This is a genomic window from Emticicia fontis (assembly GCF_054779675.1).
This window is the reverse complement of record NZ_BAAGXU010000021.1, coordinates 1-57,671: the sequence shown is the minus strand read 5'-3', so window position 1 is coordinate 57,671 and position 57,671 is coordinate 1. Positions and strand designations below refer to the sequence as shown.

General features: G+C 37.0%; 55 protein-coding genes (1 of these 55 running past the window's edge). 34 read left to right on the top strand and 21 right to left on the bottom strand.

The annotated features are described in order from the left end of the window. The 3 genes from ACYVFA_RS12395 to ACYVFA_RS12385 form a co-directional block, all read left to right on the top strand. Nucleotides 1–2,042: the 3' portion of a ThuA domain-containing protein gene (locus tag ACYVFA_RS12395; protein ID WP_460472142.1), read on the top strand. Its footprint begins 1,681 nt before the window's first position; the window shows 2,042 of its 3,723 coding nt (coding positions 1,682–3,723); its start codon lies beyond the left edge, outside the window; its stop codon occupies nucleotides 2,040–2,042. Between the two features lie 31 nt (nucleotides 2,043–2,073). Next, a complete protein-coding gene (locus ACYVFA_RS12390) occupies nucleotides 2,074–2,442 on the top strand; it encodes a hypothetical protein (protein WP_460472141.1) in 369 nt (122 codons plus the stop codon). Nucleotides 2,443–2,841: 399 nt separating this feature from the next. Further along, entirely contained in the window at nucleotides 2,842–3,327 is a 486-nt protein-coding gene (locus ACYVFA_RS12385) for a hypothetical protein (protein WP_460472140.1), read from the top strand. 72 nt (nucleotides 3,328–3,399) lie between these two features. Here ACYVFA_RS12385 and ACYVFA_RS12380 read toward each other — a convergent pair whose 3' ends face one another. From ACYVFA_RS12380 to ACYVFA_RS12360, 5 genes are all read right to left on the bottom strand, one after another. Next, nucleotides 3,400–6,117 (bottom strand): PAS domain S-box protein, encoded by a 2,718-nt coding sequence (locus ACYVFA_RS12380; RefSeq protein ID WP_460472139.1) that lies wholly within the window; start codon nucleotides 6,115–6,117, stop codon nucleotides 3,400–3,402. Between the two features lie 301 nt (nucleotides 6,118–6,418). After that, nucleotides 6,419–6,832, bottom strand: coding sequence for a response regulator (locus ACYVFA_RS12375; protein ID WP_460472138.1), 414 nt, complete (start codon nucleotides 6,830–6,832; stop codon nucleotides 6,419–6,421). A 411-nt stretch (nucleotides 6,833–7,243) separates the two neighbouring features. Further along, nucleotides 7,244–7,417 (bottom strand): DUF1059 domain-containing protein, encoded by a 174-nt coding sequence (locus ACYVFA_RS12370; RefSeq protein ID WP_460472137.1) that lies wholly within the window; start codon nucleotides 7,415–7,417, stop codon nucleotides 7,244–7,246. Between the two features lie 18 nt (nucleotides 7,418–7,435). Then, nucleotides 7,436–7,873, bottom strand: coding sequence for a DsrE family protein (locus ACYVFA_RS12365; RefSeq protein WP_460472136.1), 438 nt, complete (start codon nucleotides 7,871–7,873; stop codon nucleotides 7,436–7,438). 82 nt (nucleotides 7,874–7,955) lie between these two features. Beyond that, complete coding sequence (locus ACYVFA_RS12360; protein ID WP_460472135.1) at nucleotides 7,956–8,585, bottom strand: Crp/Fnr family transcriptional regulator; 630 nt, start codon at nucleotides 8,583–8,585, stop codon at nucleotides 7,956–7,958. A 209-nt stretch (nucleotides 8,586–8,794) separates the two neighbouring features. Between ACYVFA_RS12360 and ACYVFA_RS12355 the strand changes: the two genes are divergently transcribed. Together ACYVFA_RS12355 and ACYVFA_RS12350 are read left to right on the top strand one after the other, a co-directional pair. Continuing rightward, nucleotides 8,795–9,283: an RNA polymerase sigma factor gene (locus ACYVFA_RS12355; RefSeq protein ID WP_460472134.1), complete on the top strand. Its 489-nt coding sequence runs from the start codon at nucleotides 8,795–8,797 to the stop codon at nucleotides 9,281–9,283. 4 nt (nucleotides 9,284–9,287) lie between these two features. Next, a complete protein-coding gene (locus ACYVFA_RS12350; protein ID WP_460472133.1) occupies nucleotides 9,288–9,884 on the top strand; it encodes a hypothetical protein in 597 nt (198 codons plus the stop codon). A gap of 64 nt (nucleotides 9,885–9,948) precedes the next feature. Here ACYVFA_RS12350 and ACYVFA_RS12345 read toward each other — a convergent pair whose 3' ends face one another. From ACYVFA_RS12345 to ACYVFA_RS12330, 4 genes are all read right to left on the bottom strand, one after another. Beyond that, the gene (locus ACYVFA_RS12345; RefSeq protein WP_460472132.1) at nucleotides 9,949–10,842 is read right to left on the bottom strand and encodes a hypothetical protein; all 894 of its coding nucleotides are present in this window, start codon (nucleotides 10,840–10,842) and stop codon (nucleotides 9,949–9,951) included. A 145-nt stretch (nucleotides 10,843–10,987) separates the two neighbouring features. Then, entirely contained in the window at nucleotides 10,988–11,389 is a 402-nt protein-coding gene (locus tag ACYVFA_RS12340) for a DUF4348 domain-containing protein (protein ID WP_460472131.1), read from the bottom strand. 192 nt (nucleotides 11,390–11,581) lie between these two features. After that, on the bottom strand, nucleotides 11,582–11,986 hold the full coding sequence (locus ACYVFA_RS12335) for a hypothetical protein (protein WP_460472130.1): 405 nt from the start codon (nucleotides 11,984–11,986) through the stop codon (nucleotides 11,582–11,584). A gap of 33 nt (nucleotides 11,987–12,019) precedes the next feature. After that, nucleotides 12,020–12,721 carry an RDD family protein gene (locus tag ACYVFA_RS12330; protein ID WP_460472129.1) on the bottom strand — a complete coding sequence of 234 codons (702 nt, stop codon included), beginning with the start codon at nucleotides 12,719–12,721 and terminating at the stop codon, nucleotides 12,020–12,022. Nucleotides 12,722–13,086: 365 nt separating this feature from the next. Between ACYVFA_RS12330 and ACYVFA_RS12325 the strand changes: the two genes are divergently transcribed. From ACYVFA_RS12325 to ACYVFA_RS12310, 4 genes are all read left to right on the top strand, one after another. Next, nucleotides 13,087–13,254, top strand: a complete 168-nt coding sequence (locus ACYVFA_RS12325; RefSeq protein ID WP_460472128.1) for a hypothetical protein — start codon at nucleotides 13,087–13,089, stop codon at nucleotides 13,252–13,254. 192 nt (nucleotides 13,255–13,446) lie between these two features. After that, a complete protein-coding gene (gene argS / locus ACYVFA_RS12320; RefSeq protein ID WP_460472127.1) occupies nucleotides 13,447–15,222 on the top strand; it encodes an arginine--tRNA ligase in 1,776 nt (591 codons plus the stop codon). 109 nt (nucleotides 15,223–15,331) lie between these two features. Next, a complete protein-coding gene (locus ACYVFA_RS12315) occupies nucleotides 15,332–15,934 on the top strand; it encodes a glutathione peroxidase (protein ID WP_460472126.1) in 603 nt (200 codons plus the stop codon). Between the two features lie 80 nt (nucleotides 15,935–16,014). Then, nucleotides 16,015–16,896 carry a prenyltransferase gene (locus tag ACYVFA_RS12310; protein WP_460472125.1) on the top strand — a complete coding sequence of 294 codons (882 nt, stop codon included), beginning with the start codon at nucleotides 16,015–16,017 and terminating at the stop codon, nucleotides 16,894–16,896. 173 nt (nucleotides 16,897–17,069) lie between these two features. On the opposite strand, the gene ACYVFA_RS12305 is transcribed toward ACYVFA_RS12310, so the two are convergent. Beyond that, nucleotides 17,070–17,678, bottom strand: a complete 609-nt coding sequence (locus ACYVFA_RS12305) for an OmpA family protein (protein WP_460472124.1) — start codon at nucleotides 17,676–17,678, stop codon at nucleotides 17,070–17,072. A 255-nt stretch (nucleotides 17,679–17,933) separates the two neighbouring features. Between ACYVFA_RS12305 and ACYVFA_RS12300 the strand changes: the two genes are divergently transcribed. The 4 genes from ACYVFA_RS12300 (at nucleotide 17,934) to ACYVFA_RS12285 (ending at nucleotide 23,066) form a co-directional block, all read left to right on the top strand. Next, nucleotides 17,934–19,280 (top strand): tetratricopeptide repeat protein, encoded by a 1,347-nt coding sequence (locus ACYVFA_RS12300; RefSeq protein ID WP_460472123.1) that lies wholly within the window; start codon nucleotides 17,934–17,936, stop codon nucleotides 19,278–19,280. Nucleotides 19,281–19,421: 141 nt separating this feature from the next. Then, the gene (locus ACYVFA_RS12295; RefSeq protein ID WP_460472122.1) at nucleotides 19,422–21,773 is read left to right on the top strand and encodes a T9SS type A sorting domain-containing protein; all 2,352 of its coding nucleotides are present in this window, start codon (nucleotides 19,422–19,424) and stop codon (nucleotides 21,771–21,773) included. 450 nt (nucleotides 21,774–22,223) lie between these two features. Continuing rightward, nucleotides 22,224–22,559 (top strand): LytR/AlgR family response regulator transcription factor, encoded by a 336-nt coding sequence (locus ACYVFA_RS12290; RefSeq protein ID WP_460472121.1) that lies wholly within the window; start codon nucleotides 22,224–22,226, stop codon nucleotides 22,557–22,559. 174 nt (nucleotides 22,560–22,733) lie between these two features. Beyond that, nucleotides 22,734–23,066 (top strand): LytR/AlgR family response regulator transcription factor, encoded by a 333-nt coding sequence (locus tag ACYVFA_RS12285; protein ID WP_460472120.1) that lies wholly within the window; start codon nucleotides 22,734–22,736, stop codon nucleotides 23,064–23,066. A gap of 69 nt (nucleotides 23,067–23,135) precedes the next feature. On the opposite strand, the gene ACYVFA_RS12280 is transcribed toward ACYVFA_RS12285, so the two are convergent. Beyond that, complete coding sequence (locus tag ACYVFA_RS12280) at nucleotides 23,136–24,905, bottom strand: D-alanine--D-alanine ligase family protein (protein WP_460472119.1); 1,770 nt, start codon at nucleotides 24,903–24,905, stop codon at nucleotides 23,136–23,138. Nucleotides 24,906–25,036: 131 nt separating this feature from the next. Beyond that, complete coding sequence (locus ACYVFA_RS12275) at nucleotides 25,037–25,285, bottom strand: NifU family protein (protein WP_460472118.1); 249 nt, start codon at nucleotides 25,283–25,285, stop codon at nucleotides 25,037–25,039. Nucleotides 25,286–25,612: 327 nt separating this feature from the next. Here ACYVFA_RS12275 and ACYVFA_RS12270 point away from each other — a divergent pair, with 327 nt between their 5' ends. Continuing rightward, nucleotides 25,613–27,475, top strand: a complete 1,863-nt coding sequence (locus ACYVFA_RS12270; protein WP_460472117.1) for a CocE/NonD family hydrolase — start codon at nucleotides 25,613–25,615, stop codon at nucleotides 27,473–27,475. An 83-nt stretch (nucleotides 27,476–27,558) separates the two neighbouring features. Here the strand turns inward: ACYVFA_RS12270 and ACYVFA_RS12265 are convergent, their stop codons facing one another. Next, nucleotides 27,559–27,879: a c-type cytochrome gene (locus tag ACYVFA_RS12265; RefSeq protein ID WP_460472116.1), complete on the bottom strand. Its 321-nt coding sequence runs from the start codon at nucleotides 27,877–27,879 to the stop codon at nucleotides 27,559–27,561. Nucleotides 27,880–28,142: 263 nt separating this feature from the next. Between ACYVFA_RS12265 and ACYVFA_RS12260 the strand changes: the two genes are divergently transcribed. From ACYVFA_RS12260 to ACYVFA_RS12250, 3 genes are read left to right on the top strand one after another with little or no spacing between them, the layout of a single operon-like run. Further along, nucleotides 28,143–30,239 (top strand): OmpA family protein, encoded by a 2,097-nt coding sequence (locus ACYVFA_RS12260; protein ID WP_460472115.1) that lies wholly within the window; start codon nucleotides 28,143–28,145, stop codon nucleotides 30,237–30,239. Nucleotides 30,240–30,242: 3 nt separating this feature from the next. Beyond that, the gene (locus ACYVFA_RS12255; RefSeq protein WP_460472114.1) at nucleotides 30,243–31,940 is read left to right on the top strand and encodes a hypothetical protein; all 1,698 of its coding nucleotides are present in this window, start codon (nucleotides 30,243–30,245) and stop codon (nucleotides 31,938–31,940) included. Nucleotides 31,941–31,964: 24 nt separating this feature from the next. Continuing rightward, nucleotides 31,965–33,059: an acyltransferase family protein gene (locus tag ACYVFA_RS12250; RefSeq protein ID WP_460472113.1), complete on the top strand. Its 1,095-nt coding sequence runs from the start codon at nucleotides 31,965–31,967 to the stop codon at nucleotides 33,057–33,059. Here the strand turns inward: ACYVFA_RS12250 and ACYVFA_RS12245 are convergent. Together ACYVFA_RS12245 and ACYVFA_RS12240 are read right to left on the bottom strand one after the other, a co-directional pair. Beyond that, nucleotides 33,056–34,318 carry a T9SS type A sorting domain-containing protein gene (locus ACYVFA_RS12245; protein ID WP_460472112.1) on the bottom strand — a complete coding sequence of 421 codons (1,263 nt, stop codon included), beginning with the start codon at nucleotides 34,316–34,318 and terminating at the stop codon, nucleotides 33,056–33,058. The two genes, ACYVFA_RS12250 and ACYVFA_RS12245, sit on opposite strands and share 4 nt — an antisense overlap. A 191-nt stretch (nucleotides 34,319–34,509) precedes the next feature. Next, complete coding sequence (locus ACYVFA_RS12240) at nucleotides 34,510–35,040, bottom strand: RNA methyltransferase (RefSeq protein ID WP_460472111.1); 531 nt, start codon at nucleotides 35,038–35,040, stop codon at nucleotides 34,510–34,512. Between the two features lie 812 nt (nucleotides 35,041–35,852). On the opposite strand from ACYVFA_RS12240, the gene ACYVFA_RS12235 reads away from it, so the two are divergent. From ACYVFA_RS12235 to coaE, 8 genes are all read left to right on the top strand, one after another. Beyond that, the gene (locus tag ACYVFA_RS12235) at nucleotides 35,853–36,920 is read left to right on the top strand and encodes a type III polyketide synthase (protein ID WP_460472110.1); all 1,068 of its coding nucleotides are present in this window, start codon (nucleotides 35,853–35,855) and stop codon (nucleotides 36,918–36,920) included. Next, nucleotides 36,917–37,615 (top strand): class I SAM-dependent methyltransferase, encoded by a 699-nt coding sequence (locus ACYVFA_RS12230; RefSeq protein ID WP_460472109.1) that lies wholly within the window; start codon nucleotides 36,917–36,919, stop codon nucleotides 37,613–37,615. Before ACYVFA_RS12235 ends, ACYVFA_RS12230 begins: the two co-directional genes overlap by 4 nt. 13 nt (nucleotides 37,616–37,628) lie before the next feature. Continuing rightward, nucleotides 37,629–38,336: a DUF3291 domain-containing protein gene (locus tag ACYVFA_RS12225; protein ID WP_460472108.1), complete on the top strand. Its 708-nt coding sequence runs from the start codon at nucleotides 37,629–37,631 to the stop codon at nucleotides 38,334–38,336. Between the two features lie 259 nt (nucleotides 38,337–38,595). Next, complete coding sequence (locus ACYVFA_RS12220) at nucleotides 38,596–40,740, top strand: T9SS type B sorting domain-containing protein (RefSeq protein WP_460472107.1); 2,145 nt, start codon at nucleotides 38,596–38,598, stop codon at nucleotides 40,738–40,740. 103 nt (nucleotides 40,741–40,843) lie between these two features. Then, nucleotides 40,844–41,188 carry a YbaB/EbfC family nucleoid-associated protein gene (locus tag ACYVFA_RS12215; protein ID WP_460472106.1) on the top strand — a complete coding sequence of 115 codons (345 nt, stop codon included), beginning with the start codon at nucleotides 40,844–40,846 and terminating at the stop codon, nucleotides 41,186–41,188. 114 nt (nucleotides 41,189–41,302) lie between these two features. After that, nucleotides 41,303–42,289, top strand: coding sequence for a glycosyltransferase family 2 protein (locus ACYVFA_RS12210; RefSeq protein ID WP_460472105.1), 987 nt, complete (start codon nucleotides 41,303–41,305; stop codon nucleotides 42,287–42,289). Nucleotides 42,290–42,323: 34 nt separating this feature from the next. Continuing rightward, complete coding sequence (locus ACYVFA_RS12205) at nucleotides 42,324–42,764, top strand: hypothetical protein (RefSeq protein WP_460472104.1); 441 nt, start codon at nucleotides 42,324–42,326, stop codon at nucleotides 42,762–42,764. Between the two features lie 48 nt (nucleotides 42,765–42,812). Beyond that, on the top strand, nucleotides 42,813–43,406 hold the full coding sequence (gene coaE / locus ACYVFA_RS12200; protein ID WP_460472103.1) for a dephospho-CoA kinase: 594 nt from the start codon (nucleotides 42,813–42,815) through the stop codon (nucleotides 43,404–43,406). Between the two features lies 1 nt (nucleotide 43,407). On the opposite strand, the gene dnaA is transcribed toward coaE, so the two are convergent. Then, nucleotides 43,408–44,859: a chromosomal replication initiator protein DnaA gene (dnaA, locus tag ACYVFA_RS12195; RefSeq protein WP_460472102.1), complete on the bottom strand. Its 1,452-nt coding sequence runs from the start codon at nucleotides 44,857–44,859 to the stop codon at nucleotides 43,408–43,410. Nucleotides 44,860–45,065: 206 nt separating this feature from the next. Here dnaA and ACYVFA_RS12190 point away from each other — a divergent pair, with 206 nt between their 5' ends. The 8 genes from ACYVFA_RS12190 (at nucleotide 45,066) to atpH (ending at nucleotide 51,001) form a co-directional block, all read left to right on the top strand. After that, nucleotides 45,066–46,433: a methylmalonyl-CoA mutase family protein gene (locus ACYVFA_RS12190; RefSeq protein ID WP_460472101.1), complete on the top strand. Its 1,368-nt coding sequence runs from the start codon at nucleotides 45,066–45,068 to the stop codon at nucleotides 46,431–46,433. Further along, on the top strand, nucleotides 46,430–47,557 hold the full coding sequence (locus ACYVFA_RS12185) for a glycerate kinase (RefSeq protein WP_460472100.1): 1,128 nt from the start codon (nucleotides 46,430–46,432) through the stop codon (nucleotides 47,555–47,557). The genes ACYVFA_RS12190 and ACYVFA_RS12185 overlap by 4 nt, the downstream gene beginning before the upstream one ends. 24 nt (nucleotides 47,558–47,581) lie before the next feature. Then, nucleotides 47,582–47,797 carry an AtpZ/AtpI family protein gene (locus ACYVFA_RS12180; protein WP_460472099.1) on the top strand — a complete coding sequence of 72 codons (216 nt, stop codon included), beginning with the start codon at nucleotides 47,582–47,584 and terminating at the stop codon, nucleotides 47,795–47,797. Nucleotides 47,798–47,829: 32 nt separating this feature from the next. Further along, a complete protein-coding gene (locus tag ACYVFA_RS12175; protein ID WP_460472098.1) occupies nucleotides 47,830–48,198 on the top strand; it encodes a hypothetical protein in 369 nt (122 codons plus the stop codon). A gap of 38 nt (nucleotides 48,199–48,236) precedes the next feature. Then, complete coding sequence (gene atpB / locus ACYVFA_RS12170) at nucleotides 48,237–49,301, top strand: FoF1 ATP synthase subunit a (RefSeq protein ID WP_460472097.1); 1,065 nt, start codon at nucleotides 48,237–48,239, stop codon at nucleotides 49,299–49,301. Between the two features lie 53 nt (nucleotides 49,302–49,354). Then, nucleotides 49,355–49,624, top strand: coding sequence for a F0F1 ATP synthase subunit C (gene atpE / locus ACYVFA_RS12165; protein ID WP_116980791.1), 270 nt, complete (start codon nucleotides 49,355–49,357; stop codon nucleotides 49,622–49,624). Between the two features lie 171 nt (nucleotides 49,625–49,795). Beyond that, nucleotides 49,796–50,290, top strand: coding sequence for an ATP synthase subunit B family protein (gene atpF / locus ACYVFA_RS12160; protein WP_460472096.1), 495 nt, complete (start codon nucleotides 49,796–49,798; stop codon nucleotides 50,288–50,290). Nucleotides 50,291–50,467: 177 nt separating this feature from the next. Beyond that, on the top strand, nucleotides 50,468–51,001 hold the full coding sequence (gene atpH / locus ACYVFA_RS12155) for a F0F1 ATP synthase subunit delta (protein WP_460472095.1): 534 nt from the start codon (nucleotides 50,468–50,470) through the stop codon (nucleotides 50,999–51,001). A 95-nt stretch (nucleotides 51,002–51,096) separates the two neighbouring features. Here atpH and ACYVFA_RS12150 read toward each other — a convergent pair whose 3' ends face one another. The 5 genes from ACYVFA_RS12150 to aroC all read right to left on the bottom strand — a co-directional run bounded on the left by ACYVFA_RS12150 (nucleotide 51,097) and on the right by aroC (nucleotide 56,177). Beyond that, nucleotides 51,097–51,429, bottom strand: coding sequence for an MGMT family protein (locus ACYVFA_RS12150; protein ID WP_460472094.1), 333 nt, complete (start codon nucleotides 51,427–51,429; stop codon nucleotides 51,097–51,099). A 94-nt stretch (nucleotides 51,430–51,523) separates the two neighbouring features. After that, nucleotides 51,524–52,087: a DUF3109 family protein gene (locus tag ACYVFA_RS12145; protein ID WP_460472318.1), complete on the bottom strand. Its 564-nt coding sequence runs from the start codon at nucleotides 52,085–52,087 to the stop codon at nucleotides 51,524–51,526. Nucleotides 52,088–52,176: 89 nt separating this feature from the next. Further along, nucleotides 52,177–54,282: a lytic transglycosylase domain-containing protein gene (locus ACYVFA_RS12140; RefSeq protein ID WP_460472093.1), complete on the bottom strand. Its 2,106-nt coding sequence runs from the start codon at nucleotides 54,280–54,282 to the stop codon at nucleotides 52,177–52,179. 68 nt (nucleotides 54,283–54,350) lie between these two features. Next, entirely contained in the window at nucleotides 54,351–54,989 is a 639-nt protein-coding gene (locus ACYVFA_RS12135; protein ID WP_460472092.1) for an O-methyltransferase, read from the bottom strand. A 108-nt stretch (nucleotides 54,990–55,097) separates the two neighbouring features. Next, nucleotides 55,098–56,177: a chorismate synthase gene (gene aroC, locus ACYVFA_RS12130; RefSeq protein ID WP_460472091.1), complete on the bottom strand. Its 1,080-nt coding sequence runs from the start codon at nucleotides 56,175–56,177 to the stop codon at nucleotides 55,098–55,100. A gap of 178 nt (nucleotides 56,178–56,355) precedes the next feature. Here aroC and ACYVFA_RS12125 point away from each other — a divergent pair, with 178 nt between their 5' ends. Next, nucleotides 56,356–56,955, top strand: coding sequence for a DUF3239 domain-containing protein (locus tag ACYVFA_RS12125; RefSeq protein WP_460472090.1), 600 nt, complete (start codon nucleotides 56,356–56,358; stop codon nucleotides 56,953–56,955). Nucleotides 56,956–57,671 lie beyond the last annotated feature (716 nt).

The window sequence follows — 57,671 nt, the reverse complement described above, 5'->3', positions numbered from 1 at the left end:
CTACTAATAATTCACCAAGCAATACAGGTCTGAAAGTATTGCCTCCAGCGCAAAAAGCCTTTATCTGGTATCCTTATGCAGCCTCTAAAGAATTCCCGTTAGTAGGTAGTGGCGGAAGAAATGCGATGGCTGGGCCGGTATTTTATTCGGATAATTTCAAATCTGCGCCTCATGCCTTCCCGAAATATTATGATGGCAAATTGCTGATTTACGAGTGGATGCGCGGTTGGATTATGGCCGTAACGATGGATAAAGAAGGCAACTATGTTTCAATGGAGCGCTTTATGCCAAGCTATAAATTCAGCAACCCGATGGATATGGAATTTGCAGAAAATGGAGATTTATATATGCTGGAATATGGTTCTGGCTGGTTTACAGGTAATGATGATGCCCGTTTGATCCGTATTGAATATAATGGTGGTAATCGCAAGCCACAAATTGCTCTGGCAGCTAATCAGACAGGTGGCTCAGTACCATTTACAGTGAAATTAAGCGCTAAAGGCTCTAGTGATGCTGATGGTGATGCGTTGAAATATACCTGGCAGGTTACTTCTAAAAATGGCTTTAACAAAGTAATTGCAACACCAGATGCGAGCCTTACTCTAACTAAGCCTGGCATTTATAAAGCCACCCTTACAGTCAATGACGGTAAAGGCGGCACCAACTCTCAATCGTTAGAATTAGTGGCGGGTAATGAGCCTCCGGTATTAAGTTTTGATATGCCAAAAGGTAATAAGTCTTTCTATGTAGCCAATAAATCATTTGAGTATGATATTAAGGTAAAAGACAAAGAAGATGGTACAATAGGCAATGGTATTGACCCTGAAAATGTAGCAGTGAATATTGATTATCTGGCAGAAGGATTTGATAAAATTGCCATTGCACAAGGCCACCGCTCAGCTGACGCCAGCGCTGCTTTTGTAACGGGTAAAAGATTGATTGAGGCTAGTGATTGTAAAGCCTGCCACAGCGTAGAGAAAAAATCTATCGGGCCAGCCTACCGCGAGGTATCTATGAAATACAAAGGCGATAAAGAAGCAGTAGACCGTCTGGCTAAGAAGGTAATCAGTGGTGGAAGCGGTGTCTGGGGAGAAACTGCCATGGCGGGTCATCCACAGGTTTCAACGGCTGATGCGACTGAAATGGTGAAGTATATCCTGAATATTGCCAACGAGAAACCAAAAGAAAAATCGTTGCCATTGCAAGGTAAATATACCGCTAAATTACCTGCCAACGATAAAGGCAAAGGAGTGTATATTGTAAGAGCGGCATACGAAGACCAGGGAGCAAACGGGCTGCCATCCTTAAAATCAGAACAAACATTTACTTTAAGAAATGCTAGCCTGGGTGCACACGATTTTGATAGATATGAAGATGTTAACAAAATGTCGTTTAGTGGTCGTAATCTGGCAATGCCTGCTAAATCTGGTGCTTATATGGTATTGAATCAGGTTGATTTAAGTGGTATCACCGAATTGCAGGTACAGGCCATGGCACCGAAACCACAGGTAAATGCACTGGGTGGGAAAATAGAGCTACGTCTGGATAGCCCGAAAGGTAAACTGGTGGGAGAATCGGAATTTCTGGAGCCATCAGAAAAAATGAGCATGGCACCAAATATTCTGAAAGTACCCATTGGTAATGTAGAGGGTTTACACGATGTTTATGTCATATTTGTTAACCCTAAAGCAGAAGCCGGAACATTGATGATTGTAACGGGCCTGGACTTTAAGTTAAATTTGCCAGATGAACCAAAAGCCAATACAGATACAGGCGCTTTGCCAAAGGCAAGCATCGGTGATTATATAGGGAAGTATAAAATGGAAGGTTTACCTATGGATTATATTGATTTAGAGCAAAAAGAAGGCAAATTAAACCTTAAATTCGGCGAACAAGGTACCCTTATGCAACCAACAGATGCACCTGATAGCTTCACGGATGGTGAGAAAGTAAAAGCCAGCTTTATAAGAGACGATAGTGGAAAGGTAAGCAAAATTAAACTTGAGGCTATGGGTATGACCTTTGAAGGCAAAAAGCAATAATTTTATATTTAAATTCAAAAAACAATTATCAATGAAAAATCTGAAATCTGTTCTTACAGTAATCGCATTATTTGCAGCTATGTCTTTGGCTAAAGCACAAACTACACCAAGTTACTATGTTGGCAACTGGGAAGTATTAGTAAAAGGAACACCACAGGGTGATGTAAAAATGCCGATGTCTTTTGAGATGAAAGACGATAAATTAGTCGGTAAAATTACAAATCCTGAGACTAAAGAAGTAGCTACTATGACTTCGGTTGAAATCAAAGGGGAAGAATTATTTGCTGCTTTTTCGGCCGGTGGTTATGATGTTACGATGACAATCACTAAAAAAGACGACGATCATTTTACTGGCAAAATAATGGATATGATTGAGGTTGAGGGTACAAGACTGAAATAAGAATTACCTATTTTATTCTAAGCAAAAGCACCTTTGAGTAATGTCTCAGAGGTGCTTTTAATTATATACACCTGTAAATAAAATAATGAATTTTAGTAGGATATATCAATTTCATTATTAATTTAGCATAGAATTTCACAACCGTTGCTAAAAATTAATCGCCTTCTAAAGGCGCTTGCTGTATCTATATGAATCTCAATATTTCTTTCCGAAGATTATATTTGGTATGCCGTTACCAGATCATCAAGGTATATTCATCCCTTGTTTTCAATCGTTCATTTTACCATTATTTGGTTTTTCGCCATTCGAGATATACTTTTATGTGCTAAATCGGTTCAATAGTGCTTTAGATCTACTGCTGTTCTGTAATCAATTTAAACTATAACTTCCTCTAATTCAATGATTTTCTTACAAGCAAGCCTATTCCCTACTGAGTTTTATCTGGTCATTCCGCATGTAATTTTAGCGCACCTTTGTGGTGTTCACTATCTTTTCTGGCAGATTCAGCCTCGTTATCCTCATTATAGTACTACCGGAAAAATTGCTAGTTGGATAGCCTTTGCCATCATTGTCTGGCTGGCGTTTTATGCATTACCAATCTGGATTACAATTTTTGGCGTAGTTTCGAAAGCATCTGCCATAGCAGCCAATAATTTTATGGTAGGTATAGTGGTATTGTTTTTTGCAGGATTGATGATTCTGGAGTCTTTTATAGTTTATAATCATTTCTTTAAAAAACGATTAAAAGAATTTTCATCAAGTTATTTCGCCCTATCGGTAGTAATCAGCATTTTTGCCTTTATATGTACCTTTGCCATGTTTGGTTACCTGACTAAAGATGTTATTCTGACAGAGTTAGGGCACCCGAATTATGCGTTTTATTGAAGAATTGAGTGATTGAGCGATTTAGTGAATGAGTGATTGAATATAAAATTATATAATCACTAAATCGCTCAATCACTCAATTTCCACCGGAAAATACATATCAAAAGTGGCACCTTGCCCTACCTTGCCAGTAGCAGTAATTATTCCAGAGTGATTTTCAACAATTTTCTTTACTATGGCCAGGCCGATGCCAGTGCCCGGATATTCGTCTTTGCCATGCAGGCGTTTGAACACCTGAAAAACGGCTTCGTTGTATTCTGGTTCAAAGCCAATACCATTATCCATAAAACTGATATGATAATAATCTAATGCTTTATCAACACCTGCTGCTTCAATGGCACTTCCGGGTAAGATTGCACAATTAATCTTTATTACCAGGTTTTTATCTGGTTTAGAGAACTTCAGGGCGTTGGTTAAAAGGTTTGTAAACAACTGCTCAAATTGATACCTGATAATATTTATAACAGGCAATCTGACAGATTCAATACGTGCATTTTTTTGTTGTATAGATTCCCTCAGTTGTTCTTCAATGCTCTCTAATAAGTTATTTAAATCTATCTTTTCAAAATGCCTTTCGGCTGTATTAGCACGTGAGTAGGCAAGCAAATCTAATATCAATTGCTGCATACGTTTGGAGGCATTCTGCAATCGGTTGAAATAGTCTTTTCCTTTTTCTGAAAGGTTATCTTTTTCGATTTCCTGAATACGGGCCGAGAAGGTCTGAATCTTCCGTAGCGGTTCCTGTAAATCATGACTGGCTACATAAGCAAACTGTGCCAGTTCACTATTGAGTTTACTTAATCCATCGTTCGATTCTTCCAGCTGAACAGTCCGTTGTTTTACCTGATCTTCCAGCTCGTTGGTAAATAATTTCCAGTCGTGCACATCTGTGCTTGTGCCTACCCACATAATGATATGGCCATTTTCATCTTTCTGTGGCACAGCACGGCTTAATTGCCAACGGTATTGCCCGTCGTGTCTTCTGAACTGGTGTTCGGCTTTAAATAAATCTCCTTCATTAATAGCCGCCAACCATGCTTTATGATTACTTTCTATTTCGGCAGGATGGATCAGCTTTAGCCAGCCCTCCTGCCCAAGCTGTTCGGCAGTCATCCCCGAAAAATCATAAAGCGACTGGTTAAAATAATTCATTTTACCTTCTGCATCACTAGTCCAGATATGCTGAGGCATTGAATCGGCTAATAGTCTGAAGACCTCCTCTCGTTTCTCAAGTTCCTTCTGGTAATTCATTTCAGTAGTGATGTCACGAATTGTCCCCATCATTTTATAGGGTCTTTGGTGTTCATCATACAATACTTTTCCTTTTCCTTCCATCCAGTGAATACTCTTATCGTTCCATATCAATCTGGATACATAGTGCAAGGTCCCGGTAGTATAAGCCTCTTCAAAGGCGCGTTTTCTGATGGGTAAGTCTTCCGGATGCAGACGTCCTATTAAATCTTCATGTGAAGGCAATGCTTCTCTTGTATAGCCGAATATTTCGAGGTATCTGGGCGAATAATCTACCTCTCTGGTTATCAGATTCAGATCCCATGTGCCTAAGTCGCTGGCATCAATCAATATTTTTAATCTTTCCTCATTCTCGCTGATTACCCTGTCACTATGCTTCTGGGCAGTAATATCACGGGCAATTTTTGAAGCACCTATAATCTCTCCTTGTTTATTCTTCACCGGAGAAACAGTCAGCGAAATATCTATTGTACTCCCATCTTTTCTGACGCGCTGTGTTTCAAAGTGTTCAATTCGTTCTCCTTTTTCTAAGCGACTAATAATTTCGTCTTCTTCCTGCAATCGGTCTTCAGGTATCAGTTTTGATACAGACTCACCTATCATTTCAGCCGCTTCGTAACCCAGAATCCGCTTTCCGGCTGCATTCCAACTGGTAACAATTCCATCAAGACCTTTGCTTAAAATCAAATCATCTGACGACTCTACGATAGCCGCCAGAGTAGCCATCTTTTCTTCTACATTCTTACTTTCCGTAATATCTTTTACAGTGCCTAATAACCTGATGGGATTTCCATACTGATCGTAATAGACTTTGGCACTGGTTTCTATCCATTTTTTCTCTCCATCAGACTGTTTTATAAAAAACTGATAATTTAATAATCCTGATTTCAGAGAATGCTGATAAATCTGTTTACGTTTGGTTTCATCGTTCAGTTTCAGCATATCAAAATATTGCTCCAGCGAAATAGAACCTTCTACACCAAACATTTTATTCATGATGTCAGACGATAATACTTCGCCTGTCAGAATATTATAATCATAAATACCAATATTACTTGCATCAACCGCCAGACGCATCCGTTCTTCCAACTCTTCCATTTTCTTTCGGGTATGGATTTGCTCGGTAATGTCGTAGCCGGAAATAATAATACCTATTGATTCTCCTTTGGGATTTAAGACAGGTTGAAAAGTAAAATTGGCATAAACCTCTCTTTTGCTTCCGTCTGCCTGATTGAAATGAAAGCGCATTTCATTGCCTACATAAGTGATTTTTGAAGTATAAACTTTGTTCAGAATATCAAAAAAACCTTGTTCTTTTAATTCAGGCAGCACTTCTTCAAGGGTTTTCCCGATTAATTCGCGTTGTCCGACAAAATGAAGATAAGATGGATTTGCCAGCTCGTAGGTATAATCAGAGCCGCGCAGCACGCAGAAAATACCCGAAGCCTGTTTAAAAAAATTATAGATGGCTTGTTGGAAGTCTAATTGAACAGATAGTTGTGAATCATCAGGTATTACTAGCGATGATTGTATACTCATAATGGTGAACCCGGTTATAATTCAAAAAAGCTAAGTATATATTTTATCAGGCACTTACTCAATACAAATATATACAATTTCATGAATTTTATCGGATAAAATGAATAAAAGCAGGCTTGTAATGCAAATTTCCTTTAAGAAGAAACACCTATATATTGTTAAACAGGAGATAATGAGTCAAAGAATAGAGAAGAAATAAAAAAGAAAGACTAACGCTCAAAATCAGACAATTTTGTGCTTATTTTTACTTTGAAGGTATTTCATGACAGGAACAAATGTTCCGTTTACTACTTGTGCTTAGCTATTTAAAGATCGGCAAGCTCATCTCCCACTCCGAGGTAAGGATTTTTCTGATTGTTTCGATATAGTCAGAATAGGAATCAGGCTTAGTTACAAATAAATTCGCTCCGGCGCGATACGCTTTTTCTACCTGATTTTTGTTTTTATTGCTGGTTAATACTACTGAGAAAGTATTATTCCATTTATGATCCTTTCTGATTTCTTTCAGACATTGAATACCACTCTTTTTAGGGATATTCATATCCAATACCACTACATTATAAGTAGGCGATTGAGCAGATTTGAGTTTATCCATCAATTCTTTACCATTGTTTACAACGGTCAATGTAGCGGGGATGCTTGATTCTTCCAAGGCTTCCTGAAATATCTCCTGATATTCGGCATCTTTTTCGGCTAAAACGATATTAATATACATATAACGATACGTATTTAGTTCTGACAATATAGCTACCAGTCAAATAAAAAGCACTGATGTTATACAATAGTAAAGCACGAACGTATAAGGGTGTTTTATAAAGGAAGCACTTATAAAAGCGGGAAAGAGCTATCAAATCAACAGAAAAAATTATGCCAATGCATAAATCAGACAAAAATGTACACTTTTTTCCTGATATTACAAACTTAAACAATTAAAATGTGAAATTGTTTACATAATTACTTAAAAAATGAAATTTAATGGTAAGTTAATGTGGGGCAGAGGGCAAAGAGCAGGGGGCTTGGGGCAGAGGGAATGGAGTGGCAGGGATTTTGCTTAGGGGGATTTTTGGGTGGTATCTTAAAAGCCGGAAGAGAATGATTTGTTGACAATCATTCTCTCTTTGTTACATTAATTTACTTCTGTAATAAGCGTTTTTATTTGTTCGGCCATTTCCGGAGTAACACTTACCTGATGTGCCTGTAAGGCATGGGCAGCTGCCATATTCAGCACTTCTTCTTCTGTAGCGGCTTCGATTTCTCCTTCACAATCAAAGCCTACATCTCTGCATTTGAGTTTTTTCATGGGAATAAAATTTATAGTTTAATATGTAATTACATGGTCGCTTTCAGCTATCAGGCTTACCAATACTTTAGGTAAGGCAAATTCGGCCGGTTTGCCTTTTATATCCACCTCTCCTACCCCTCTGGCTTTCGATGAATTGCCTGATAGATAAAAATGTCCATTTCCTTTCACAATGGCATCGAAATGCTCGCGAAGTTTACCTGTGCCTAATCCAATCACTGAGTTCAGGTTTGAATCCTGAATAAGTTTTACGGCATCGCCTGCCAGAAATAAATTAACTGTATGGCCTTCTTCTAAAGCAGTTTTTGCTACTAAAAAAGCCAAGGCTGCTCTGGTAGAATCTTTTGGGCCCTGGGTAACGTGAATCAGGAATTTCATGGATTTAGTATTGGTTTGCGCTGAAACAGCATTTACTGATAAAAACAGGATAATGAGGCTTAAAAAATAGTTTTTCATGTGTTTTTGCTTTTGTTTCAGCAAAGTTATGTAGGGTTACCGCCGCACAACGGTAACAAAAGTTACATAAGTCAAAATAAATTTATTTGAGTTGGATATAGCCCCTGAAGAGCTTCAGTTTGCCCTGTTGTTCAAAGCCTTTGAGGATACGGGAAACCACTACCCGATTGGTGCCAAGTTCGTAGGCCAGGTCCTGGTGGGAGATTATTATTTTTTTAGTATTGTCTTTTCTGGCTCTGTTTACCAGATAAGTAATCAATCGTTTATCGATTGAATCAAAGGCTACGCTTTCAAAAGCGCCTAACAACTCATCATATCGGCTGCGGAATGTTTTTATCAGGAATTCATTCCATGAAGGGTATTTCAATTGCCATTCTCGCGCCATATTGGTCGGGAATACGAAAATCTCAGAGCTATCGGTGGCTACCCCGTAAGATGTACTTGTATTATTGAAATACGCGGCTGACAGCGACATCATACAGGTTTGCCCTTCGCGTACATAATACAATAATATTTCTTTGTCTTCTTTCTGTTGAAAAACCCGTATTTCACCACTGATTACAATCGGAAGGAAATCAAGGTACTGGCCTTCTTTTACGATGGTATCACCCTTGTTTACTTGCAGAAATTTACCATGATTCACCATTTCCTGACGCAGTTCAGGCTCATGGAATGTAGTAGGGAGTTTTGGGAGCAGTTCACTTTTAAGCATTGGGTATGGGGTTAATGTTAATAGAGAAATAAGTTAGGGAAATTGTTGTTTAGTGCTTAATTATAGAGAAAAGAATGCGGTTTATTTTTATTTATTGGTTACCATTTAAGCTCCAAAGTGAAGAATATTGAAAAAAACCTTCTGCACTTGTGATTTTTTCATAAATCTGTAAACTAATAGGGTAAGAAAACAAAATCGCTCGGGTATTCGTGGATAAAAAAGAGACATTCATTAAAGCTATCAAAGAGAATGAAAGGCTGATTTTCAATATTGCTTCGGTGTATACTAATAGCACCGACGATAAAGCTGATTTGGTACAGGAAATCATTTATCAACTCTGGAAATCTTTCGATTCTTTCAATCATCAATCCAGTGTAAGTACCTGGATGTATCGGGTGGCTTTAAATGTCGCAATTTATCAGTTGAAAATGGCTAAAAGACGCGTTTCGACCATTGAGATTGATGAACAGATTTTGAATTATCCCGATGAAGACATCGGTGCTATTGAACATAAGTGGGAGTTATTCAGGCAAAAAATAGAAAGTCTTAATTTACTCGATAAAGCCATTGTGATGCTTTACCTAGACAATAAAAGCTATGACGAAATTGCAGAGATTGTGGGTATAACGGTAAGCAATGTAGGTACTAAAATGCAGCGAATCAAAGAAAAGCTAAAGAAACAACAAGTAAAAGCATAGAACCATGGAACTGGATGAGCTAAAAAATATCTGGGATGAAGCCAGTAATCCTTCTGAAAAACAACCTTTTATTGAACCAAAAACCATCAAAAAAATGACAGAAATCCGTTACAAATCGAAGCTACAGAAAGTAGTCTTCCACGAAGCCCTTGGCACCGTATTCGCCTTTGGGGCAGTGATCTATATGCTTATCAATTTCAATAAGCTTACTACTCCCTTTTTTCAGGGAATTGGAGTCGTTACCGCCCTGATGCTGATTGTATTACCAATCATCAGCCTTGTTCTGCTACGCCAGTTAAATTCGGTGGGCAATGTCAATCAACCATTTGCTGAAACATTGAAACAATTTGCCACGCAAAAACTCCGCTTTATCCGATTCCAACAGGCAAGTGTATTAGCCGCCTATGTTCTTCTGGTATTTGTGATTTTGTTGATGCCTAAATTTACAGGAGGTAAAAGCCTCAATGAAAACAAATATTTCTGGTCGGCTGCTATTGCTGTGGGATATATTTTCCTGTCTTTTTTTTCGAGATGGGTATTAAACTACTATGGCAAAACCCTGGCGCAGGCTGAGGAATTATTGAAGGAGTTGGAAGGGTAAGTTAAAAAATCAGGAGAGCAAGTAAAATTATTTTACTTGCTCTCAATTTAAACTCAATCCCTAATTACCCTCTATCTAAATACCCACAACCCTTCATGAAAAATTGATAAATTGGATTAATATGTGCGCCTGGGTAGTATTTAAATTCTTCAAAATAATTTCTTCGACTGATAATTGCTCCTTCCCTATTTACACCAACTATATAGTGCGTCTTTGAATCAACAGTCATTTTAAAATCAAACTTTCCATTCAAAAAGTATGTAATAATAGCATCTTTAGGAGTATATCTGATATATGTTATTCTCCTTTCGTTCATACCTACATCTTTGACTTTAATAATATTCCCATTCTTAAAAAGCACTAATTTGTAATAATTCTTATCAACTTTATGTAACTCTTTTACACGTCCAGTATGATACAGAATCTTATACTTTAGTTGGTGCCTATAATAATAATACCAATAGCCTTCTTCCTTGCCTTTTATGAATTTTCCTCTGATACGGATTTCGTCTTTATCATAGAAAAAATCATGATTGGTAGTACTTGAAAATGGATAGCCTGGAATTGCTATTCTGATAAAGGCTAAGTCATTTCCCTTGAAGCGTGAATTATTATCACATAGACTTGCATAGTAGCCAAATATAGACCTTTTAGCGATTACCAGCCATTTTTCTCCTGCCTCAAAAGTCTGCATACAATCTCCCGAGCCATTATTACTTGATAAAACAGTAACTTTAGTCTGAAATCTACTATTTCCTTTTAGAAGAAGGCTTATATTAAAAATTGCATAATCTTGGTCTCCTATTTTATAAACCTTCTGGCAAGTACCAATAAAGGCTAAATCTGATTTCTGTATGTCGAAATAACTTAACTCAGGAAAGGGTATGCACTTGCATGCCAAAGTATCGAATGGTTTTAGGAAAACCAGTAAAAGGAAGATAATTTTATATTTAGTCATCGGCGTAAAATTTAATGATTCATCATTTTACTTTCCTTTCGGTATTATTCAGAAAGAATAATCATATTAGCCGATTTCATCAATTTTTTGAGGTAATTTACTTTTTTAATCTTAGAAAAATTCTAAATTCTTACAATAGAATATACTATTCCGATTCATCAACAATACTTGTGAGATACCATTGATTATCAATTCTGGAAAACAGATGATGTACGATTTCACCATTATCTTTATTGGTAAATACCACATCTTTTGAGTCAGCAGTTTTATCAATAGTTGCCAGTTTGTTTTTTGGATGGTCCTTTTTCAGCTTCAGCAAATTGGTATGACGCCAATCATTTTGTTGAATCGCTTTTTCGTTTCTTTTTTCATCATCAACTACCACTACTTTCAATGGAAATTTGATTCGGCTTAGCTGAAACTTATCATCTTTACAAAAATCCTTAAAAAACTTATCAAAATTTTCTTCGTCATTTTCAATTTTTCCGACAAAACCCGTCGATGCAAAGAACGAGGTAATTAATAATAGAACGGTGATTAATTTCATAGTTAAATCTTTGGGTGCGTAAACAGAACAATAATTTACTTCGTTTCTATAAAGTTCCGGTTAATTATTTAATAATGGAATTTATGGCGAAATATTTAAAACCTGATCTGAATTGTTTAAAGTTAATTATATACAAAGGCAATTTGTCTTACTTTACTATTACAGACTATTCTAAAATTTAAACTATATAGCTTAAGGTTTAAAAATCTTACAATCAACTAATTTCAAAGTTTTATCAATAGGAGATTCTCCTTTTATTAAAACTTTGCAATAAATATCTCCTTCTGTTTTAAAAAAGCGAAAATGATAAGAATGTTTATCATTTCGATTATATTTAATATGCCTGAATCTTGTACATAGTGAATCGGAATAAGTTATCAGCCACTCATTCTCACCATATTCCTGTGGTATTTCCACTTGCTGTTCTGAATGGTTATAGATAATGTCTCCAGACTGATTAGCTATGGTTAAAAGAACGATTTTTACTTTACTACTCTCCATTCCCACTGCTTCTACATTTATTTCATTGTTCTGACATGAATTAAGACATACTCCTAAAAAGAATAATAGATATGTTTTTATTGATGGTATTTTCATTTTATAATTACAGCTATATTTTCAGATTATCAACTACTTCTCAGCATATTTATAATCAGTTATCACCCACTCCCCTCCTTCTTTTTTTGTCAGGAATATAATCAAATCGGCGTTTTCTTTTTTGCCGTAGACCTTTGTTTCTATACGCACATCTGTTTGCCCATCGTGCTTACTGATATTGTAACGGGGAATTTTTCCCATTCTGATGATTTCTCCGGTTTTCTCCTGAATAGCTTTGCTGCCAAATACAAAAGCCTCTGTAATGATATATTCCTGTCTCTGGCGGATATATAAACCTATCAGATTTATACCAGACAGGTAAAGAATCAAAAGAATGACAAAGATACTAGTGAATAGCTGAACACTGGTTTTTAGATTAGCTTGTGTTGCTGAAACAACTCCGGTCTTACCTGGCATATCGCCAATACGCTTCTCTAAAACAAAGAAACTTAATATATCTAAAGGAAATACAATCAGACCGATATTATGAAGGATAAAATTGGCAGTTTTTCCGGATTTATTTTCAACGGTGAGACCCATAAAATACTTTCCGGGGCTTTGTCCTTTTCTGCTGTCTTTCATTATCAATAAAACTATTACCAGCACTAAAGCAGGATAAATGGCTGTTTCAAAATCAAGTTTCCAGACAAATATCTCCAGATCCATCATTAATACTGCGGGTACGGCAGCTATCAGAAAATCTATCAGAAATGCGTATATACGTTTTTGTTGCATTTGAAAAGCTTTATGCTCAAATATAGCTTAAAAGTATCAGAGAATGAAACAGGCGCCGTTGCGATCACTGGCTAAAATAACAAAGCGGACACCGCGCGGGAAATGTCATCTTTCAAGTGCAGACTAAAATCTGCACGAGCATAAAAATTATAATGAGATAAAATATAGTTTATTAAAGCAGATTAGGATTCAGTAAGTACCTATTTTTTTAAATTTGTCAAATGTGGTAGAGGCGCAACAGTCTGATTTTATCAAAAAACTCTTAAAACACTTTGAAAAGATAATGTAAAGCCGGAAATTTAGGAAGGCGCTAAGTCTTGGGTAACAATCCGCGACTGGCCGTCCGTCCACATAACAAAATTATCATGACCGAAGAAAAGAGGAAGTCCAGTCAAAAAAAGAGCGACAAGCAGAATACTGTAAAAATACCAGTCACTCAAATAGCATCAGAAAAGGTAGACGCTACGGTGACTACCTTTTTGTCTGAAGACCTCTACGGTCTAAAGATGATTCAGCGTAATGACCAAATTTAAGCAAGTGTGCAATTGAAAACTAATTGATTGAATAATAAGAGGCTCTTTCAGTTTTATCCGTTCAATATAGTAAATATAGAACCTGCATATCTTCAACTAAAGATTAAAGATTGCTTATTCCGAAAGATTCTTGCGAAAAAAACTTATTTTTGCGAAAAAATCCGCTTCTAACAGAAGTACAGTTCACAATCTATGAATATCGAATTATCATTAAAATCTGCTATCAAGCAAGCCTTATCAGCGCTATTTCAAATTGAAGAAGAAGTAGTTTTACAACCTACCAAGAGTGATTTTGAAGGAAATTACACTTATGTAGTTTTTCCTTTGGTGAAACAACTCCGAAAAAGCCCTGCTGATATTGCCAATGCCATTGCAGAATATTTAAAAAGCAACACAACTTATATTAAAAGCTATAATGTAGTACAAGGTTTTCTGAATCTGGTTCTGGCCGATGAAGTATGGTTTGATACGCTGAATGGCATTCTGGCTGATGAAAACTTTGGTATTTTAGCTAAAAATAATCAATCAGTGATGGTTGAATATTCTTCGCCTAATACCAATAAACCGTTACACTTAGGGCATTTAAGAAATAATTTTCTGGGTTTTTCAGTATCGAGAATATTAGAAGCCAATGGTTATGATGTGGTAAAAACCTGTCTGGTAAATGACCGTGGGGTGCATATATGTAAGTCTATGTGGGCTTATCAGCAATTTGGAGATGGCGAAACGCCTGAATCGTCAGGTTTGAAAGGCGACCATCTGGCTGGAAAGTACTATGTCATTTTCGATAAGCATTATAAAAAAGAGATTGAGGCCTTGATGCAGGAAGGCATGAGCGAAGAAGAGGCTAAAAAGAATGCACCAGCCATTAAGGCCGTTCAGGAAATGCTAATCAAGTGGGAACAAGGTGATGAAGAAACGGTAGCTCTGTGGCGTAAAATGAACGACTGGGTGTTTGCGGGCTTCAATGAGACTTATCAGAAAATTGGTGTATCGTTTGATAAAACTTATTACGAATCGAATACTTATTTACTGGGGAAAGACATTGTAGAGGAAGGTTTAGAAAAAGGCGTTTTCTTCAAAAAAGACAATGGTAGTGTATGGATTGACCTGAAAGAAGAAGGGCTTGATGAGAAACTGGTACTTCGTGCGGATGGTACTTCGGTATATATTACGCAGGATTTGGGTACTACCGACTTGAAATTTCATGACTTTAGTATTGAGAAGGCTATCTGGGTGGTAGGCAATGAGCAAGATTACCACTTTCAGGTATTGTTTGCTATCATGAAAAAACTAGGCCGTGGCTATGCTGATGGTTGTTATCATTTAAGCTATGGTATGGTTGATTTACCATCGGGTAAAATGAAATCACGTGAAGGAACGGTGGTTGATGCCGATGATCTGGTAGCTGAAATGATAGACACGGCTGAGGTAACCACCCGTGAACGTGGTAAAGTTGATGATTTTGCGAAAGAAGAAGCTGATTCTCTATTCAAGATGATTGCTTTGGGGGCTTTGAAATATTTCTTATTGAAAGTAGAGCCTAAGAAAAAAATGCTTTTCAATCCGGCAGAGTCAATTGATTTTCAAGGGAATACGGGGCCGTTTATCCAATATACACATGCACGTATCTGTTCTATATTAAGAAAGGCGGCTTCGCAGGGAATTAACGTAGGGAATCAGGTTAAAAATACAGGAATTGAGAAGTCGGAAACTGAGCTAATTTTTGTGTTAAGTGAATATCCAGCTGCCCTTAAAAAAGCAGGTGATGAGTATGCGCCGTCAGTGATTGCTAACTATACTTATGAATTAGCTAAGACGTTTAACCAGTTCTATGCCGAGATTTCGATTATGAATGAAACTGATGCGGATAAACAGCAATTCCGTCTGGCATTAATAAAATCGGTTTCGGAAACAATTCGTAAAGCAACTGCGTTATTAGGCATAGAAGTTCCTAACAGAATGTAATACCTAAGAGTATGTTTAAAAATTTATGATTCGACCTGCAAGAAAAACAAAATTTAAACATACTCTATATCTTTTCAATCGCAAAACTGTTCTAAACAATTTAACTCAAATGAAAAAGACCCTCATTTTAGCAGCATTAGCCCTTATTACGATTATCGGAGTAATGAGTTTCCGAACTATCAGTAATATCTACTCTAGTAAGGCATTCGGACGTCCGACATCAGCCGAAGCGAAAGGTTCGTTTTATGATTATTCGTTGAAATCGCTTGACGGTAAACAAACTATTGATTTCAGTAAGTATAAAGGTAAAAAAGTAGTGGTATTAAATGTGGCTTCTAAATGTGGCTTTACGCCTCAATATGCTGACTGGCAAGCGTTCCACAAAAAATATGGTGATAAAATTGTCGTATTGGGTATCCCTGCGAATAACTTCAAATCACAAGAGCCAGGTACAAACGAAGAAATCGCTACTTTCTGCGAAAAGAACTATGGTGTAACTTTCCAGATGTTAGAGAAAGTAAGTGTATTGGGCGACGACCAACACCCATTATACAAATGGTTGAGCCACAAAGATCTGAATGGATGGAACGACAGCGCGCCAACCTGGAATTTCTGTAAATACGTAATCAACGAAAAAGGCGAATTAACTAATTTCTTCAACTCTAAAGTAACTCCAGACAACGAAGAGTTCAAGAAAGCCGTAGGAATTTAATATATATTGCTACACATTTATGTAGTTTTGTAGCAGAGTGAATATTCGTTCACTCTGCACTCATTTTATAGGCTCGTGTTATGAAAAACTGGCTCTCTGCTGCCCGCCCCCGAACATTACCATTATCCTTGTCAAGTATATTGATGGGGAGTTTTTTAGCTGCCTCTGTCGGACAATTCAACTGGCTTATCTTTGCCTTTTGTTGCCTGACAACCATTGCACTACAAGTACTTTCAAACTTTGCCAATGATTATGGCGATACCCAGAATGGTGCCGATTTAGCCGGACGTGTTGGTCCGCAAAGGGCGGTGCAATCGGGTGCTATTACGCCTAAGCAAATGCTGAATGGCATTATTGTATTGGCTATTGTCTGCCTTATCTTCGGGATCTCGCTTTTATATTTTGCTTTCAAAGATGCCGATCCCAATCAATTCTGGGGCTTTTTAGGCTTGGGTTTGTTGTGTATGTTGGCAGCTTATACTTATACGGCTGGCAAAAAACCGTATGGCTATGCGGGGTTAGGCGATGTATCGGTTTTGATTTTTTTTGGTCTGGTTGGAGTATTGGGTAGTAATTATCTGTATACCAAAACATTCGACTGGGTGAATCTTCTGCCTGCGCTAAGTTGTGGTTTTTTTGCTACAGGTGTACTCAATATTAATAATATCCGCGATATTGAATCAGATACCCGCGCCGGAAAGAAGACTATTCCTGCTCGTTTGGGTCGTGAAACGGCTATCAAATACCATTGGTTTCTGTTGATTGCAGGGATGGTGAGCATATTATTATTTAGTATCCTGAAAGAGCAATATGCGCTTGTTTATGTGTTGTGTTTCCCATTGTTTTTCATTAATGGGATTAAGGTTTCTAAACTACCAAATCCAGATCCTATGCTTAAACAAATGTCTCTTTCTACTTTGGCGTTTGTGCTGTTGTTTGGGATTGGGCAGTTGTTGATGTGAAGGCTATTAGCTAATCTCTAAGTATAAATTATTCCAAGAAATTATTCATTAAAAGAGTATTTCAGTTTTGTATAAAGATTGGCCTTAGCACAAAAATCATCAACCAAAAAAGAGCGACAAACCTTGCCGCTCTTTATTATCTTAATAACCTCAACAAAAAACTAATAGACAATCTATTTACTCGCTACTTGTATTTTAGATGCTAAAAACTTTTTCTCGTTGGCTCTGATTTTAACTAACACACGTCTGTTTTTACGACGTCCCTCTGGTGTTTCATTACTTTCCACAGGGCGTGTAGCACCATAACCGGCTATGGCCAGTCTGTCGGCCATTACTCCCTGTGATTTTATATACAAGGCTACTGACTTAGCGCGGTTTTCAGATAATTTCTTATTTTTCAACTGATTTCCGCTACTATCGGCGTGCCCTTCGATAAATATCTCTGTGTAGGGATAACGGTTCAACACGCCGGATATTTCGTTGAGTAAATTCTTGGCATCGGGTGTCAATTGCTCTGAACTTGATTCAAAATAAAAATCCGGTTGAAAAGTGATATTAATTCCTTCTCCGGTACGAAAAACATCGGCTTTGCCTGTAGTAGCGCTCACTAAGTCAGTGGACAATTTATCAAGCATTTTACCGATTTGCAAGGCTGCATCTGCTGCTTCGGGGTCTTTTTTACGACCATTTGCGGTGTCTTGTGAAGTTTTTTTGGCTGAATTGCATGAGGCGAATAACACTATACTAATAGCCACGCCTGCCAAAAGACGAAGTACTTTCATGAATTTAGGAAATTTTTAGCAACGTAAGTAAGGGGTTTTACACTGGGTAAAACTTAAATTAAAGTAAATTTGGCAAAAAACAATTGATAATTGCAAGTTTTTGCTAATTAAATTTATGATTTGCTGATTAAATGGTATTCTTAACAAAATCTTTTCAGAAAAATCATTGAGTAAAGACCTTTAAAATTTATATTTGTCGTTCAAAACTTTTCACTTAGCGTCGTATATACTTCCTCCTAAATGCTCAAATTCTCTATGAAAAACCGTTTTTTCTCATTGTGCTTCCTAGTAGCCGTTTTATGTATGTCTCAAGCCCATGCGCAACAGACTGCCTCAGAGTATTTTGATATTGGTGTCAATAAAAGCAAAGCAGGCGACTTCGTAGGTGCCTCTCAGGCTTACAGCACCGCTATTGCCATGAATCCTGACAATCCGAGTAGTTATTTTAACCGTGGTCTGGCAAAACAACAATTAAAAGATCACCGTGGAGCGATTCTGGATTTTGACAAAACTATTGATCTTGATTCTAAAAACTCATTGGCTTATATGTTCCGTGGAAAAAGCAAAGGTGAACAAGACGACCATAAAGCTGCCTTACAGGATTATAATCGCACCATTGAATTGAGCCCTGAAGATGCCCTTGCTTATTTGTACCGAGGTACTACTAGAGCCAAACTATTGGATTATCGCCGTGCCATTCAGGATTTTACGAAAGTGATTGAATTGAATACTGAAGATGTGAATAAATTTCAGGCTTATTATTCTCGTGGAGCTTGCAAATCACGTCTGGAAGATTATCAGGGCAGTATAGCTGATTTCACTAAAGCCATTGATATGAACCCTAAACGCTCGCAGACTTTTGCCAGCCGTGGTTTCAGCCGTTTAAGAATCAATGATTTTACGGGTGCTATCAAAGATTTTGACGAAGCACTTAAACTGAACCCAGAAGATAGCGAATCTTTCTATAACCGTGGTTTCAGCAAAACCAAAATTGATGATTTCAGAGGTGCTATCAGCGATTACGATAAAGCAATAAATCTAGACCCTCAGAATATGAAAGCATTCTATGGCCGTGGTTTTGCGAATAGCAAATTGAATAGCCAGAGAGATGCCATCAATGACCTGACAAAAGCTATTGAAATCAACAATGTAAATATTGATTCGAAAGTGGTTTATTCTGGCCGTATCAATAAAAATATTCTGGATGAATTACGTAATGTAGTACAGGAAAAAGGTAAAATCAATGAGTTTTCTGAAGATCGTTCAGAAGCATATTATAGCCGTAGCGTTGCCAGATTCAAAAATGGTGATGCTAAAGGAGCCATCGTCGATTTGAATAAATCAATAGAGTTAAATCCTACCTATGCCGAAGCATATTTTTATCGTGCGTTTGTACGCTCATCAATGGGTGCGCAAAAAGAAGCTTTGCAGGATTGCTCGAATGCGATTAAGCTGAATCCAAAATATGGTGAGGCTTTCTATGTAAGAGGTATTATCAAACACGCTTTGGGCGATGATAATGGCGGTTGTTATGACCTGAGCCGTGCCGGAGAACTAGGCTATTCAGCGGCTTATAATGTAATCCGTGAGTATTGTAACTAAGATTATCTGTATTAAAGATATTATTCAAGCCCTGCCGATTGGTGGGGCTTTTAATTGTAAAAGCTTTTGTGAATTCTTTTACAAGAAAAGTATTCTATGAATCCAACTAATAATTAATTATTAACCAATAAGCTACTCTTGATGACTAAAAATTTACTTACTCCTGCTGCGCAGTTATACACTTCTTCTTATTTATGGCGCTTTATAACCTTGTTATTTTTGCTAAGCATAAATACCTCTACGATTTTTGCACAAAAAGAACAATTAATAAAAAAAGGGTTTTCATTAAATGATATTAAAGAGGCTAATGTAACCGCTGTCTTTGCAAATGGAAAAACTATTTTTCCTGCAATCAATAATGAGATAAGTCGTAATTCAATATCTGGTTTATGGCTAAGTGATGGCACGGAAGCCGGAACTACTATGGTGAAAAATTTCGACAAAGAAACTGAAGAGACTTTTTTCACTAATTATTTAATACCCTCTCGTTTCTTTAATTTCAATAATAAGGTTTTCATGAATATCGGCCATGATCTGGATGAATCAATCAATTATCTATATGTGTCTGATGGTACGGATAATGGAACATTCAAACTCCTTGAAGCCAAAGTAGCCAAATCTATTTATGCAGTTTATCATTCAAAACTTTATATCGGTAATGGTGCAGAATTACTGACCAGCGATGGAACCAAAGCAGGAACTGTTAAAGTAACTATACCTCAAATTTCCAACATCAGCAGTTTATTTACGCTGAATGACCGCCTGATTATCGAGACCGCATCCAGTCTTTATGCTTACAACGACCAGACGAAAAATCTTGTACTTCTTTCTGAGAAAAAGAATGCATCCACGTCAACAAAAGATTTTATTTTCTTTGTCGGAAAAGATGGTGACCTCTGGAAAACAAACGGCACTCCTGAAGGTACATCAGCAGTTATACATATAACTGAGGGGGCAGACTTAAGATCGAATAATCTGATATCTAACAAGAAATATACTATTTTTCATTCGTATACTGATGCGAACAAAAGCAATACTTGCCTTTGGTTTTCAGATGGGTTCACTACGTCTCCGATGAAGGATAATAAAGGGCAGATTGTATCGACAGATACTACTGGTTATTCAGTATTACCGACAAAATTTGATGAAAAAATTTATTTCTATCTATCAAACGTCAGAGATGTAGACAATCATTACCTGTTTGTTTTCAATAATAATACGGCAAGTGCCAAATTTCTGAAAAACATGGCAGGGTTTGCGGGAAGCATGTTTCCTTTTACCCCTAAAGTGAATAATAGTCAGGAATACCTGTATGCCACACCCGAAGGTAGTTTTTTTAATGATTATATGAATATTAAAGGATTTAATGCTACCACAGACTCTTTGGTTACACTGACTCGTATCTTAACTGCATCTCAAACAAGTTGGTTTAAAAGTGGGAATACGATTTTCTTCAGCAAAACACAGAATTCCTATGATTTTGATTTGTATGTGCAAGGAGCTTGTAATTTCGAAGTAAAAATAAATACGCCGGATGGTACAAATATATGTAAAGAAAATTCTGTAAGAATAAACCTTTCGGTCATGGAGTCTGATAAGCCACTGACCTTTTATAAAGCTAAATGGTTAAATGAAAAAGGCACTTTGATTGAAGATATAAGTGTAGCTCATGAAGCAGGTAATTATACAGTTTACCTAAGTAATGCCTCTGGTTGTATGGTTTCTGCGGAGGTAAATATTACAAAATCTGATAGCTTAAGTATAAGTATTGCAGGTAATAATTCTTTTTGTCCGGGTCAAAGTACTACTCTTATTGCTACCCTTAAAGATGGAATAGCTCCTTATACTTATCAATGGAAAAACGGCACGAATATTATCGGAACAAATACCAGTACTTTTAATGCTAATACAGAGGGCAACTACAGTGTAATAGTAAAAGACAGCAAAGGTTGTCAAGGAATTGCACCAGCGTTTGCAGTCAAACAACAGGCATTACCAGATGTACACATTACTAAAAGCAGTGGTTCAGATATAGTTTCAGGTGGTTCAACTACTTTATCAGTCCCTGCCTCTGTCAATCAAACTTACCAATGGTTTAAAGATGGCACTAGTATTACGGGTGCTACGAGCAATACTTATACAGTTAAAGAAGTTGGAAAGTTTTCAGTAGCTGTTAACGCGAATGGTTGTAGTGCCAGCTCAGAAATAGTGATAGTTAATTTGGTGTTAGCCAATGAATTAATTCCAGAGACTGTACGAGTGGAAGTATTTCCGAATCCGACTGATAACCTGATAAAACTGAATATTACAGAGCATTTAAGAAAAGCTGCGCAGATCAAGCTGTTGAATATGCGCGGAACGGTTATGAAACAATGGGAAACTATGCAACAGGATAATCTTCTGAATATATCAGACTTATCTGCCGGAGAGTATCTTCTGAAGATCGATTTCAATAATCAATCAAGTACGAAGAAGATTATCAAACTTGATTAATATTTCAGGATACCTGTATGTAATAAAATAGCTTCAAGTTTCTATTACATACAGGTATATTAGCCTTCTGTTTCTATTGAGTTTTTTTACTATAATCTTCTTAATAATAGGATTAATATTCTATCAGAAGAGGCGTTCTTATTATTTCGTCAACCAATCTACCCGTTTCAAAAAGTAAAAATCCTCTTTTATTAATCATCCCAATGATACCGCTTGATAATTTCATTTTATTTTAGTAGTATTGTTGTATATAAACTTTTCTTTGACTAAACACCTCCTTAAAACTGTTGTTCCTTCGATAGCAAAACCTGGTTGATGCTCTCAAAATTAGATAGCTTGGTTGCTTAGTCATCTCCCACTTCTTGTAGACTTTAAAGCTAATCTCTTCCCTTTTCCAGAGAATAGTTAAAACCTTATACGCTTAGTTTTTTACCTAAAATAACTTTTACTATGACTACTCACTCACCTAACTCTGCCGTTTATCTTAACAAACGAACGATGGTTTATGCCAGCGAAATAACCATGCTGGAAGCGGACATTAACTATACCAAAGTTTACTTTGAAGAAAAGGCTCCTTTAATTGTCGCAGTAACGCTGAAAAAAATTCAACCTTTATTTGAAGAGCATGGATTTCTGCGCATTCACAAAAAATTCATTATTAATCTTAATTATGCTAACGCCGAACTTTTAAAAAATGAACTCATTACTCTACCCGGTAATATTTCAATAAAAGTTTCAAGAAGAAAGAGAAGTACTCTACGAAAGAATCTCAAAAAGAAAAAATGAAAGTTGAAAAATTTATGATTTACAGACTGATATTTATCTTAAAATACCAGCCTGTAAATCATACTTAGAACTATTACTCACCCCATAAAGCAAGATCATTGTTTAAGCAAATGACTTGTTTTTATCCTGAATAGTTGATAATTTTACGAATCTCTGTGATTAAAAATTAACGCTATGACTAAAATCTGTACTAATAACTTTGTTTTTCTCAATAAAAAGACAAAACTAAATATCGACGAAATTCTGCTTCTGGAAGGTAATATCAACTACACAATCGTTCACTTCAAAAAAGAAAAACCTTTATTAATTGCCATTACCTTGAAGAAAGCCGAGTTTGCATTAAAAGATCATGGGTTTATAAGGATTCATAAGAGTTTTCTGATGAATATTAATTATATCGACAGTTCCATTCTGGAAAATAACAAACTTTTATTCAAGAAAAACCTTATTATTAAGATTTCCCGCAGAAAACGGAATGAATTGAAGGAGAGGCTGATAGCAGCGTAACCTAAATTATTAATAAAAAGGCTACCAGCTAAAACTATACTGGTAGCCTTTTAAATATCTTCTATTGTCTTATAACTCAATCAAAGTCTCTGAATCACATTGGAATATAAACTGAACATTTTCAGCCAGTTCAGATTCTGACAGTTTTTTCATTTGCATATCAAAATTTCCGGCATATTTCTTGGTTATGCTTTTGGCCTTTTCTATTACTTCAAGAATGAAAGGATGCTTTGGTTTGCCAATTGATTGACCAAAATCCTGAATATCAGCTTTAAACATCAGGTTAATCGGTATCCTGTACATTTGTCCGTTACGTGCAGCACAAATTGGTACGGGTTCGTATATCGGTGATGAGGAGTACTCTCCTATTTTCTTTTGCGCAATTTTATATTGTTCATCTGATTCGCCAAACACTACTGCTACTTTCTTACGTGTAGTGTTCACTCGCTCCAGAATCATCCCATCAAGTCTTTCTAAAAGCTGACGAAATTGAACAGTATTTTTACCGCTTCTGATACGCTCACGGATAGACTGGCGGATAAAGTAGGTGATTGACTGCGTAACAGTTAACCCAATTTCAGCCATTTGTTTGAATATCAACGAAGAGGGAGACATACCAGGAATAGTATTCGGGTCGTGTAATAATACTCGGCTATCAGGTGTTAAGAAACCATCTATACGAGTAACTACACAAAAGCCCAAAGTACTGAAAGTCTTCAAAAGGCTTTCATGGATTTTATGAAGATTTTCGAGACTTGTATCAACCGGAATCCTTTTCTTGGTCACATTTGATTTATATTTTGACTTAAAGTCAAAAGTCTGAATCTCGCCATAAATCTCGGTAGGTGGTAAGGCGATTGCTTTACCATCGTCTTGCTGAATCACTCCACATGAAAATTCCTGACCTACTACAAACTCTTCAATCATTACATAGTCTTCTGCATGAGCAGATACGACTGTCACGTTTTCAGAAGTAAATAAAACAGCGTCTAACTCTTCCATCAGGTCGGCTGGATGAGCCAGTATTTTGCCATTTACCATTACAGGGAAACCTATACCCTCATCCAGATTAGAGGTTTTTTCCATCATGTGGCGCTTCTGGCGTTCAGTCATTTTTTCCCACTCACTTTTCTTAAAGGTTACTTCAAAGAAACATTGATTTACTGCGCGCGTAAACTCCTCTAGACTTCTTTTTCTTACAATCGCTACCCCGATTGATGAACCTTGGTGAGGGGCCTTTACTACAAAAGGGAACCCTATATTATTAATTAAATCAGTAAACAATTTTGAGCGATCGGCTACAGCCCATTCTTCGCGGGTAAAAGTCACTGATTTTTTCTTTTGTCCTGTTACTAACGAAATCAGTTTGTTTTGCATTGGCTTATTAATTCCTACTGCTGAACCCATCAATCCCGGACCCATATAAGGAATCCCATACCATTCCAGCAAACCTTGTACACTACCATCTTCGGCTTGTGGGCCGTGCATGATAGTAAAGGCAAAGTCCATAATCTGTGGGAAATCAGGTGGTTGCACTTGCTTTCCTACTTTATAGATGAGTTTATAAAGCTGAGTTTCATTGAGGTCTCCTAAAGATTCAATGTACACCCGAAACCCGCGATTGAGGTTTTTTGAAGGAAAAAAGTCACGTATAGATTCTTCGTAGAGCAATTCGGGATTGATTTGTATAAAATGCCCAAGGCTATCTACAAATATCGGAACAGGTTCAAATAAAGCCTTATCGATATGTTCAAAGGCTGTTTTCCCCCCTAAGTATGATATTTCTCTTTCTCTGGCCTGTCCGCCAAAGAAAATCCCGACTCTGATTTTGTTTGCCATTATGTAAGCGATAGCTGATAGTTTATTGTGCGAAGTATGCGACAACTAATTTGCGTGCAAGATAATAAAAAAGCCACTTGTATCTACAAGTGGCACTATATTTTTAGCTATCGGTCTGTTAAACTTGTTAATCAAAAAGCAGGTGTCAGGTTCAAAGCTTCTACTTTACGAATTTCTGGTACAGCTTTCAAAATGGCTTCTTCAAGACCTGCTTTAAAAGTCATGGAAGACATAGGGCATGAACCACAAGCACCCACCAATTCCAGTTTCACCGTATAATCGTCTGTAATTTCAATTACTTTTACATTACCGCCATCGGTTTGCAGATAAGGTCTTACACTGTTTAAAGCGGTTTCTACTCTTTCTATTAAATTTTCCATATACAAGCCAGATATAGGATTCTATCCCAGAGATTTTTCTATATACAAAAGTAAAAAAATATTAAAAAAGTTCAAATAATTATGCATCAATTCCATTATGGAGCAATTTTAAACCGTTTAGCCAAATTATGGTATTGGCTTCAAGATTCTAATTGTATCAGCCTATTTGGGGGGAAACGATTTGAAGACTCTTTCTACAAGTGATATAGACAATCCACAATAAAACATTCCTCTTCTTTTTTTAGCATTCTTTACTATCTTTACGATTCTGAATAATACTAAACTATTCGTTTAATAAACCCATTTTCTCCAATCAATCAACAAACTATGCGAAGCTTTATTTTTATTTGTTTGCTCTTATGCACAGGTGCAGTTTTTGCCCAGAATACAGATGCCGATTATGTTCGTGATCATTATAAAAAACGAGAAATATACATTACCATGCGCGATGGTGTGCGCTTATTTACTTCTATCTATTTGCCAAAAGATTCAACTAAAAGTTATCCGATCATGTTGCAACGTACACCTTACTCGGTTGCACCATATGGCGATGGCAAGCTAAAAACACTGGTAGGGCCAAGTGCTGAATTGATGCACGATGGTTTCATATTTGTATATCAGGATGTACGTGGCCGTTGGATGTCGGAAGGAGAATTTGTTGAAATGCGCCCACATATTGATAATAAAAGTAGCAAAACTGCTATTGATGAATCGACAGACACTTATGATACGATTGAGTGGCTTACCAAAAATATCACTTACAATACAGGCAAAGTTGGGATGTGGGGTATCAGTTACCCAGGCTTTTATGCTTCGGCAGGGTTAATGTCTACTCACCCGGCTTTGGTGGCATCCTCGCCACAAGCTCCAATGGCTGATTTATGGCGTGATGATAGCTACCATAATGGCGCTTTTATGTTGCCCCACAACTTAGGCTTTTATCCAAGCTTCACGAATCGGACTAATGATAAACCAACCCAATCTCCCGGCAAACGTTTTGATTTTGGCACCCCAGATGGCTATAAATTTTATCTGAATTTAGGCCCAATAAAAAACTCATTAAACTATACAGAGAGCCTGGGCAAAGACCCTTACTGGCGAGCAAATCTTGATCATCCTAATTATGATGAGTTCTGGAAGGCTCGTAATATTCTGAATCATCACAATGGGATTAAGCATGCCGTAATGGTTGTTGGTGGCTGGTATGATGCCGAAGATTTATATGGTACTTTCAAAACCTATCAATCAATTGAAACCAAGAACCCGGGTATTAACAATATTTTTGTAGTAGGTCCGTGGGTACATGGAGGTTGGGCAAGAGGCGATGGTGATGTATTGGGCAATGTGAATTTCGGACAAAAGACCAGCATATATTATCGTGAAAATATTGAGCGTAAATTTTTCAATTATTATCTAAAAGGCCAAGGTGATAATGTTTTTGCAGAAGCTTTGATGTATGAAACTGGTACGAACAAATGGCGTAACTTTACTGAATGGCCACCTAAAGCAGCCAAAGAAAAGAATCTTTATTTTGGCGCAAATGGTAAACTTTCGTTCAGCGAGCCAGAAAATAAAAAAAGCGCTACATCCTATGTATCTGACCCTGGTAAGCCAGTCCCATCATCAGACTACATTACCTCTGGGATGCCTCGCGAATACATGGTTGATGACCAGCGTCATGCCAGCCGTCGTCCGGATGTATTGACGTTCCAGACAGATGTATTAGATAAAGATGTTACTTTAGCAGGAAATATCTGGGCAAATCTGAAAGTAGCTATTACGGGTACTGATGCCGATTTTATTGTAAAAATAATTGATGTATACCCTGATGATGCCAAAGACAACCCGAACACAGATAAAAAGATGAAAATGTCTGGCTATCAGCAAATGGTAAGAAGTGAGGCTATGCGTGGCAAATTCCGCAAGAGTTTTGAGACGCCAGTGCCATTTAAACCAAATAAAGTAGATGATGTATCGTTTGAGTTGCAAGACTTATTACATACTTTCCAGAAAGGGCATCGGATTATGGTTCAGGTTCAAAGCACTTTCTTCCCGATTATCGACCGTAATCCGCAGAAATTCTTGCCAAATATTCATTATGCAGATTTTTCTGATTTTCAGACAGCCACACATACCATTTATCATGAAAAGAAAAATGCCAGTTATTTGAAAGTTAGAGTTTTAGAGTAACCCATGAATAAAACGAAACTCCTTCACCAGCCAAAAGCAGGGAAGGAGTTTCGTTTTATATCTGTCAGTCTATCAAATCCCTCTTACTTCAAAGAAGAAATCCATTTAGCAATTTTTTGTGCTTCTTCTTTTGGAACCTGAGTCATTGGAGCCATTGGTGGATACCCTTCCCAGTTAGCCGGATTTGGTTTGTAAATCAACTCCACTATTTGCTCTGGTTTATATTTTTTCTTCTTCATGACGTCTTTGTAAGCAGGTCCTACTAAACGAGTATCTACTTTATGACAAGCCAAACAAGTATTTTTTTGTAATAGTTTTTCTACGTCAGGGGGGATTTTGGTTTGGGCCTTCGATACCGAAGCTATACCAAGTACAACGGCAACGGTCAAGAATGTTTTTTTCATTGTTTACTTATAAAGATTAAAAAATAATACTTAAGTCGAGCAGGAAATTATTCCGCTAAATACGTAAACAAAACGTTAGAATGAAAATATTTGTTAAATTTTTAATAGAATATTTTGTTAATAAAAAGTTAAACGAGATTTGCACCTACCTGAAAGTATTTTCTGAAATTGCTATTGTTTGTTTACTTGAAAGTTTAATAATTTTCATTTACTTTCGTTTAATTACAAGCGAATAACCGCTATTTCAAAAGTATTTAAATTGTATGAACGTATTAACCACCCCAAAAACTGAAAAAACATCGCTGTTTCTTCAAAAAAATCTGACCTGTTTTGGGGTTATTTTTCTGCTGTTTTCTATTACATTCACTGCTGATGCTCAACTAATACAATGGGCTAATAAAGTAATTGGTTTTTCTTCTGAGCGCACCGACCCGGCCACTCAAGGGCCAGAATATAGAGCTTCACAGATTTTAGGTAGCCCAAGTAAACTTCCCCAAACTGGCGATACAAAGGCAGCCTGGTCTCCGGCAGGAGCTGATACTAATGGCGATGAATGGATAAAGGTAGGCTTCGAGAAACCGATAAAAATAAAACAGGTATCCATCGGCGAAAACCATAATCCGGGAGCCATTATCCGGGTGTTTGCTTATGATTCTACTGACACCGAACACCTGATTCATGAAAATGTAAATGATGTGCCTAAAACTCCCGGACGTATGTGGAATATTGTGATTCCGCAAACCAGTTATTCGGTCTATGCTATTAAAATAGTCATGTCTCCTTCAAGAGTTCCGGGTTATAATCAGATAGATGCAATTGGTATTTCAGAGTTGGCTACTCCTTATGAGTCTAAAATCAATCTCGCTAGAAATATGCCTAAAGAAATCATCAAAGAGAATTTAGGTAAAGGGGTTAATACTAAATGGCCTGAAGTAGCCCCAATCATCTCGCCTGATGGTAAAACTTTGTTTATTACCAGACAAGGCCATGAGGCTAATATTGGCAAACAAAAAAGACAGGACGTCTGGATTTCAAAACTGCAGTCAGATGGGACCTGGGGTGAAGCAGAAAATTTGCAGGCACCCATCAATACCGAAGAACACAATGCTGTAAGCACTATTTCGGCCGATGGCAAAACTGTATTTTTATTGAATACCTATTTACCTGATGGCTCAAATCGTGCTGGGTTTTCTAAATCCAGAAAAACGCGTACAGGTTGGGAATTCCCGAAGGACGTAAAGGTCACTGACTTCTATAACAATGCTCCCTCTTTTGAATTTTCTTTAGCGCCTAATAATAAGGTAATGGTTATTACCTGCAAGCGCAATGATACCCATGGTGGTAAAGACTTATACGTCTCTTTTCTGAATGAAAATGGCAACTGGTCAAAGCCCTTAAACATGGGTAATGATATTAATACAGTTGAGGATGAAGTAGGTTCATTTATAGCTCCAGATTCTAAAACAATTTATTTTTCAACCTCAGGGTTTCCAGGTTATGGCGATAATGATATTTTCCTGAGCCGACGTTTAGATAGTACCTGGACCAAATGGAGTGAACCTGAAAACTTAGGTCCATTAATTAATACAGCTAAATGGGATGGTTATTTTACGATTCCGGCATCTGGAGATTATGCCTATCTGAGCTCTAAAGAACGGTCGATTGGTGATGAAGATATTTTTAGAATCAAGCTTTTCCCTTCTATCAAACCTGACCCTGTAGCTATTATTTCAGGAACGGTTATTAATGCCATCGACAAAAAACCTATTGCTGCCGATGTGTTTCTGGAGGCATTGAATGATACAACTAATAAAGATAAGAAAGATAAAATCGTATCAGAGTTTGACCCTGAGACTGGAGAATATAAATTTGTTGTACCTTTGAAGAAAAATTACAGTCTGAGCGCCTCAAAAAAAGGGTTTATTGCTGTAAGTGACAATATTGACTTATCTAAAGATAGTCGTTTCAGAGAAATCAGGCGGAATATTAACCTGATTCCTGTAAGAGAAGGACAGACAATTATTCTGAATAACCTATTTTTTAACCAGAGTAAATATGATATTCTACCTCCCTCTTATCCTGAATTGAATCGGATTATTGAGTTGATGAAAGAATACCCTACCATGGAGGTAATGATTGAAGGACATACGGACGGTGCAGATGATAACCTAATGCTGAATGTAAAACTCTCGCAGGAAAGAGCCAATGAGGTAAAGAAGTATCTGGTTGAAAAAGGAGGTATTAAAGCCAATAATATACAGACTAAGGGATGGGGGCCATCAAGACCTATTGCCAGTAACGCCACAGAAGAAACGAGAAAGAAAAATCGTAGAGTCGAATTTTCGATTTTGAAATTGTAATCAATGCTACTAAAAAATTCAATGGTAAGGAGAGTGCTTGCGTTCTGCCTGATACTGTTTCCGCTTGCACTTTTTGGATATACCTTTCAGAAATATGCGATTAATATTCCGCATTGGGATGATTTAGCTGTCAGAAACTCTTTAGCTGACTTTCTGACAACAGGCTCTTTCTTTCAAAAAATCAAAATACTCTTTGCTCAGCATAATGAGCATCGCATTTTTCTTACCCGCGTATTTGCATTACTCGTATTTACAATAAAAGGAACACTGGATTTAAAAATCCTCATGCTATTGGGCAATCTAAGCCTGATTGGCATTCTGTTTATTTTTTATCGGTTGAATCATCGGAATAAACTGGAGTTATTGGCTTTAGTCCCCATTTCATTCCTGCTTTTTAGTTCTGCTTTATATGAGAATGTATTCTGGGGCATGGCTTCTGTGCAGAACTTCTGGGTGTTATTTTTAGCCTTTCTTTCCTTTTACCTCCTTGTATTTTCTTATGGCAAAGTCTCAAAGACCTACTTCTACTTAGCCATTGTCAGTAGTTTTTTAGGCGTTTTTACGAGCAGTAACGGTATCCTGATTCCTATTATTGGAGTTGCGGTATTACTATTTCAGAAACGCCATCGTGAATTGGTAATCTGGGCAGGGGTCTCAGTTTTGCTTTTATTTTTATACTTTTTTCAATACCAATCATCACCTGATAAGGCTGCCAAAGTAGATTTTTCTTCTCCTACCCTACTATTGAAAGGAGTATTAGCCGTTATAGCCAATGCCATTGATGTTTCTTTTATCACACCTAACAAACATCTGGATTTATCTATGGCAACGGGAGTAATCGTATTGATTATCATTGCCCTATTCAGTTTTCAGGTATTATTCAGAAAGTACGAAATTAATCAGCGGAATAATGATTTATTTCTGCTGAATTGTCTGGTGTTTTTAGGGATTACCTGCGCGGGTATCGCAGTAGGTCGAATTTCTTACGGTATAGAGGTATTACTTACCAGCAAATACAAAATCAACTCAGTATTGATATTCTGCATTTGCTATCTGATTATCCTTAATTCGATTGCTAAGCAAAGACAGCCAACGTTTATTTTAGTTGCTATTATATTAAGCGTTTGCTTCAATTTCTATACTTACTTCGCAGAGTTTCAGCATATCAGTTATTTAAGACACGAGCGTATTACCGACCAGTTTAAGATACAGCATAGCGATAAAGAAATGCCTACCAAAGGCCTTTATGCACAATTGCAACAACCTGCACCTACTTTTTATGATGCACTCATGCCAGTGCTCTTATCTGCAAAAGATTCAGTAAAGACAGAGATTGATATAATAGAAAATGAGACTGGTTTTATATTAACAGATAAACAGGTAACTATGCTTGATATAGGTGATGCTGATGCCGGGCAATACATAGCTTTGCGTTCTTCGCAGAATGTTTATCTATTCCCCTGCCACACGATTACGACCAGTGCCATTCAGTTAAAAGATTATATTAATATTGGTTTTCTTTTCAGAAATCAATTAAAGCTCGGTAGCTTTGCGTGCGATTTTACTAAATTTTATGTCAAATCGGGTAATTATCAGATAGGTACTATTCGGGTAGAAAATGAGAAACCTGTGATTACCTGGACCAATCAATCAATCAATATTCAAGCAGTACAGAAAGAAAAAACCAAGCAAAACTGGTAGATTTCTGTTAGAATTATAATCCTGATGTCGGCACAAAACACCTCCTACTTAAAACAATTAGATGGCATACGATTCCTGGCAGTATCAATGGTATTAATTGACCATTGGTCTGACGAAAAGCTAAAAATTCCTTTAGGTTTTTTAGGTGTTTGTCTGTTTTTTGTGCTAAGTGGCTTCTTGATTACTCGCATTTTGCTGAATGCCAAAGATAAAGATGAGACGCTTAACCGCTCCCATGGATTCTCTTTAAAGCAATTCTATATCCGCCGTACTATCCGTATTTTCCCTGTTTATTACCTGACTATTTTTGTTCTCTATATCTTTAATGTTCCACCCGTTCGTGATAAAATTGTCTGGTGTCTTACCTACTCTACCAATATTTATATTGCTATACATGAGTCGTGGTTGGGTGTGATAGATCATTTGTGGTCGCTGGCCGTAGAAGAACAATTTTATTTATTTTTCCCATTTGTAATTTTCTTTATTCCTTCCCGCTATTTAGTAAAAGTATTGTTTGGTTTCATTGGTCTTTCTATATTGCTTCGACTCGTACTTTATCTGAATGGAGTAGCTTGGATGGCTTCTTACGTATTAATGCCTACTTGTCTTGATGCTTTTGGTATGGGAGGATTATTGGCTTACTTCTTTTATCATAAAAATGAGAAAGTAAAGGCATTTATTACCAATAAAGTATGGCTTATATTGAGTCTGGTGCTTTATGCCGGAGTCATTGCGCTTAGCAAATGGATTTCGGATGGACAAAGCATCGTAACAATTGTATTCTTACGTGTGTTTGAATCATTGCTTTCGCTCTTTCTGGTAGGTAATGCGGCTTATAATTTCGATGGAATGATGAAGTATGTATTAGAAAACAAAGTAGCCATTTATATCGGACGTATCAGTTATGGTGTATATATCTACCATAATTTCATCTATAATTTCTATCATTCTTCACCCAATCATCCTACTATCAAGGTATTGAATAAACTCCCTTTCATTGCCAATCATTTGCCACTGAAATTTATTTTCCTGTATGCCGTAACGATAGGTGTTGCTACAATCTCTTGGTTTTTGATTGAAAAGCCAATTAATCAGTGGAAAGAAAAGTTTGGTTATTAATTGGAAGATTTTACCAGTTTTTTGGTCATTACCTGATTCCCGTCTATCACTTTCAAAAGATAGATACCATCAAGGAGGTGTGTTAAATCAACCGTTATGGTTTCAGAGGTAATGTTTTGGCCATCTAAATGTTGGAGTGTCCGGCCTTTGGTATCATATAAATCTATGCTTATATCCCGTCCTTGATTTCGTAGCGGAAAAGCCACTTTTACTATATCAGCTACTGGATTTGGAAATACAATTGGGCTCAGAATCGGCTCAACTGTATATTCATTTGAAGTAATCAGATTACCCTCCAATCCCACTATCTGCCAGCCCATGTCCTGTAAACAACGTAGCAATAAATCACCGGGATTTTGATTAACCTCTGCCGAACGGACATTCGGTGACATTAGTGAATTGGGGTTTCCTTGTGGGTAGGTTGTTTCATCAAAATGAGATATACTTGAGCCCTCATTAAATGAACTTGGTGCATAAAGTTTGGGTAAAACGTTGGCATATTTACTATTTCTTAACCCGAAATAGATAGCATTGCCAGTTAGAGCTGATTTTAAATCGGTAGAAGGATTTCCGAAAACACCACTATTTGTTAGTTTTATCTTACCTGTATTCTGCAAAAACATATCGTAAATGTAATTGCTTCCAGACTGCCCGTATTGCCCCTGCGTATTGCTATTTATTAGCTTCATAGACGACGAAAAACCTAAACCATGCGCTATTTCGTGCATTACAACGGTAATCAAATCATATTTACCTGCTTGTGACTTGCCATCTACTCCATAATACCAACCCATACCACTGTTGATTTTCATCTCAATATCAAAATCATTATCATTCAATTCTTTTCCTGAAATAGCTTCTGCAAGAGACACCGGGTACCAGACATTCTGAAACGGTGCATTCTGAAAGTTTTTGTAAATCCGGGTAGCACCTGTAACTGCCAATACTCCTGTAGATAGAGATGTCCAGGTGGCTTTGATACGGATGGGTTGAGATGAATTGAGGTATTTAGCCCAGAGGTTCATTGCCTTTTCGTAAGCTGCCTTTGCTGCCTCAGGAAAGTCAACATAAGTTACCTGAATAGTTGAAGTAGCTAAAACACGGGCATTTGACTCATAATTTTTATCTGGCAGAATCTCGGTAAAACTATCTTCCTCTGTATAATAACAGATCACAGGCTCAGCAGGCATCGACTCTGTCTGTGCCAATAATGAGTGATAAGCCAATAATAAAAATAAGATTTTCCCTATCAGACGCATTAGTGAATGTTTAGGTTTGATATTTATTTAGTGATTGAGTGAATGTGTGATTATTTTTAATAACTTCTCTGGTCTGGCAGACGTATCAAAATTCAATTAATCAATCGTTCACTAAATCGCTCAATCACTAAATTCTTTATATCTAAGACGATAAAAGATGCAAAAAAATTGCATGAAGAAAAAAGCAATTATCAAGCATTTGCTTTTGAAACATAATCCCAGCAGATAATCCCTACCGTTACAGAGATATTCAGGGAATGTTTCGTTCCAAATTGTGGAATCTCCAGACAATGGTCAGCCGCAGCAATGGCTCCATCATTCACACCAAATACCTCATTTCCAAACACAAAGGCGTATTTCTTTGATGGCTCTGGCTGAAAACTGGTTAAACTCATACTATTTTCTACTTGCTCAACTGCTATAACTGTGTAATCTTTATCCTTTAATTCATGAATTAATTCTACTACATCTGCTCTATGCTCCCAAGCCACCGAGTCAGTTGAGCCTAGTGCTGTTTTCTCAATCTCACGATGTGGAGGTGTACCTGTTATTCCACATAAATAGATTTTTTCTACCAGAAAAGCATCTCCTGTACGGAAAGTTGACCCTACATTATTCATACTTCTGACATCGTCCAGAATCAGGCAAAAATTCTTTTTCTCAACATCCTGAAACTCCTCCACCGACAGACGATTCAGTTCTTCCATTTGTAGTTTTCGCATATAACTCTTTTTTTCTTGCAAAGTTAAGGGGGAAATGGATGGATTTGAAATGTTTTTGTGGAAAGCTTACCTAAATAGATAAAATGACAAGATAGTGCCTATTTATTCAAACTCACTAATAATCCAATTTCCAGCTTAATTCATTACTTGTCTAATAACCTTATATGTCAATGTATGGCAGTTGAGTCTCTAATTCTATTCTGATTATTTCTTTATTGTTTTCTGTCCTGGATTCTTAAATTGATGATTAATGCCAAAATAGATATTTATTTATCCAGATTTACTTTCTTTTCCTCAAGTCTGGCACTTAGAACTACTGATAGTCAGTCAAATTCAATATCTGCAAAAACCGTATCATTTGGTTCATACACGTAGATATTCATTGCTTTATTCCTTTATCGTTTAACTTTAATTAATTCTCACATTTTAGAGTATAATTAAAAATTGTCATTCGATTTACAATGCAATCTTATTTTAAGGCTTTACTTCAGAGCCATAAATAGCTAATGAATATTTTCAGTTATTATTTCTCTACCCATTGTTTAGACACTTTTTGTGTGGCTAAATTACATTTAAGCAGTCATCTGGATTTAATAGAGTTAACATTTTTTATTAAGAGAACGAGGAATGCTGTATACAAGATGTAAAACAAAAACCTCACTTATGAAGTTGTAATAGGAGGCACTAAAATGGATTAATCAATAGAGTACCGTTTTTAAAGCAACCCAAATGCTTTTACCACCGTATCTATTAAAGATTTGTGATATGTTTAAAGAATCCATGCCAACCTATAAACAAAGCCCCAGACTCAAATGCCAAAAATTGTTTCTATCGGAACTGCCGTACCCCGTTATGCGCATAAACAAGAAGACATCATGCGTTTTATGCTTGATGCCACTAATCCTGATGAAAAAAACAGGAAATTGTTGCCCGTTCTATATAAGCGTAGTGGTATAGACACCCGATATTCGGTTTTTGATGATTTCTCATTGTCACGTGGAAACTGGCATTTTTTTGGCAATAATTGCACCGCTCCATCATTAGAGCAAAGGATGAAGCTTTTCAATGAGGAAGTAGTAGCACTATCTGAAAAATCTATACGTGATTGCATACAAGATACAAACATACAAGAAATTACTCATCTGATTACGGTTACCTGCACGGGGCTTTCTGCGCCCGGCTTAGATATTTTATTAGCTGAAAAATTAAATCTTCCTCCACATATTATTCGTACATCTGTTAACTTCATGGGTTGTTATGCTGCTTTACATGCGCTCAAAATTGCCAATGCTTTCTGCAAAGCAGAAGAATCTGCCAAGGTCTTGATCGTGTGTACAGAGTTATGTACTTTGCATTTTCAGAAATCGGGTGATACTGATTCTATCCTATCCTCTACTCTCTTTGCTGATGGTTCAGCGGCTTGTCTGGTAGTAGGTGATGAAAAAGCCAAAGGTTTGGGTATCCAGCAGTTTTTCTCCAAAATTGCGCTGGCTGGTCAGCCTGATATGGCCTGGAAATTATCCAGCAATGGATTTCTGATGACACTCACCAACCATGTGCCTAAATTGATTAAAGAAGAAATTGGAGGCTTGCTTCAAGCAGCTTTGACACAACTCAATTTATCAATTCAAGATATTAATAACTGGGCAATACATCCCGGCGGTAAAAACATACTGGAAGCCGTTGAAAACTCATTGTCACTGAGCAGTGCCGACTTAGCTACCTCATACGAGATATTGCGTAATTATGGCAATATGTCGTCAGCTACAATCTTGTTTGTACTTAAACAGATGATGCAGAATCCTGATACCAAGGGCAATATATTTACAGTAGCATTTGGTCCGGGTTTAACCATTGAAACTGCTATGCTTACGCTATGAATTTCAAAAACCGCTCTTACACACTCGAGTTATTGGATAATGATAATATTCCACAAGAAGATCTCTATCAGAATCTTCGCGAACTTGATTTCATTAATAGATGGTTAGGCGGGCACAAAGTCGTTTTAGATGGTCTTAGAATATTCATGAGGGAAAATCTGGATAAAAATAAGCTATCTATTATGGAAATTGGCAGTGGTGGTGGTGATAATCTGAGAGCAATAGGTACCTTATTAAATAAAAAGAAAATTGATTATCAACTTCAAGGCGTTGATTTAAAACAGGATTGTGTGCAATTTGCCCTACGTCAGCAGAATATTCCTGTCTCTTACCAGGTTTGTGATTATCAATTGGCTGATACACAAAGTATAAAGCCTCATTATATTTTCAATTCTTTGTTTTGTCATCATTTTAAAGAAGAAGAATTGGTAAAAATGCTACAATGGATGTATCAGAATTCGGAGAAAGGTTTCTTTATTGCGGATTTGCATAGGCATTCCTTTGCCTATTATTCCATTAAATTTTTAACAGGATTATTTTCAAAATCATATTTAGTAAAAAATGATGCCCCCCTTTCGGTTCTCAGAGGTTTTAGCAGAAAAGATTGGGAGTTTCTATTGCGTCAAGCCAGAATCAGTCATTATTCTATTCAATGGAAATGGGCATTCCGGTGGTTAGTTATAGTAAAAAAATAAGAATTAGCTTTTTATGTTTGTCTCACTTACAATAGTCCGATACCCTTCTTATTTTATTCCACTTGCGATACTTTCGATGGCAATGCTTCGATTGCCTTTGTGGTTTACTCATGGGCTCACTTTTTGGAAATTATTAGGTTGTGGCAGAAATGGTTCCTTTGATATTCAGCCGGATTTAGAACAATGGGGGTTATTAGCAGTCTGGGAAACAGAAGAAGATTTTATAAATTTTCAACAGAATTCATTTCTGCAAAAATGGTGGAAACTATTTTCGAAAGAGCAGTGGACTATACTATGCCAGAGCTACGAATCTCACGGCAAATGGGATGGTAAAGAGCCGTTTAAGTCTGAAAATATTAACAATAATTATCAGGGCAAAATTGTAGTCCTTACGAGAGCAAGCATTCGCCTATCTAAATTGAAAGATTTCTGGAGCAATGTTCCAGCGGTATCTAATCATGTAAAACAAGCTAGAGGATTTATTACTTCGATTGGTATTGGTGAGCTTCCTTTTATCCGGCAAGCTACTTTTTCTATCTGGGAAAGCCTTGATGATGTCAAACAATTTGCTTACCGACAACGTGAGCATGCAGATGTAATTAAGAAGACGCGAAAGGCTGAATGGTATTCAGAAGAATTATTTGCACGCTTCATCCCCATCAGAATTGAAGGGAAAATGGCTGAAAAAGTCAATTTAGATTACACCAATGCTACCGCTTGAAAACTTTACAAAATTCCATTTTTATCATCCACAAATTTCACGCCAAAGCTATCTCTATCCCGATTAACAATCGATAACTAACTGATTTTCAATACACTAGAAACAATGTTTTTGTTAAAAAACTTGCTTTTTCTTTAAAAATTTTCCTTATTTGTTAGACTAACTGCACTATAAGCCTATAAATTGTCAGGAACCCTCTTTATCGGGCATGATTTTTGAATCATTACATTGAGTGAATACAATTGAAACTATCTAATTTATGTCCCGCATTAAATCATACTTGCTTGGATTCATAACCTTATGCTCCACATTTACTGCTTTCGGTCAGACGCAAGTTGACAGACCAATTGAATGTGATCAAAAAAAAATTCAGGATGCCGGCTATACAAACGGAGCCGATTTTAGTATCATTCCTCAGGCAGGTTGCATCACAAATAATAATAGAGCTTCAGGTGCAGTTGTTTCTTTAATTAATGTCATCACTCCTACCGGAGCATCACTTATGTCAGGTGTTGTTAAGTTCAATTTTAACTATACAGATGCCGCCGGATCAATTACATTTCCTCAGAATTCGTCGGTTCCATCTTATACATATAAAGACCCTGGGACTTATTGGATAGTAATGAATGGTGTATTACCTAATTCTCCAACATCTTACCTTACCTGCAAATCGGTTGAAGTAATTGATACCCATCAATTAGATATTGATTACGACTTCTGCGATCCATTGCATCTTAAAATTATTATAAAGGATACACCCAACAATAAAGAACAACCCCGAATATTGATTGCATGGGGCGACGGAAATACAAAAACTTATGATGTTACTTCTTTCCCACATACAATTGAATACACCTATACTAGCGTACCTAATACAAAACCTAAAATACAGGGTCTATATGTTCGAGGTGGAAGAGAGGTTTGTACGAGCGATGGGCTTAATTTGGATATTAAAGCTATTGAAACTCCAAAAATTATTTCATTAGAGGGTTTAGCAGGTGGCACGCAAAATAAAATCACGGTGAAAGGAGGCACACCTGACGTAGATTTTACTATCGAAATGAGACCTAAAGGAGGTGCCTGGACTTCAACTGGAAAAACAATTAAACTAGCCAGTACCAATGGTGCTACAGCTACTGAAACGATTACAGTTCCTGATAATTCAGGTGAATATTGTTTCAGACTACAAAGAAACGGAATGTGTGGAGCCTCTAGCACTTCAGACCCGGTTTGTACTATCAAATCCAGTTATCAGGTACTTTCTCCTAAAGACGTAAAAATTGATTGGAAATCAGAATCATACGTTAATCCTCCTACTAATTCAAGCATTTCTCGCTATCAGATATTTTATAGAGAAACACCAACAAATATCAATCAGAACTCTGTTCCTGTAAATGCTTCAGCAAATCCAACATTTACTTTTGACCAGATGGATTGTCAGGTTAAATATGAATTCTGGATTACAGGAAGTTGGGGCGTAGGTGCTGACAGAGTCGAAATAAAATCTCCTCCATTTGTAGTAGACCCCACTACCGGAGGCAAGTTACCAAGTGCCTTAATCGGAATTGCCTCAGTAGGGAATGATGCCGTAAGTATTAATATGTTTTCGAATATTGGTATTACAAAATATAATATATACAAAGCAGAAGGTAATTCGACTAATTTTCAGAAACTGACGACAGTTACTACTAATGCCTATGTAGATAAAGCGGTAGACCAGAATAAACAGCAATATTGCTATAAGGTAGAGTATGAAGATGAATGTGGCAATACTTCAGAATTATCTGATGCTTTTTGTACTATATTTCTTACGTCAGCTGAGTCTAATACGCTTAACTGGACTCCTTTTTCGGTAAGTGGTTCAGCCAATGTTTTGCAAAATGTACAAGCCACCGAATATACCATTCAAATTATTGACGAACACGGAACAGTTCTACATACACCTGGCAATACTTTAACTACACAGGCTGATGTACAAGCTGCTATTGATAGATTTCTGAATGATCCAACTATGAATGGACGGGTAACATTCCGTATTCTGGCAACACAAGGTGCCGATTTAATGCTACCAACTGGACCACTTCCATTCCCTTTCTTTAGTTATTCCAATACTTATACCTTTATCACTCCTGCACTTTTATATATTCCATCTGCTTTTACGCCAAATGACGATACTGTCAATGATGTATTTAAGGCAAATGGCAAGTTTATCGCAGAATTTAATCTGGTTATCTATAATCGCTGGGGTGCTCCTATTTTTGAATCAAAGGATATGGAAATCGGATGGGATGGCAAAGATAATGGTACTCCTGCTCCTCCCGGCAATTATAGTTATAAAATATTTGGGCTAGACAATGCCGGACAAGAGTTTAAAAAGGTTGGCTCAGTCTTATTATTGAAATAAATCTTGAATTTGATACGATATTTTAAAGGGCAGTCTGAACCGACTGCCTTTTTTTGTAGTTTTGTCTATTGAAAAAAGTTTATCACTTAATCGAATTATAGATATGAATATGGGAGATATTTTCGGGTTGGCAGGTAAAATGAAAGAAATGCAAACCCGTATGCAGGAAGCGCAGGAAAATTTAGGCAAAATAACTGAAACCGGAGAAGCTGGTGCAGGTATGGTACGTGCGACAGTAAATGGTAAAAAACAATTGCTAAAAGTTGAAATAGATGAAGATCTGATTAGCAAAGATCAGCGTGAAATTCTTCAGGATTTAATTGTTGCTGCCACCAATAAAGCGCTTGAAAAGGTAGAAGAAAAAGCCAAGGAAGAATTAAAGAAAAGTACCGAAGGCATGATGCCCAATATTCCGGGTATGGACTTTGATAAGATGTTTAATAAATAATGAGTAATTAGTGAATGGTGAATTAGCTAATAAATTACAGTAAAATTTAAGCTAAAAACCATCTCTTTACAATATTCACTAATTCGCTATTCACTAATTCACTATTTATTCCGAATGCCAAAAGTCGCTATTGTTATTCTCAATTATAATGGGCAAGGGTTTCTTGAGAAATTCTTGCCTTCTGTTATTCAATATTCCGAAGGCCATGAAATCATTGTGGCTGATAATGCTTCTACTGATCAATCAGTTGCGTTCCTTACTCAAAATTATTCGGAGATCCGTTTGATTCAATTGCCTCATAATGGAGGTTTTACGGGAGGTTATAACGAAGCACTTAAACAAGTACAAGCGGCTTATTACGTTTTATTAAATTCAGATATAGAGGTGACACCAAACTGGGTGAGCCCAGTGATTGAGTTGATGGATGCTAATCCTGATATTGCGGCTTGTCAACCCAAAATGCGTGATTATTATAAACCTACCTACTTTGAATATGCAGGTGCGGCGGGTGGATATATAGACTGGTTAGGCTATCCGTTTTGCAGAGGCCGTATTTTTGATACTTGCGAAGTAGATACGGGGCAGTATGATGATGCTCGTGAGATTTTCTGGGCCACAGGTGCCTGTATGTTTGTAAGGGCTGATGTTTTTCATCAATTAGGTGGCTTTGATACCCAATTCTTTGCTCATATGGAGGAGATAGATTTGTGCTGGCGTATGAAAAACGCCGGTTATCAGATTTATTACTCTCCTGCCTCTACGGTTTACCATGTGGGAGGTGGTACTCTCCATAAGTCTAATCCACGGAAAACTTTTTTGAATTACCGCAATGGATTGGCGATGATGTATAAAAATTTACCATCTAGTCAGTTGTTCACCACTATTTTTGCCAGATTAGTATTAGATGGTGTTTCAAGTATCAAATTCCTATTGGCAGGTTCTTTTAAAGATATATGGGCTATCCTGAAAGCGCACTTTGCTTTCTATGCTATGATTCCTAAATTAGAAAGAAAATCTCCCAAACCATTGAAAGACATTTATCCTAAGAGTATTGTGTTGGAATATTTTTTAAGCAAGAAGAAGAGGTTTGAGGAGTTGTAACGACTATGTAGGTTTTATTTTTTGACTGTTAAGTATGAAAAAAGAAGATTTTTTATATCTACTATTAGGTGCAAGTTATGCTGCTTATAGATTTAATAATGAGCAAAAGGGAAAAGACTTAGTAGCTAATTTCAGGTATAATGTTCGTCTTGCATATGACCGTAATAGTGATTTGACGACTTATCCTGAAGATGAAGATGTTACTCACTACAAACTCACAGATATAGAAGTGATGAATCTTTTATGCCGGGATAATAAATTACCTGTGTGGATTGATATTTATGTAATAGCCTCCAATAGAAAATTTACTACATTTGAATTACTATGTGCTGGACGCTATTCAGATAAAAAAACAGACTACTATTATGACAAGAGAGGTTCGGGGCCTTTTGGTATAAAAGTCTTACTTTCTAAAAATTACCCTTTAATAATAAGATACTTCATTTTCCTTTATAAAAGGAATTTTAAAAGATAAGGCTCAAACTTTTCTCCTATCTTTGCCCAACAAAAAACCAAATCAATATTGCAAAAAATAGGTATTACAGGTGGTATCGGGTCTGGTAAGACCATTGTTTGTCAAATGTTTGAAATTCTGGGCGTTCCGGTATATTATGCCGATGAGCGTGCCAAGTGGCTTACCAATCATGATTTGCAACTCCGCAAGGAAATCAAAGAATTATTGGGAAGAAACGCCTATGATGAAAATGGGCAATATAACCGTAAATGGGTGGCTGCACAGGTTTTTGATAATCCTGAATTATTGAAAATGCTTAATGCGCTTGTTCACCCACGCGTTTTTGCTGATACTGACCAATGGTTTATTCAAAATCAGGGTGCACCATATACCTTAAGAGAAGCTGCCTTAATGAATGCGGCAGGTGATAAGAATGATTTTGATGCGGTGATAGCCGTGAGCGCTCCGATAGAAACAAGAATAGAACGAATTAAAAAAAGAGACACACAAAGAACCGAAGAAGAAATAAAGGCGATTATAGCCCGACAAAAGACCGAAGAACAGTTTGCTGCTATTGCCAATTACACAATCTTAAATGATGATGAACACCTGCTGATTCCGCAGGTTTTAGAACTACACGAAAAGTTACGCCAGCAAACGTAGACTATTTTCTAAACATCTTCAGGAGTTTATTTACTGCTCCGCTAATGTCTTTATCAGTATCTACCAGGTCATTCACTGTTTGGATGGCATGAATAACTGTACTGTGGTCACGACCTCCGAAATGATAGCCAATTGATTTTAAAGATAAATTGGTTAATTCCTTAGCGAGATACATCGCTATCTGGCGAGGCAATACAATCTCACGTAAACGGCTTTTGCCTTTCAGGTCAGGGATACGTACTTTAAAATGTTCCGTTACTGATTCAATAATCGTATCAATCGTCACCTCTTTTTCAGAATCTTTTATCAAATGACGAAGTGTATTTTTTGCTAAATCTACATCAATATCTCTACGAGTCAATGAAGCCTGTGCCAATAAAGAAATCACGACTCCCTCCAACTCACGCACGTTAGTATCAATGCTATGTGCCAGGTACTCAATTACTTCATAAGCTATAGAAATACCTTCTGCCTGTACTTTTCTTTGAATAATGGCGATACGTGTTTCAAAATCAGGCGTTTGTAAGTCAGCAGTTAAGCCCCATTTAAAACGGGATAATAAACGGTCTTCTACTCCTTCCAGTTCACGTGGCGGGCGGTCAGAAGTCATTACAATTTGTTTGCCTGATTGATGCAGATGGTTAAAGATATGGAAGAAAGTCTCCTGAGTCTTTTCCTTACCTGATAAGAACTGAACGTCGTCAATAATCAGAATATCAACCTGCATATAGAAATTCATAAAATCCTGCAGGCTATTATTTCTGATGGCGTTGATAAACTGGCTGGTGAATTTTTCGGAAGATACATAGAGCACAAACTTATTGCCTGCTCTGTTTTTCATAAAATTTCCAATGGCTTGCACCAGGTGAGTTTTGCCAAGCCCCACTCCACCATAAATCATTAAAGGGTTAAAAGAAGTTACCCCTGGTTTAGAAGCTACAGCGAAACCAGCTGCTCTGGCCAGTCGGTTACAGTCTCCCTCTACAAAATTATCGAATGTATAATTCGGATTCAGGTAAGAGTCCAGATTCAAAGAATCTAAATCCTTCATTTCGAAAGGGTTTCTTACCTGATCGCTTATCTGATTTGCTTGATTATTGTCTACTCTACCCGCCGAAGGATTTTGCTGCGGCATATTGATAGCGATAGGCGGTTCTTTCTTCTTCTGGTCTCCACTGTCTACTATAATAGAATACTCCAGCATACCATCACGACCAATGGCATAATCTAAAGATTTCCTCAACAGATGCACATAGTTCTCCTCCAACCACTCATAAAAGAATTGGCTCGGAACTTGAATAGTCAGCTTTTTACCCTCCAATTTACCCGGAATAATAGGCTCGAACCAAGTCTTAAAACTTTGTTCCGAGATACTATCGCGGATAATTTTGAGGCAATTCTGCCATACTATATCAACATCTCGTTGAACTTTAGGAGTTTCTAAAATAGTCATTGGCCTATATGGGATTCTTAAAGGGGGTGCAAAGATACTAAAATTTATGTATCTACCAAGAAGTGAATTTTGAGATTTTTCATGTATTTTCAAAGCAATTCTTAAACATTATTTTGCCAAATTTGATTTGCCTAATAATAATACAAAATGTACCTTTACATTTGCTTTGATAACTGAATTTTTTCATCAAAAAATACAATTCTAACATGGCTAAAAAATTCTTTGATGAATTTGCGGAATCGACAAAAGAAAATTGGGAGACACAGGTTTTAAAAGATTTGAAGGGAAAAGATTTTCAAGAGACCCTTGTCTGGAATACTCCTGAAGGAATTCTGACCCAGCCTTATTACTCGGAAGAAGACTTAGCCACGCTCCCACTCCAGAAAATTCAACAAGCCCAGGCCAGCAAAAAGACATCTACCTGGCAAAACAGGCCAGTAGTTAAATTTTCGCAGGAAAAATCGACTAATAGCTTAGTTATTGACCTATTCGCTAAGGGTGCAGATGCTGTGGTGATTGACTTTGGAGAGACAGATATCAAGCAAATTGATTTCATAAAATTACTGGACAAAATTAAACTGAGTGATACCCCTGTTTATTTTCAGACATCAGATAATGAGTCTTTACTTGAATCACTCAGCAAATATATTCATTATCAACCCAAGGGTGGGCTTATCTATGATTCGTTAGGTAGTTTCTTTACAGGAAAGGCAAAAAATAATGATTCAACTTGGGAAAGTACAAAAAAACTCATTACTTATTGTACCGCTTATCCGGCTTTTACAGCTATTACTATTCGGTCTGATGTGTTTCATAATGCAGGTGCGAATGCGGTACAAGAATTGGCTTTTACATTGGCCTCTGTAACGACTTATTTGGACAAACTAACAGGGCTTGGAATAAACATTGAGCAGATAGTATCTAAGATAGAATTTTCTTTGGCAATCGGGTCTAATTACTTTATGGAGATTGCCAAAATCAGAAGTCTTCGTTTTCTGTGGAGTAAGATTCTGGAGGCTTATCAATGCCCGATTACCACTTGTCAGATTAATTGCCAGACTTCTGATTTTTATGACTCAATTCTGGATGCTAATACCAACATGCTGAGAGCCACAACAGAAGCTATGTCAGCAGTAATTGGAGGATGTGATTCTTTGACTATTCATGCATACGATGCCGTGTTTGGAAAATCATACAATGAAACGAGTGAAAGAATTGCCCGTAATATTTCAGTTCTGCTTAGTGATGAAAGTTATCTGGGCAAAAGCATTGATGTATCAGCCGGGTCTTATTATATAGAAAACCTGACTAATGATTTATCAGCCAAAGCCTGGGAGTTATTCTTGGTTGTCGAGAAAAAAGGCGGTATTATACAAGCCTTTGAAGAGGAATTTATACAAACAGAAATACAAAAGGCCTATCAGCAGAAAGTAGAAGCTTTGCAAAACGGCAAAATCATGGTGGGTGTTAATAAATATATTTCACCAATGGATACGCCTAAGCATACTCCTGAACAAACAGAAACTGATAAACATTTTTTGGCCAATAGAAGAATCGCTACACCATTTGAATGAAAATACTCTTAGCTCCCGATAAATTTAAAGGCTCGCTTGATGCCCAACAAGTATGCCAGGCCATGACCGAGGGAATTAAAATGGTATCAACCGAAATTGAGACTATAAGTGTACCAATGGCTGATGGAGGCGAAGGTACTTTAGATTTACTTCTATGGTATTCGGGTGGGCAAAAGAAAACAGCACAGGTAAAAGACCCGCTTGGCAGAATCATTGATGCACAATATGGCATTTCAGCTGATGGCAAAACTGCTTTTATCGAAATGGCTACGGCTTCGGGTTTGAGTTTATTAAAAACTGATGAACGAAATCCCTTATTAACTAGTACTTATGGAACAGGCGAACTAATTAAGGTTGCGATAGAGGCAGGTGTTGAACAGATTATGTTAGGTATTGGCGGTAGCGCTACTACCGATGCAGGCATAGGGATGGCTAAAGCTCTGGGATGGCAGTTTTTTGATGCAGAAGACAAAGAAATAGATGCAATCGGTGGTAACTTATCACAAATAAGAAAAATTATCCCCTCTCCTCTTGCTTCTCAGTTACCTAAAATTCAGGTAGCTTGTGATGTTACAAATCCATTATATGGCATCAATGGTGCAGCTTATATCTATGGCCCACAAAAAGGCGCTGATGCAGAGAAAGTAGCTATATTAGATAAAGGTTTAAAAGATTTTGCAAAAATCACAGGTTTATCAGAAGAAACGTTTAATAATCCTGGCTTTGGTGCTGCAGGTGGACTAGGCTTTGGCTGTGTATTTTTTCTGAATGCTGAATTAAAAGAGGGAGTAAAACTCCTAATGGATTTCTGTGGTTTTGAGAAACATCTGCAAGGTGTTGATTTAATTATTACAGGAGAAGGCAAGATTGATAACCAGACTCTGCAAGGCAAATTAGTAAAAGGTATTACAAGTCAGGCACAAAATATCCCGATTGCTGCTATTTGTGGCACTTTGGATGCTACGCCGCAACAAATGCAGGAGATGGGTATTCTATATGCTTCTTCAATTTTGAATAAACCACAAAGTTTGGAGGATGCTTTAAAGGCCGCTTATGAAGGTGTGAGAGATGCTACTTATTATTTAGTGAACATGATTTATCAGACTTCTGCGATTAAATCGTAATTTTGCATAAAAAACACCAAACGTATGGAAGAGAACAACGACGTGAAAAACACCAGGACCTGGCTGAAATTTACCCAGATTGGCTTACAGATGATTCTGACCATTGGTCTGGGTACGTGGTTTGGTTATTGGCTCGATGAAAGAGCCGCTCATAAAACACCTGTCTGGACACTTGTTTTGTCGCTCACTTCCATCGGAATTTCTTTATATAATGTAATAAGGCAGTTACCGAAGCAATAAAAGCGCCTTATTTGCATTTACACCAGCACTTTATGTCAAAAACTCTTATACTTACCAGCCTCCTGATAATTGTATTTTTTTTAGCTGACGCCATCGGGCTTGGCCATCTGTTACATCAGCAAAAATGGGTTATCCTGAGCTTTTTTGTGGCTTATTCCTTTCTCTTTAATCGTATCATCGAATTAGGTTTTAAAGAAAAACGTAAAAACTTTATCCCATTTTATCTTGCCACAGTGGCTTTACGTCTACTCCTGAGCATTATCTTTATTGGTATCGAATTGTACCGGGGTTTAGAAAAGCAAGAATTGTTCGTAGCAAACTTTTTTGTATTATATTTATTTTACACAATCTTTGAGATTTGGAATTTAAATAGTAACTTGCGCCAAAATTCAGAAAAGTGATTATCCAGAAACTTTTATTGACGAATAATTCAAAAAATATGTTGCGTTTACTTACGAATAAGTTCTTATTAATAGCCTCATTATCAATCTTTTCTATAACTTTTTCGTTAGCACAAGAAGGACACGAAGGTCATCATGAAGCTAAAGAAGAAGCTACACACGAGGAAGAAGCATTTAATATCGGTGAAATGATTATGCACCATATTTCGGATTCTCATGAATGGGAATTTTCGCATGGTGCAACCATCCCGCTTCCGGTTATCCTTTATACAAAAGAATATGGCGTGGAAGTATTTTCTTCTGCCAGATTCAAAGAAGGACACAATGTTTATAACGGATACATTAACTTACACGAACACATTCACAGATTAAGTCCGGATGGTACTATTGATGAGAAAATCCACGTATGGGATTTTTCCATTACTAAAAACGTAGCCTCACTTTTATTAAGTGCGATTATACTGATTGTCTTGATGTCAACAGTAGCCAAAAGTTTTCAGGCTAATCGTGGAAAAGCACCTAAAGGTATCCAATCATTTATTGAGCCTATTATCTTCTTTATCAGAGACGAAGTGGTTAAACCAAATATTGGCCCTAAATACGCTAAGTATTTACCATATTTGTTGACTTTGTTTTTCTTTGTTCTAATCAACAACCTTTTAGGTTTATTACCGGGTGGTGCTAACGTAACAGGTAACATTGCTATTACTTTGATTCTGGCGGTTATCACGTTCTTCATCACACATATCAATGCTAACAAACATTATTGGTTACACTTAGTAAAACCAGAAGGCGTACCTGTATTGATGTTGCCTTTGATGTGGGTAGTTGAGATTGCCGGTGTATTCATGAAGCCTATGTCATTAATGATACGACTTTTCGCTAATATCACGGCTGGTCACATTATCATTTTAAGTTTGTTAGGTTTGATTTTCATCTTTAAAAGCTTTGCCGTAGGTGGTGTAGTTACTATCTTTACCTTATTCATGAATGCCATCGAGTTATTAGTTGCATTCTTGCAGGCTTTCATCTTTACTTTGTTATCATCAATGTATATTGGTAGTGCTATCGAAGAACACCACGAAGCAGACCACGGTCATTGATCATTATTTTCTAACGTTGTATTTATTGTTTCACTAATATAAATTGTTTAATCATGTCTTTATTACAAGTTCTTTTACAAGCAGGTGCTGATGCAACTCGTGGATTCGCAGTAATGGGCGCAGCAATTGGTGCTGGTCTTGCAGCTATCGGTGCTGGTGTAGGTCTTGGCCGTATCGGTGGTAGCGCGTTGGAAGGTGTAGCTCGTCAACCAGAAGCAGCTAACAAAATCCAAACGATGATGATCATCATCGCTGCCCTTGTAGAAGCCGTAGCGCTTTTTGCAGCAGTAATCTGTCTTTTGATTTCTTTCAAATTAGTTTAAGGATCAAAAGTAAACGACTCTGATTAAAATCCTGTACTACTCGCATTAGGCGTTAGTACAGGATTCAATCCAGTATCTGACGACAAGTGTAAAGTAGTTTATAATAAAATAGTTGTTATAGATAAGAGGTCTTTACAAATCAAATAATTAAAATAAAATCATTTAACTGATATGGAATTACTAACCCCCAGCCCTGGATTAATTGTCTGGATGCTTTTGGTTTTTGGTATTTTAGTTTTCTTCTTAGCTAAATTCGCATGGAAACCAATCCTGAGCGCCTTAAAAGAGCGTGAAGATTCGATTGATTCAGCTTTGAGAATGGCAGAAGAAACACGTGCAGAGATGGCAAAATTGAAGGCTGATAACGATAGAATTATTGCAGAAGCTCGTTTAGAACGCGATAAAATTATCCGTGAAGCTAAAAATGCATCTGACAATATGTTGGCGGAAGCTAAAGAAAAAGCAGTTTCAGAAGGCGCTAAAATTATTGCTGATGCACGTGAAGCAATTCAACAAGAAAAAACAGCTATGGTTGCTCAGATGAAAAAAGATGTAGCTGCTTTCTCTATCGAAATTGCTGAGAAGGTTTTACGCAAAGAATTGACAGATAAAAAAGCACAAGAGTCGCTGGTATCAAATCTTATTTCGGAAGCGAAGTTAAACTAATCGATTTAGTCTATCAGTTTACTTCTTACCGTTAAATAAAAATTATTACCTTTTTGCTATATTCTTGTTAAGCTTTTGCAAAATAAGTGTTCCAAAATTTGTTTTTTTGATAGAGTCGGTTGTATTTTTGTATAAATATATGTTGCAACCGAGAATTCAGTTCCAGACATAGAAAAAATGGCAGATTCAATAGTTGCATACAGATACGCTAAGTCATTATTTGACCTGGCAACAGAAAAAAATGTTGTAGATAAGGTAAACGACGATATGTTGTTGTTTCAAAAAATTTGCAACGAAAACAGACAATTTGCTGTTGTTATGAACAATCCAATCGTTCGTCACGACAAAAAATTAGGAATATTGAAAAATATTTTTGAAAATCGTGTGAACGATGTGACTTATTCAATATTCAACGTCTTAACAAAGAAACATAGAGAGAATTTGATATATCCGATCGCTGAAGAATTTCAAAAGCTGTACAACGATCAAAAGGGTATTCAAAAAGCTACAATTACTACTGTTTCTCCATTGACAGATGCCCAACGCAAAGAATTTACAGATCTGGTTGCTAAAGCTACCAAAAAAGATGTAATTTTAGAGGAGAAAATCAATGAAGAACTGATTGGAGGTTATGTGTTGAAGTTAGAGGACAGACAAGTAGATACTTCTATCAGAAAGAAATTAAACGATTTAAAATTAACATTAGCATAAACATACATTGCCTTATGTTATAAAGAAATTAGTTTTCATGGCTATAAAGTTGAGAAATACCCCCGAGTTTCGGGGGTTTTTTCTTTGTAGACAGTCTACAATAATTCTGTTAAAGGATTCCAGAAGCGTTTATCAAAATCTACTACCTTATCATTTTCCACCTTCACTCCTTCTGTCTCTAATCTTTCCTGCATTACATTCTCACCAAAGTGGTGTTTGCCACTTAAAACCCCATTACGGTTTACTACCCTATGGGCAGGTACGTCAGGCATATTATGGCAGGCATTCATCGCCCAACCGACCATCCTCGCCCCTGCTTTCGAGCCCAGATACTGTGCTATCGCGCCATAACTGGTTACTCGGCCAACTGGTATTAATCGAACTACCTGATATATATCATCAAAAAGGTTTTCTTGGGAGGAAGCCATAGGAATTAAGTGAGTTAGTGATTGATTTTATAGTAGATTTTCGATTGCAGAATGTCGAATTAGAAATTCCTATTCGACATTCTGCAATCGACGATTATTTACTCTCTATCTCTTTCTCCAAAGTATTATACCATTTCTCCCCATAAGAACGAATGAGAGGCTCTTTTAAGAATTTATAGACTGGCACACCTAGTTTATCACCTAATTCACAGGCATCACTGCAAATAGACCAACGATCATAATTAAGGGCATGGAAGCTTTCGTATTTGGTGATACGGATTGGGTATAAATGGCAGGAGATAGGTTTTTTCCATGAGATTTTACCATCCAGATACGCTTGCTCAATGCCGCATTTCAGGATTCCCCTCTCATCATATATTGCGTATGCACACTCACGGTCATCGATGGTTGGGGTTGAGAAATCTCCTTCCCAATCTTTGATATATTTGCCTTGCTCTTCAATAGCCTTTATTCCGGCTTCTGAAAGATAAGGTTTTACTTCTGCGTATATCTCTTCCAGTATCGGCAATTCAGATTCTTCCAGAGGAGCACCTAAATCTCCTTCTACACAGCAGGCTCCCTTGCACTTTTCTAAATTGCAAACGAAAAATTTCTCTGCAACATCATCACTGATACAAGTATTGTCTATTAATATCATTATAAAGGCAATAAAATATGCCATACTGAGAAGTATGGCATAGGTAAACGATAAAATTTATTTTTAACGTATCAAAGATACGCAATTCTTTAAATCTTTCTGATAATTAACTTCTGTCCTATTTTAACGTTCTGGTCGTTCATATTGTTCCATTCCTGAATTTGTTTCATGGCCACGCTATAACGTTTCGCAATACTGAATAAGGTTTCGCCTTTAGCTACCTGATGTGTAGCTACTCCTCCAGCCTTTTCTGCCTTTGATGGTGTAGTAGGAACATCATTCGAAGCACTTGCCGAAGCTACTTTTCCTTTATTGCTTACAATGATTTCCTGACCCACTTTTACACGTTCATTAGTGGCAAAACCATTCCATGAGGCTAAGTCTTTTACAGACACTTTATACTGGCGCGCAATACTGTAAAGGGTTTGTCCTACGTCTACTGTGTGCACGGAAGATTTAGAAACCGACGCACTTGTTGTGGTTGCTGCCGGTGTATTTTTCTTAACCTCTGTTGTTGATGGAGAGTTCTTAATCGTTACATTCGGATTTGTAGGCGCAGGTTTTACAGGTGCAGTAGAAGTATAACCTGTATTATCCTTATCATCATCTTCCGAAATCACCACTATATCATCATCCTCACTATATTCTTTTACTGGAGCAGTTACAGTAGTAGCTGTTTCCTTTGCCGGTTCGTTTTTAGATTGCGGTCTTTTGGTAGTTCTTTCGATTACAACGGTTTCACCTGAGTTTTCCATTACCTCCTCAGGACTCGGAGTTTTCTTTGGCTTGGTATTATTGCTCTTAGCTATAGTTTCCCCTTCGTAATTTTCCATCATAGGTACTTTACGCTCAGGCTCTTGCTCTTTGATACCTTTACTGTTTTCTATCGGATCGTTCTTCGGACGTTTCTTTTGTAAGTAAACAATCTGTCCTTCCTGAATCGGTTGTGCTGTTCGCATCCGGTTGAACTTCAGTAGGTTTTTTAGTTTGATACCAAACATCTGCGAAATACTCCACATCGTTTCACCTGACTGCACCTGATGCTTTTCAATAGGCCCTTTGCGCAATTTTCTTTGCAGATAATAGACTTGTCCTTCCTCAATGGCGTCTCTGTCGGTCATGTCATTGAAAAGCAGGAAATCTTTAATTTTCAATTTCCCTCCTCTTGCCAAAGAAGCAATATCATCACCTGGTTTAGCAAGAATCCCTTTCATTTCATTGATTGTGTAGAAAACAGGATCTTCTTCATTATTAACCTGTGTAGTAACGCGCTCTAACACCGGATAATCGCGATGCTTGACTTCTTCTTTCTTAGGTTTACTACCTTTACTAGCTACTACGTCTGGTTGACGACCTATTTTAGTTTGTACCTCGTCTAGCCTGGTTACAGGCACTAAAATGGCCACTGAATAATCTTCAGGAATGGTATTGGTTTGTAACCATGTATTATTTTTCTTCAAATCTGTTGCATCTACATCAACCATTGATGCTATTTGAGATAATGTTTTACCTCTGCCTTTACGATACTCTACAAAAGCAAAAGAATTATCTTTCATGCGGTTCATGCGGTATTCAAAGGCAATGCGCGCCGCAATGGTTTTCAATAAGTAACGGTCCGTGCGGCTATCAAATTCAACTTTTGAGGCGTTAGTCCATTCAGAAGGCACAATTTTACTGATTCCACCTGCTCCCAGCATATAAGAATAAAGCGTAGAAATCCAGTTTTTGTAAATCTGATTGTTGCGTTTCAGGTAAGCTGCCGCAGCTCTTGTAGAAGCATAGATATTTTTTCTTTCGTCAATATCGCTGTCTACTCGCAGACCCATTTCCTGTGCTGTGCTGGCTTTCATCTGCCAGAAACCTACGGCATTTGAACTTGAAACAGCATCAGGCAATAATGAACTTTCAACAACTGCTAGGTATTTGAAATCGTCAGGTACTTTTTCCAGTTCAAGAATACGTTCAATTACCGGAAAATACCATTGGATTCGTTGGAGTTTATCCAGTACATATTTATTCTCAGGAATTAATAATGTAGAAACCTCTTTTTGAACAAGTTTTTGGGCATCTGCGTCTAATTCTACGGTTATACCCGCAAAATCAACTTTTCTGGATACCTCGGGTAAGCTGGGCTGTTGAGCAAAAGCCACGTGGATGCTTACCAGAAAAAACGAGAAAGCTAACGTTTTTTTCATGGAATTAGGAAATTATAATTTAAAGCACAATTTATATAAATCAGGGTATTGGAATACCTCTTAATTTCTTACTTCTTCCGCAACACCATCAATCCATCACGAATCGGGAGAAGGATATTCTCCACACGTTCGTCGTCCTGAATTTTTTTATTGAAATCTCTGATGGCGATAGTGTCTTTATCTTTAGCAGATGGGTTGCTCACTTTTCCACTCCACAATACATTATCAGCAATAATATATCCACCTGAACGCACTTTGTCGAAAACCAAATCATAATAATTGGCATAATTCAATTTGTCGGCATCAATAAAAACAAGATCAAACGAATCAGCAATTAATGGGATAATATGCATCGCATTACCAATCCTGAAATCTATTTTATCATTTAAAGGAGATTGTTTGAAGAAATCTCTGACAAATTCCTCTAATTCTTCGTTGACATCAATCGTGATAATTTTTCCGTTTTCTGCTAAACCCTCAGCCAGACATAAGGCAGAATAACCTGTGTAAGTACCGATTTCAAGAATAAGCTTTGGCTGAATCATATGAGACAACATGGATAGAAAACGCCCTTGCAGATGCCCCGAAAGCATTCGGGACTGTAAGACCTTCGCATGAGTTTCACGGTTGAGTTTACTCAATAGGTCATTTTCGGGCGTAGTGTGTTCTACGCAATATTTGTCAATATCGGAAGGAATAAATTCCATCAGGAAAGCTTTTTTATACAAAAATAGAACAATTTTGAAAAAACCTAGTATACAGGGGTCTTTTTTTGCCCTAATACCTATTAAACGGTCTTTCTGCAAAGATTGTTTTTATAACTTATTACTCTTGCTTCTTAAACTAAAATCGGCCAATACTAATGCCGCCATTGCTTCTACAATTGGTACAGCACGAGGTAATACACATGGGTCGTGGCGGCCTTTACCAGACACAGTTACTTTCTCACCTTCATCATTCACACTCTCCTGGTCTTGCATAATGGTTGCCACAGGCTTAAAAGCTACTCTGAAATAAATATCTTCTCCATTAGAAATACCACCCTGAATACCGCCTGAGTGATTAGTTTTGGTATGCACTTTTCCGTCTTCACCCATAAAGAATTCGTCGTTATGTTGCGAACCGTAAAGCTCAACCCCATCAAAGCCACTACCGTATTCAAAACCTTTTACGGCATTGATACCCAACATAGCTTTGCCTAATTCGGCATGTAGTTTATCAAATACGGGTTCTCCCCAACCTGCTGGAACACCTTTAATAACACAGGTAATAATCCCCCCGATTGAATCACCTTTTTTACGGGTTTCATCAATAAAATCAAACATTTGTTGTGCCACATCTGCATCAGGGCAACGCACGGCATTATCATCTGTTTTTGATAAATCTAATTCCCAATATTCTTTACCTAATTTGATTTTTCCTACCTGAGATACGTAAGCCTGCACAGTAATCTGCAGTGACGACAATACAATCTTTGCTAATGCTCCTGCGGCAACACGGGCTGCTGTTTCACGAGCTGAGCTACGGCCACCACCACGGTAATCGCGTACGCCATATTTAGCTGTATAAGTATAATCGGCATGTGACGGACGGAACTGGTGAGCAATATGCCCATAGTCTTTAGAACGTTGGTCTTCGTTCGGAATCACCATCGCAATAGGTGTTCCAGTTGTTTTTCCCTCAAAAATACCTGACAATACCTGAAATTCATCAGATTCTTTGCGTTGGGTTGTTATGCGCGATTGTCCGGGTTTACGACGGTCTAATTCATTCTGAATAAATGCTTCGTCAAAATCTACACCTGCAGGACAACCATCTATTACCACTCCGATGGCTTTACCATGCGATTCACCAAATGTTGAAATCTTAAAAATTGTTCCGTACGTACTACTCATGAGCGAAAAACAAAACTTAGGTTATATGATACTGCGGTAAAATTACGACAAAATGTTGGACAATCAGCTAGTATTTTCCAACTCCTGTTTATTTCTACTAACAAGCTTATATCCTCTTGGCATTTAGCGTAGATTTCCTTAGGTTTGTAGCATACAAAAACATTAAAACTGCTAGACTATGAAAGAAATAGACTTTATTGAATCTTCTGCGTCTAATCCTGGAAACATTACCCTTTCAGTTTCAAAATTCCTTAACTATTATGATATAAAAGGCATTAATCGGATTAAATACGAAATTATTCTTCGCAATAAATCACTTCAGGAAAAATACAATTCAGATGTACTAGTAAATAACTGGAATGTACAGTGTGGAAAATTTAAGGATGGATGTGTTAATCCAGGAATATTGATTAATAATGAAACCGGTATCATGGCCGTATTTACTGATATGAGCATGGATGCAGAAAATGCTAAGCATGAAGCGATAAAAATATTAAAAATAGATACTCAAAAACTATCCAAGCTAAAGCTTCCGAATGGTGCATTGGTAGCCACAGTTGCTCATTATTTTGCCAACGACAAGAGCTGGGAAGAAGGCAGATGGGTGGATTTTAACCCTGAATTGCCCCATTTTTACTCAAGAAATCTAGGAGAATATGATAGAGCGTATAAATCTATCCCTGATAATGAATGGCAGAAATTGGTTAAAGCGTATAATGCACTTGGCGAAAGACGTAATCAGGAAGGGATCTATTATGTACAATTCTCACAAAAATGATCGGAAAATAATTAATGTTGATTTTCTAATAAATTAAATGTCTGCCTATAAAATTGCGTATTTTATTGTAAAAATAATCCTCCTAATTATAGGCAGCATTCTTCTTTTTATTGCTGCGGGAATGAGTTTAATAAGTAAAGAAGAAATCAGTCATAGGATTTCTGATAACTTCTTTCAATTCTCTATTTACAAATTTCTATTTTGCTTTTGCGTTACTATCATTCTTTACTCGATTTCTTTATTGGCAAATTACCTATTCCGACTTTTTCATGGTTTTAGCAAAAAGCAAATCAGAATAATAGCGTTAGCAGAGCTTTGCTATTTTCTCCTATTCTCTATAATTTCTATTTTACTCTTTGCCTATTCTGTTTATACCTTGAACTAACTGATTTTTATACTAACCACAAGCTTAAATTATTCGATAATTGCTAATTTCATTAAACCATTCTCAAACGCTCTGTTAATCACCCTATTACTTCTCTTTAACTATTGTATATGAAAATGACAAGTGTTATCAAATGTAATAGTTGCAAACAAATACCTATTTATTGGGAAGGAAACTTTTCTAAGCCAACTACTTATATTGAAGATAATACTTAAGCGCTTTGTGAATACTGCTAAACTTTTCTAATGATACCTATGTTGATAAACCGCTAATAAGAACATGTTTAAATTTTGAGAAAGGGCATCGGTTGCTTAAATTGTAAGTGACCAAA

What these genes read in the sequence shown, in the direction of transcription:
- ACYVFA_RS12220 (WP_460472107.1), top strand. Translation starts at nt 38,596, where the DNA reads ATGTCCCGCATTAAATCATACTTGCTTGGATTCATAACCTTATGCTCC.
- ACYVFA_RS12250 (WP_460472113.1), top strand. Translation starts at nt 31,965, where the DNA reads ATGTCGGCACAAAACACCTCCTACTTAAAACAATTAGATGGCATACGA.
- ACYVFA_RS12235 (WP_460472110.1), top strand. Translation starts at nt 35,853, where the DNA reads ATGCCAAAAATTGTTTCTATCGGAACTGCCGTACCCCGTTATGCGCAT.
- ACYVFA_RS12385 (WP_460472140.1), top strand. Translation starts at nt 2,842, where the DNA reads ATGATTTTCTTACAAGCAAGCCTATTCCCTACTGAGTTTTATCTGGTC.
- ACYVFA_RS12205 (WP_460472104.1), top strand. Translation starts at nt 42,324, where the DNA reads ATGAAAAAAGAAGATTTTTTATATCTACTATTAGGTGCAAGTTATGCT.
- ACYVFA_RS12350 (WP_460472133.1), top strand. Translation starts at nt 9,288, where the DNA reads ATGGAACTGGATGAGCTAAAAAATATCTGGGATGAAGCCAGTAATCCT.
- atpB (WP_460472097.1), top strand. Translation starts at nt 48,237, where the DNA reads ATGTTGCGTTTACTTACGAATAAGTTCTTATTAATAGCCTCATTATCA.
- ACYVFA_RS12335 (WP_460472130.1), bottom strand. Translation starts at nt 11,986, where the DNA reads ATGAAAATACCATCAATAAAAACATATCTATTATTCTTTTTAGGAGTA.
- atpH (WP_460472095.1), top strand. Translation starts at nt 50,468, where the DNA reads ATGGCAGATTCAATAGTTGCATACAGATACGCTAAGTCATTATTTGAC.
- ACYVFA_RS12260 (WP_460472115.1), top strand. Translation starts at nt 28,143, where the DNA reads ATGAACGTATTAACCACCCCAAAAACTGAAAAAACATCGCTGTTTCTT.
- ACYVFA_RS12375 (WP_460472138.1), bottom strand. Translation starts at nt 6,832, where the DNA reads ATGTATATTAATATCGTTTTAGCCGAAAAAGATGCCGAATATCAGGAG.
- ACYVFA_RS12145 (WP_460472318.1), bottom strand. Translation starts at nt 52,087, where the DNA reads ATGATATTAATAGACAATACTTGTATCAGTGATGATGTTGCAGAGAAA.
- ACYVFA_RS12295 (WP_460472122.1), top strand. Translation starts at nt 19,422, where the DNA reads ATGACTAAAAATTTACTTACTCCTGCTGCGCAGTTATACACTTCTTCT.
- ACYVFA_RS12325 (WP_460472128.1), top strand. Translation starts at nt 13,087, where the DNA reads ATGACCGAAGAAAAGAGGAAGTCCAGTCAAAAAAAGAGCGACAAGCAG.
- ACYVFA_RS12280 (WP_460472119.1), bottom strand. Translation starts at nt 24,905, where the DNA reads ATGGCAAACAAAATCAGAGTCGGGATTTTCTTTGGCGGACAGGCCAGA.
- ACYVFA_RS12175 (WP_460472098.1), top strand. Translation starts at nt 47,830, where the DNA reads ATGTCAAAAACTCTTATACTTACCAGCCTCCTGATAATTGTATTTTTT.
- ACYVFA_RS12390 (WP_460472141.1), top strand. Translation starts at nt 2,074, where the DNA reads ATGAAAAATCTGAAATCTGTTCTTACAGTAATCGCATTATTTGCAGCT.
- ACYVFA_RS12360 (WP_460472135.1), bottom strand. Translation starts at nt 8,585, where the DNA reads ATGCTTAAAAGTGAACTGCTCCCAAAACTCCCTACTACATTCCATGAG.
- ACYVFA_RS12190 (WP_460472101.1), top strand. Translation starts at nt 45,066, where the DNA reads ATGGCTAAAAAATTCTTTGATGAATTTGCGGAATCGACAAAAGAAAAT.
- ACYVFA_RS12270 (WP_460472117.1), top strand. Translation starts at nt 25,613, where the DNA reads ATGCGAAGCTTTATTTTTATTTGTTTGCTCTTATGCACAGGTGCAGTT.
- ACYVFA_RS12125 (WP_460472090.1), top strand. Translation starts at nt 56,356, where the DNA reads ATGAAAGAAATAGACTTTATTGAATCTTCTGCGTCTAATCCTGGAAAC.
- ACYVFA_RS12305 (WP_460472124.1), bottom strand. Translation starts at nt 17,678, where the DNA reads ATGAAAGTACTTCGTCTTTTGGCAGGCGTGGCTATTAGTATAGTGTTA.
- ACYVFA_RS12345 (WP_460472132.1), bottom strand. Translation starts at nt 10,842, where the DNA reads ATGACTAAATATAAAATTATCTTCCTTTTACTGGTTTTCCTAAAACCA.
- ACYVFA_RS12330 (WP_460472129.1), bottom strand. Translation starts at nt 12,721, where the DNA reads ATGCAACAAAAACGTATATACGCATTTCTGATAGATTTTCTGATAGCT.
- ACYVFA_RS12185 (WP_460472100.1), top strand. Translation starts at nt 46,430, where the DNA reads ATGAAAATACTCTTAGCTCCCGATAAATTTAAAGGCTCGCTTGATGCC.
- ACYVFA_RS12370 (WP_460472137.1), bottom strand. Translation starts at nt 7,417, where the DNA reads ATGAAAAAACTCAAATGCAGAGATGTAGGCTTTGATTGTGAAGGAGAA.
- ACYVFA_RS12315 (WP_460472126.1), top strand. Translation starts at nt 15,332, where the DNA reads ATGAAAAAGACCCTCATTTTAGCAGCATTAGCCCTTATTACGATTATC.
- ACYVFA_RS12135 (WP_460472092.1), bottom strand. Translation starts at nt 54,989, where the DNA reads ATGGAATTTATTCCTTCCGATATTGACAAATATTGCGTAGAACACACT.
- ACYVFA_RS12240 (WP_460472111.1), bottom strand. Translation starts at nt 35,040, where the DNA reads ATGCGAAAACTACAAATGGAAGAACTGAATCGTCTGTCGGTGGAGGAG.
- dnaA (WP_460472102.1), bottom strand. Translation starts at nt 44,859, where the DNA reads ATGACTATTTTAGAAACTCCTAAAGTTCAACGAGATGTTGATATAGTA.
- ACYVFA_RS12365 (WP_460472136.1), bottom strand. Translation starts at nt 7,873, where the DNA reads ATGAAAAACTATTTTTTAAGCCTCATTATCCTGTTTTTATCAGTAAAT.
- ACYVFA_RS12265 (WP_460472116.1), bottom strand. Translation starts at nt 27,879, where the DNA reads ATGAAAAAAACATTCTTGACCGTTGCCGTTGTACTTGGTATAGCTTCG.
- ACYVFA_RS12245 (WP_460472112.1), bottom strand. Translation starts at nt 34,318, where the DNA reads ATGCGTCTGATAGGGAAAATCTTATTTTTATTATTGGCTTATCACTCA.
- ACYVFA_RS12290 (WP_460472121.1), top strand. Translation starts at nt 22,224, where the DNA reads ATGACTACTCACTCACCTAACTCTGCCGTTTATCTTAACAAACGAACG.
- ACYVFA_RS12300 (WP_460472123.1), top strand. Translation starts at nt 17,934, where the DNA reads ATGAAAAACCGTTTTTTCTCATTGTGCTTCCTAGTAGCCGTTTTATGT.
- atpE (WP_116980791.1), top strand. Translation starts at nt 49,355, where the DNA reads ATGTCTTTATTACAAGTTCTTTTACAAGCAGGTGCTGATGCAACTCGT.
- ACYVFA_RS12310 (WP_460472125.1), top strand. Translation starts at nt 16,015, where the DNA reads ATGAAAAACTGGCTCTCTGCTGCCCGCCCCCGAACATTACCATTATCC.
- ACYVFA_RS12180 (WP_460472099.1), top strand. Translation starts at nt 47,582, where the DNA reads ATGGAAGAGAACAACGACGTGAAAAACACCAGGACCTGGCTGAAATTT.
- aroC (WP_460472091.1), bottom strand. Translation starts at nt 56,177, where the DNA reads ATGAGTAGTACGTACGGAACAATTTTTAAGATTTCAACATTTGGTGAA.
- ACYVFA_RS12210 (WP_460472105.1), top strand. Translation starts at nt 41,303, where the DNA reads ATGCCAAAAGTCGCTATTGTTATTCTCAATTATAATGGGCAAGGGTTT.
- ACYVFA_RS12140 (WP_460472093.1), bottom strand. Translation starts at nt 54,282, where the DNA reads ATGAAAAAAACGTTAGCTTTCTCGTTTTTTCTGGTAAGCATCCACGTG.
- ACYVFA_RS12215 (WP_460472106.1), top strand. Translation starts at nt 40,844, where the DNA reads ATGAATATGGGAGATATTTTCGGGTTGGCAGGTAAAATGAAAGAAATG.
- ACYVFA_RS12380 (WP_460472139.1), bottom strand. Translation starts at nt 6,117, where the DNA reads ATGAGTATACAATCATCGCTAGTAATACCTGATGATTCACAACTATCT.
- argS (WP_460472127.1), top strand. Translation starts at nt 13,447, where the DNA reads ATGAATATCGAATTATCATTAAAATCTGCTATCAAGCAAGCCTTATCA.
- ACYVFA_RS12340 (WP_460472131.1), bottom strand. Translation starts at nt 11,389, where the DNA reads ATGAAATTAATCACCGTTCTATTATTAATTACCTCGTTCTTTGCATCG.
- ACYVFA_RS12150 (WP_460472094.1), bottom strand. Translation starts at nt 51,429, where the DNA reads ATGGCTTCCTCCCAAGAAAACCTTTTTGATGATATATATCAGGTAGTT.
- atpF (WP_460472096.1), top strand. Translation starts at nt 49,796, where the DNA reads ATGGAATTACTAACCCCCAGCCCTGGATTAATTGTCTGGATGCTTTTG.
- ACYVFA_RS12225 (WP_460472108.1), top strand. Translation starts at nt 37,629, where the DNA reads ATGTTTGTCTCACTTACAATAGTCCGATACCCTTCTTATTTTATTCCA.
- ACYVFA_RS12255 (WP_460472114.1), top strand. Translation starts at nt 30,243, where the DNA reads ATGCTACTAAAAAATTCAATGGTAAGGAGAGTGCTTGCGTTCTGCCTG.
- ACYVFA_RS12230 (WP_460472109.1), top strand. Translation starts at nt 36,917, where the DNA reads ATGAATTTCAAAAACCGCTCTTACACACTCGAGTTATTGGATAATGAT.
- ACYVFA_RS12275 (WP_460472118.1), bottom strand. Translation starts at nt 25,285, where the DNA reads ATGGAAAATTTAATAGAAAGAGTAGAAACCGCTTTAAACAGTGTAAGA.
- ACYVFA_RS12285 (WP_460472120.1), top strand. Translation starts at nt 22,734, where the DNA reads ATGACTAAAATCTGTACTAATAACTTTGTTTTTCTCAATAAAAAGACA.